Below are 57,037 nucleotides of genomic sequence, written 5' to 3'. Positions count from 1 at the left end.
TTTCACGCCAGCTCTCGGGCAGCCCGCCACACCCCAGCTTCAACTCCCATTGCGAGCTGTCGCCCCCGTCGGTGAACGTGGCTTGCTGTCGATTCTGATCAGTGGGCTCGGGCCCGGGCGACGGGGGTGGTGCGACAAAAAAGCTGGAACCATGGCGGGACGCCAACAGGCCTTGGGCGACCAGGCGTTCACAGGCTTCATTGACGCTGGACTGGCTGAGCAGGTTCTCCCGCGCCAGTTGGCGGACGGATGGCAGCCGAGTTCCCGGTTGTACCGCATCCTGTCGGATCCAGCCGGTCAGCGCGTCAACGATTTGCTGCACGACAGGCACCAGGGCCTGTCGGTCGATTCTCAACTCCATGAGTAACCAAGCTCCTAAGCATTTGTTTTATTTCCGGAAACAGTTAAGCACAGGCCGCAACGGGACGATGTACGACAACGTCGCCAAAACCGTCGATTCTCACCCTTTGAAACACATTGAAGGACCGTTCCGAGGTTTTTTCGAGCGCCCCACGAAAAAGCCCGCAACCAGTGCGGGCTTCGTCCTACAAGCCGAAGGGCAAGTCCTCAGAACGCCGTGACGCCGCCGTCCACCGCCAGGGAATGGCCCGTGGTGAAGGCCGCGCCGTCGCTGCACAAATACAGCACGGCGCTGGCGATTTCCTCGACTTTGCCGATACGCCCCACCGGGTGCATGGCATTGGCGAACTCACCTTTTTTCGGGTCCGCCTCATAGGCGCGACGGAACATGTCGGTGTCGATCACCGCCGGACAGACCGCATTCACGCGGATTTTTTTCTTGGCGTATTCGATGGCGGCCGATTTGGTCAGGCCGATCACGGCATGCTTGGACGCTGCATAGATGCTCATCTTCGGCGCCGCACCCAGGCCCGCCACCGAAGCCGTGTTGACGATCGCGCCGCCGCCCTGGGCCAGCAGCAATGGCAGTTGGTATTTCATGCACAGCCAGACGCCCTTCACATTGCCCCCCATGATCGCGTCGAACTCATCGAGGGTCCCGTCGGCCAGCTTGCCCTTCTCGATCTCGATCCCGGCGTTGTTGAAGGCGTAGTCAAGACGACCGTAGGTCTTGATCACTTCGTCCATCAACTGCTGCACGTCGTTTTCCAGCGTCACGTTGCAGCACACGAACACCGCTTCGCCGCCCGCATCACGAATCGACTGCACCGTGCCCTTGCCGCCCGCCACGTCGAGGTCGGCCACCACCACTTTCAGCCCCTCTGCCGCGAACGCCAGGGCAGTGGCCCGGCCGATGCCAGCGGCAGCGCCGGTAACCACGGCGACCTGTCCGGAAAACGTCATGCTCATTGTCTGTTCCTCGAAGAATGCGGGAGATGCCGCCAGTCTAGCCACAGGTCCCGAGGACGCGGCAGCACTATCCAACTGCCGGTTGAGCGCTCATGGGCGCCAGTGATAAGCCCCCTCGGCGAACTATCACTGTGTTGGATCGAACTGCATTCGCTGTATCAGCAGACCTTGCGGCAAATGCTTCGAAGGTCTATCAACAAGGCTTCATTCATCTTGAGTGCCCGCCATGACTGCCCAGACCAATCGCCAGTTCCTGCTCGCCAAACGCCCGGTAGGCGCGGCGACCCGCGAGACTTTCACCTATCAGCAAGTACCGGTCGGCGAACCGGCCGCCGGCCAGATCCTGGTGAAAAACGAATACCTGTCCCTGGACCCAGCCATGCGCGGCTGGATGAACGAGGGCAAGTCCTATATCCCGCCGGTCGGCATCGGCGAGGTGATGCGAGCATTGGGTGTCGGCCAGGTAATTGCCTCGAACAACCCGGGGTTCGCGGTCGGGGACTACGTAAACGGTGCGTTGGGTGTGCAGGATTATTTCCTCGGCGAGCCAAGAGGTTTCTACAAGGTCGACCCGAAACTGGCACCGCTGCCACGTTATTTGTCCGCACTGGGCATGACGGGCATGACTGCCTATTTCGCCCTGCTGGACGTCGGCGCGCCCAAGGCGGGCGAGACCGTGGTGCTCTCAGGCGCCGCTGGTGCGGTGGGCAGCATCGCCGGGCAGATCGCCAAAATCAAAGGCTGTCGCGTGGTGGGCATCGCCGGCGGGGCCGATAAATGCAAGTTCCTGGTCGATGAACTGGGTTTCGACGGCGCCATCGACTACAAGAACGAAGACGTTCATGCCGGCCTCAAGCGCGAATGCCCAAAGGGCGTGGATGTGTATTTCGACAACGTCGGGGGCGACATCCTGGATGCCGTGCTCAGCCGCTTGAACCTCAAGGCCCGCGTGGTGATCTGCGGCGCCATCAGCCAGTACAACAACAAGGACGCGGTGAAGGGCCCCGCCAACTACCTGTCGCTGCTGGTCAATCGGGCGCGCATGGAAGGTTTCGTGGTCATGGACTACGCCGCACAGTTCGCCGCCGCTGGACAGGAAATGGCCGGCTGGATGGCCAAGGGACAGCTCAAGAGCAAGGAGGACATTGTCGAAGGTCTGGAGACATTCCCCGAGACACTGACCAAATTGTTCAGTGGGGAGAACTTCGGGAAGTTGGTACTCAAGGTCTGACACAAAACAACTGTGGGAGCGAGCTTGCTCCCACATTAGGGATCTTCGGTGTCAGGTCAGGCCAATTCGGCCACGACCGCCGCCAGCGCCTGAGCCGGGTCGGCGGCCTGGCTGATCGGACGGCCGATTACCAGGTAATCGGAACCGGCGTCCAGCGCCTGGCGCGGAGTCAGGATGCGACGCTGGTCGTCCTGGGCACTGCCAGCCGGACGAATCCCCGGGGTCACCAATTGCAGCGACGGGTGAGCCGCTTTCAGGGCGCTGGCCTCCAGGGCCGAACAGACCAGACCGTCCAGGCCGGCCTTCTGCGCCAGCGCCGCCAACCGCAACACCTGCTCCTGAGGCTCGACGTCCAGGCCGATCCCGGCCAGATCCTCGCGCTCCATGCTGGTCAGCACGGTCACGCCGATCAGCAACGGTTTCGGGCCGCTGCGCTGATCCAGCACTTCACGGCAGGCCGCCATCATGCGCAGGCCACCGGAGCAATGCACGTTGACCATCCACACGCCCATCTCCGCAGCTGCCTTGACGGCCATGGCGGTGGTGTTGGGAATATCGTGGAACTTCAGGTCCAGGAACACTTCGAAACCCTTGTCGCGCAGGGTCCCGACAATTTCCGAAGCACAACTGGTGAACAGTTCCTTGCCGACTTTGACCCGGCAAAGCTTGGGGTCCAACTGGTCGGCCAGCTTCAGGGCGGCGTCACGGGAGGGGAAATCCAGGGCGACGATAATGGGCGTCTGGCAGGCGGACATGAGCGGGCTCTCAGGCAAGTCGAAATCGGCGCGCATTGTAGCGGAACGAGCGCCCGTGCGGGACCCGATGATCGGTAAATATCATCGTCCCCCAGCAGCATGGACGATACCGGACTTTGTGTCGAAGCCGATACATTCATGACATGCGTACAACACGTCGACACGCTACCGTCCGCCGCCGCAACCCGTCCTTTCAGCGCTTCACGCCTCGCGGCACGAAGCCTATGCTGAAGGCTCAACCTCGCCGCCTTCTTTGCGGTTGGCAGCCTACCTGGCAGATGATGCATCCATGCAGAACACCCCTGTTGCAAATTCTGACGATCAAAAAGTACCCGACGATGACAAGCGCTGGACCACCCGCGCGCTGATCGTCGATGACGACCTGCCGATCCGCGAGCTGCTGATCGATTACCTCGCCCGCTTCAGCATACGAGCCAGCGGCGTGACCGATGGCGCGGCCATGCGCCAGGCAATGCAGGCAGAGCACTTCGACGTGATCGTGCTCGACCTGATGCTACCGGGTGAAGATGGCTTGCAGTTGTGCCGCTGGCTGCGCGCCGAATCGGACATCCCGATCCTGATGCTCACCGCCCGCTGCGAGCCCACCGACCGCATCATCGGCCTGGAGCTGGGCGCCGATGACTACATGGCCAAGCCATTCGAACCCAGGGAGCTGGTGGCGCGAATCCAGACCATCCTGCGCCGGGTGCGCGACGACCGCAGCGAACATCGGGCCAATATCCGTTTCGACAACTGGCGGCTCAACAGCGTGCTGCGCCAACTGATCTCCGCCGATGGGCTGGTGGTGCCGCTGTCCAATGCCGAGTTCCGCCTGTTATGGGTCTTCATTGAACGACCGCGCCGGGTGCTCAGCCGCGAACAACTGCTGGACGCAGCTCGCGGGCGCTCCATCGAGGCCTTCGACCGCAGCATCGACCTGCTTGTATCACGCCTGCGCCAGAAGCTGGGCGACGACCCCAAGGCCCCGCAACTGATCAAGACCGTGCGTGGTGAAGGCTACTTGTTCGACGCGCGGGACATCGGTTGATGCAACTGCGCCTCGACTCCCTGTTCGGCCGCCTGTTTGGCGTGCTGTTGCTGGCGATTGTCCTGGCGCACCTGTTGGCGTTTGCCTGGTTTTCTCAATACGACAGGCCGCCTCCCGGGCCACCGCCGGAATTCTCCCGACAGGCCGAAAGCCCCCCGCGCTTCGGCCCGCCCCCTAACCGCCCTGCGCGCCCCTGGTTCGGCGGCCCGCTGGTGCCACTGACCTTTCAATTCGTGTTCCTGATCATCGCGGCCTGGTACGGCGCCAAGCTCCTGACCCGACCGATCCAACGTCTGAGCGACGCCGCCGAGCGCCTGAGCGAAAACCTCGACAGCCCGCCGCTGGATGAAAACGGCCCCCGTGAAGCGCGACAGGCAGCCCATACGTTCAACCTGATGCAGCAACGGATTCGCGAGCAGGTGCAGCAGCGTTCGCGCATGCTCGGCGCGGTGTCCCATGACCTGCGCACGCCGCTTTCGCGGCTCAAGCTGCGCCTGGAGCAGATCGATGACATCAAGCTGCAAGGCCAGATGCGCCAGGACCTGGACGACATGATCGGCATGCTCGATGCCACCCTCACCTACTTGCACGAACAGCGCACCAGTGAAGCGTTGCAATGGATGGACGTGCAGGCCTTGGTGGAATCGTTGAGCGAAAACGCCCAGGACCAGGGCGCCGATGTACAGGTCAGCGGTAGCTGTGCACCGCTGCAGGTGCAACCGATGGCGCTGCGTTCGTGCCTCAACAACCTCATCGACAATGCCCTGCGCTACGCCGGTCATGCCTTGATCAGCCTGGAAGACCAACATAAGCAGGTGCTGATTCGTGTCATCGACCATGGTCCCGGTATTGCGGCGGACAAACGCGAGGCGGTGTTCGAGCCGTTCTTTCGCCTGGAAGGCTCACGCAACCGCAACTCCGGCGGCGTCGGCCTGGGCATGACCATCGCCCGGGAAGCCACCGAACGCCTGGGCGGGCAATTGACCCTGGAAGAGACGCCAGGGGGTGGGTTGACGGCGGTGATCAGCCTGCCTCGTCTCTAAGCCCTCTTATCTCTCCTGTGGGAGCAAGCTCCCACAGGAGCGAACGCTGTGTATTTCTCTCGGTACAAACTCCACACACCCCCGACAACTCCCTCGCAGAGGCTGCATAAGCCGGTGCACCCACCGGCTATCCCAGCCCAAGGAGAGCGCCCATGATCGGTAGCGTCAGCAGTTACTCCACCTATACCAGCACCAGCATTACCGCAACCAGCAGTGCCCGCAGCCAGCAGTTTCAAAAGGAACTGCTGAGCAAGCTCGACAGTGACGGCGACGGTTCGGTCAATCAGGAAGAGTTGAGCACCGCCCTGTCGCAAAAAAGCGACGATGGCATCCTGGTCAGCCTGAGCGACAATTTCGGTGACCTGGACAGTGACGGTAGTGGTGACCTGAGCAGCGAGGAAATGGCCGCAATGGCGCCACCACCTCCGCCGCCACGGAACCAGGCGCCAAATACCGAAATGGCCGATGCGCTGCTCAGCGTCCTGGACAGCGACGGTGATGGCTCGGTCAGCAGCGATGAGTTGAGCAACGGCCTGGCCAGCACGGACAGCGATGCCGACAGCCAGCAAGTGTTCTCGGCGTTGGACAAGAATGAAGACGGCACTGTCAGCCTCGACGAACTCGCCGCCAGCCTTGCACCACCGCCACCACCGCAACAGGACTCCAGTGAAGAGCTGTTCAGCCAGCTCGATGCCGACGGCGACGCCACCGTCACCGCCAGCGAACTGAGCAGCGCCTTGCAGGCCAGCAACGGTACGTCCGCGAGCACCGACACCAGCGCGATGCTGATGGAAGCACTCGACAACGACAGCAGCGGCGGCGTCAGCAGCGACGAATTCAACAGTGCCTTGCAGGCCGGTCGCCGCAGCGACAGTTCCACCGAACAGGCCAATGTCAGCGAAGCGTTGAACAGAATGATCGCCAACCTCAGCCGGCAGTACTCGCTGGATAACGTCGCCACTGTAGGAAAACACCTGAACGTGGCGACCTGATTCATCCGTACACACCTGGCCGCTCGGGAGCCAGGTTCGCGGTTGATTGATCGACGATAACCCTGTGGCGAGGGAGCTTGCTCCCGCTGGGCTGCGCAGCAGCCCTTAAAGCCAGACAACGCGGTGTGTCAGGTATATCGAAAAGATTGGTTTGGGGTCGCTGCGCAACCCGGCGGGAGCAAGCTCCCTCGCCACAGGGTCTTGGGCTTGCCGGGGTTACCGCGCCTGGCTTTTGCTCCAGTCCGTCAACAGGCTATACGCCACCGCCAGCAAGGTCGGGCCGATGAACAGGCCGATGAAACCGAAGGCAATCAACCCGCCGAACACCCCCAGCAGCACGATGACCAAGGGCAGGTTTCCGCCACGGCTGATCAGGTAGGGCTTGAGCACGTTGTCCACGCCACTGATGATGAACGTGCCCCAAATGCCCAGGAACACCGCCATCCCGTACTCACCCTTCCACGCCAGCCACGCCGTTGCGGGGATCCACACCAGCGGTGGCCCCATGGGGATCAGGCTCAACAGGAACGTGACGATCCCCAGCACCAGCGCCCCCGGGACCCCGGCGATCAGGAAGCCGATCAGCGCCAGCACGGCCTGGGCCGCCGCGGTGCCAATCACGCCGTTGACCACCCGTTGCACCGTACCAGCCACCAGCTCGATGTAGTAACCGGCACGGTCGCCGATCAGACGCTCCAGCAACCCGTGGACGAATACCGCCAGGCGCGGGCCGTCGCGATAGAAAAAGAACACGAACACGATACTCAGGGTCAGCTCGAGTATGCCACCACCAATCTGTGCACTGCGCGCCAGCAGCCAGTTGCCGACCTGCCCCAGGTAAGGCCTGGCGGACACCATCAGCGCGGCCCCCTGCTGGTCGATGCTGTTCCAGATGCCGACCAGCCGTTCGCCCACCAGCGGTACACCGGCCAACCAGGTCGGGGCTTCGGGCAGGCCGTCGACCTGTGCGTCCTTGATGAACGCGGTGGCGTCACGCACATGGTCGGCCAGGTTGAAACCCAGCCACACCAGCGGCACCGCCACCAACAACATCCAGCCTACTGTCAGCAGCGCCGCCGCCAGGGATTCGCGGCCATTGACCCAGCGAGTCAGCAGGCGCATCAGCGGCCAACTGGCGAACGCCAGCACCGCCCCCCAGAACAGCGCCGACCAGAATGGCGCCATGACCCAGAGGCTTGCGCCGAACAACACCAGGAGCAGGATCTGCACCAACAGCCGATCGTTATTGATCATGTAGGGTCTCGAAAAAATGAACAGGAGCGAGGCAACGGCGTGAAACCCGCGGCCCCGAGACAGCTTAGCGCAGCAACTCCAGGTGCAATCCCGCCGCCTCGCCGCTGGCGGCCTCCATGCGCGCCGCCCGAACGCCCTGGCCCGCCAGAGCCTCGATCCAATCCTCGGCCCGGGGACCGGCGATACTGACCCGCAAGCCCGTGTCCAGGTTCAGCGCCCGGGACAACAGGCGCAACCAGGTGTCGTCTGGCTCACCGGCAAGACGCGGTAAATCCAGGACCCCAGTGTCCTTGAGCTGGCGCAGCAGCGTGGCCGACGTCGGCAGCAGGTCCCCCAGCGGTGCATTCGCCTCGAACTGCTCGACATGCAGGTAGGCCTTGCGATTGCCGCGGGTGATGGCATACAGCGCAATCAGTGTGTTGTCCGCCGGTGGAGCCAGGCGCAGCAGCAGGAAGGCCTGGCCGTTGTCGGCGCCATAGAGCTTGGCGTTGCCGAAGACATCGTTGGCCCACAGGCTGCTTTCGCCGCAATCGCGGGCCTGGCACCAGAACAACAGCTCGGCGTCCTGTTTCTGCAACGCTTCGCGCGCGGCAGTAAAGGCCTGGGTGGCGGAATGTTCCGGCGGCAGTTCGTAAGTAACAGACGTGGCGTTCCCACGGGCATCGACCTGGCCGTCGAAGCGCAGTTGGCCGCTGATCTTGCGGATCGAGCCCATGGGATAGACGCGTTCCAGGTCGCTGGTTTGCCGGTAATCGACAATCTGCGCGTCGGGCATGCGCGGCACACGCTCCAGGTCGCGACTGCCTGGCACATCGACGGCGAACGACGCCGGGCTGAAGCAGGCCAGCACCAGCAGGACGAGTGAGTGAACGGATGATTTCATCGGGTCGGCTTGGCCTGGGACGCTTGGACGCAACGGGCGTCGTCGATGCACCGCGAGGCTGATAAACAGAGGTCTGTCATGGTTGTCTCCCTTTCAACCCGCCCAGCCTCGACAGTTGCCCGCCGCAAGTCAAGGAACGGTGAAGAACCGATTGAAACAGTCTGCTACAAGCGTGGCACCGACCTCGTCGTTCAGGTGTAGATGATGGCCGCCGGGCAACTGCTCATGACTGAAGGGTAGACGCTCCAGCAACTCCGGGTGCTGGGCCAGCATGCCGTCGGCGGCCACCACCAGATGCGCCGGACAAGCGACCCGTGCAACGAACGCCATGGCCTGTTCATCGGTCAGGCGCAAAGGCGATGGCAAGGTCAGGCGATTGTCGGTGCGCCAGGTATAGCCCCCGGGCACCGGCATCAGGCCGCGCTGGGCCAGTAACTCGGCGGCCTCGCGGCTGACCGCTACCAGCCCCTTCATACGCGCTTCGATGGCCCGCTCGAGGGTTTTGTAGACTGGCTTGCGTTTTTGCTGCAAATCCAACTGGGCTTGCAGGGCCATGCCCATGCGTTCGGCCGCATTATCGCCTTTGGCTGTAGGAGGAATCACCCCGTCGATCAACCCCAAGTGCGTCACCCGTTCCGGCAGGGAACCGGCCAGCACCAGCGAGACAATGGCGCCCATGGAGTGCCCCAGCAGGGCGAAGCGCTTCAAGCCCAGTTGCTCGGCCACTTGCAGCACATCATGGACATAGTCCCACAAGGCATAACTGGCACCCGGCGGTCGATGTCCGGAATGACCGTGACCGGCCATGTCCAGGGCGATCACCCGCAGCCCCTCGAGCCTGGGCGCCAGGCGGGCGAAACTGTTGGCGTTGTCCAGCCAACCATGCAGGGCAATTACCGGCAGCCCATCTTCCGGCCCGAACAGGTGGGCCGCCAATTCGATGTGCGGCAGGCTCAGGCGGACTTCCTCGACCACACTCATGCGTTGCGCCCTTCCCAACGCTGGAACAGGTTCTTGAGCAGGTTGGCTGTGTCTTGTGGACGTTCGAGGGGAAACATATGGCCACCGGGCATGCTCAGGGATTCGCCATGGAGCATACGTCCCACCGAACGGGTGTGATGACGCATCACCACGCGACTCTGCCGACCGCGCACCACGGCCAGCGGCACCTTGAGCTTACGGGGCCGCCCGGGGCTGGTGTGCGGCACGCCGCGGTAAATGCTGATTTCGGTGGCCGGGTCGAAGCGCAGCCGCAACCGGTCGCCGACTTGTTGCAGACCGTGTTGCAGGTAGGCGTCGAAGCAATCCGGATCAAAGCTGCGGAACAGGGTCTTGCCGGCAAAATACTGCCGGGCCGACGCCAGGTCAGCGAACTCCTCACGCCGACCCAGGGTCCGGCCCGCTGGCGTCAGGCGGTCAATGAAGCCCAGGCGCTTGGCGGCCAGGATCACCCACTGGTCGGTACGGGTCAGCAGCGGCGAATCGAGCATGACCACGCCACGATACAGCTCGGGGCAGCGCAACGCCGCGTGCAGGTGCAGCACGCCGCCCAGGGAGTGACCGACGCCCCACACCGGCGCCGGTTGCTGCTCCAGGTGATGGATCAGTTCGTCCACCAGGTTGTGCCAGTTATCGTCCACCGGAAAACGCGGGTCATGGCCGTGCAACTCCAGATGCGCGACCTGGTACTGCGGCGCCAGCGCGGCGAACAGCTTGCCGTAGGTGGCCGAGGGAAAACCGTTGGCGTGGGCGAAAAAAATCTGATGCGACATGACAGCCGATCCATTGGGGAACTGGGGCAGATTGTCCGCAGAACCCGACGGCACGGCAATGACCGTAACTGACAGGAATGATGACAGTCGGGCTTGGGCTATGGGGTTGCATGAGCGATGAAACCCTGTGGCGAGGGAGCTTGCTCTCGCTGGCCTGCGAAGCAGGCCCAAAACCAGGCGACGCGGTGTGCCAGGCCAACCGCGTCGATGGGTTTAGGGGGCCGCTTCGCAGCCCAGCGGGAGCAAGCTCCCTCGCCACAAGAGCGGTCCATCAGTCACAAACCTGTATTCATGTATCACCGCGCCGGCGGTTGCTCGCCCAGCGGCACCACGGCCATGGTCAGGCGCGACACGCAGTTGACTTTGCCCTCGTCATTGACCAGGCGGATGTCCCAGACCTGGGTAGTGCGGCCCAGGTGGACCATCCGGGCCGTGGCGGTCACCCGTCCGCTACGCACACCGCGCAGATGGTTGGCATTGATCTCCAGGCCCACGCAATAGAACTTGCTGGCATCGACACAGAGATAGGCCGCCATGGACCCGACCGTTTCGGCCAACACCACCGAAGCACCGCCATGCAGCAGGCCGAACGGCTGGTGGGTGCGATGATCGACCACCATGCTGGCGGTCAGGGATTCGTCGTCGAAAGACTCGAAACGAATGTCCAGCATTTCACTGATGGTATTTTTACCGGCGGCGTTCAGTTGCTCGATGTTGGGGGTGGTGCGCCACAGACTCATCGTTGCCCTTCCTGTGTGATTGGTGTCTTGCCCAGTCCTGCAAGCGACCGGTTCAGGGATGCCTGATCCCTTTGAGCTTCATCGCCCCGGCCAGCGGCAGGTCGCCTTCCAGCTCGGCCAGGCCGGCGGTTTGCACTTGCTCGGGGTGTTGCAGATGACCGTGCTGCAGAAAGCCCAGCAGGCTACCCACCAAAGGGTTATGGCTGACCAGCAGCACATTGTCCTGGTCCTCGAGGCGCTCCAGGACTTTTTGCGGCTGGGTGTCCGGCGTGAGCCAGTTCACCGTGATCAGCTCAGGCTGAAAACCCAGCGCCTCACGCACCAGTTGTGCGGTCTGCTGGGCGCGCAGATAGGGACTGGCGTAAATGGCGGTCAGGGGCTGGCCGATCAAATGCGCGGCACTGCGCAACACCTCCTCGCGACCATGAGCCGTCAGGGCCCGCTCCGGATCGGGACGGGCACCGTACGGCTCAGCCTCACCATGACGCAACACCCACAACCTCATAGCTTCGGCTCCTCGTCCCGGGCGGGATGCGGCGCCGGCGCCACGGTGTGAGGCGCTTCACCTTCAGGCGTGCGCGGGGTCGGCCAGTCCGCGAACGGCCAGGGTTTCTGATCGCTGTGAAAGGTGCCGAAACGACCTATCTGGGCCAGGAACTGGCTCAGGCTGTCGCCGAAATTCATCAGACTGGCGCTGGGTGCGCCGTAGATCAGCCGATAGATCAATTGCACCAGCACCACGGCGCCGAGGATGAATTGCGCCACCTGCCAGACCAGCAGGTAAATCACCATCCACAGCACTCGCAGCAGGATGGATTCGTATTGGGGTTGCCCTTGCGGATCGTTCATGGCTCGCTCCTGCTTGCGGTCAATAAAGGTTCAGTTGAACCCGCTGGTGGAAATGAAATCGACGTCGGTCTTCGGTTCGCCACGCATCAACAGCTCGATCACCTGTTCAAGCGTGCGCCCTTCGAACAGAATCGCATGCAGCCCGGCGACCAGCGGCATATACACCCCCGCCTCCTGGGACTTGGCCTTGAGCACCTTGAGGGTATTGACCCCTTCGGCCACTTCACCCAGGCGCGACACGGCCTCGTCGAGGCTCAAGCCTTGGCCGAGGGCAAAACCGACCTGGTAGTTGCGACTCTTGGGCGATGAACAGGTGACGATCAGGTCGCCCACGCCGGCCAACCCCAGGAAGGTCATAGGATTGGCGCCCTGGCTGACGGCAAAGCGGGTCATTTCCGCCAGCGCACGGGTGATCAGCATGCTCTTGGTGTTCTCGCCCATGCCCAGCGCCACCGCCATGCCGGCGATGATGGCATAGACATTCTTCAACGCCCCGCCCAGTTCCACACCAAAACGGTCGGCACTGGCGTAGACCCGAAAGGTGCGGCCATGCAAGGCCGCCTGGACCCGTTGGCACAGCTCCTCATCCTCACTGGCGACCACCGTGGCGGTCAGCGCATGCTCGGCGATTTCCCGCGCCAGATTCGGCCCGGAGATCACACCGATCCGAGCCTTGGGCGCGATTTCTTCGAGAATCTCGCTCATCAGCTTGAAGGTCTTGGCTTCGATGCCCTTGGTCAGGCTCACCAACAGCTTGCCGCTCAAGCATTCTGCGTAGGGCGCCAGCACCGAACGCAAGGCGCTGGACGGCAAGGCGACGAAGAACAGGTCGCTGCCCTCCAGGGTTGCCTGCAAGTCAGTCACCGGTTCCACTTCCGGACGGATCTTGATGCCCTTGAGGTAACGCGGGTTCTCACGATTGATCCGGATGGCCTCGGCCTGTTCCGGGTCACGCATCCACTGGCGCACCGGGTGACCATTCTCGGCCAGCAGGTTAGCCACGGCGGTGCCGAAACTCCCGCCTCCCAGGACCGCAATCGGGCGCTGTTCAGTCATATGCAATCCGTTCATCCATACCAAGTGGCAATGCGGGGCATTATACGGAGCGGCCAGAGCGCGACCAGCCCCGGCAACAATTACCATCAGCTGTAGGAAGCTGACCATCAATTCCTAGGAAAATGCTGTCAACGCGAATGGAAAAGTCGTTCAGCTCGGTTAACATGCCCGCCATCCATCCCATCTCAAAGGCTGTGCCGTGTCCGTTGGCCCTTCCCGTCCTGGCTCGTCCCTGCTATTGGCACTGATCATCAGCCCGCCAGTGCTGGGCGACGACCTGTTCGTGGACAACCAGCCCCTGCCCCAGGTGCTGACGGCCACGCGCCTGAAGCAATCACCAGCGGCAGTGCCAGGCAGCATGACCGTGCTCGACAGCGAGTTGATCAAGGCCAGCGGCGCCCGCGACATCAGCGAACTGCTGCGCCTGGTGCCGGGCATGATGGTCGGCAACATCAGCGGCAACCAGCCTGCCGTGAACTACCATGGCACCAACGCCAGCGAAGCCCGCCGCATGCAAGTACTGATCGACGGCCGCTCGGTGTACCGCGCCGGCCTGGCCACGGTGGACTGGAGCGATATTCCGGTGGCCATGGAAGACATCGAGCGGATCGAAGTCTTCCGCGGCCCCAACACCGTCAGCTACGGCGCCAATGCGCTGATGGCGGTGGTCAACATCATCACCCGCGCGCCGGCCGACAGCCACGGCACCCGGCTGAAAATCACCCGTGGCCAGCGCGGCATCAGCGACTGGTACGCCAGCCAGGGCAGCGGTTGGGACGGCGGCGACCTGCGGTTGTCGTTGTCCGGCCAGGAAGACGATGGCTTTGACAGCGACCGCAACGGCGCCGATTACCGCGACAGCCGCCGCCTGAACCGCTTCAACCTGTCCGTCAGCCAGACGTTGAACGAGCAGCAAAGTATCGACTGGCAATTGAACGCCAAGGACGGGACTAATCAGCGGCCCTACACCTACCACCCGGTGTTCGCCGGGATTACCGCCGCTGGGGATAACTCCGACGTGATCGCCAAGGACTACGCCGGCTCACTGCGCTGGAACCTGGACCTGGACGCCGACCACAGTCTTTATGTACAGGGCTCGATCCAGCATTGGGATCGCCAGCAGACCTGGCGCGCCTGCGACGCCGAGGTGTCCTTCAGCCCGCAATTGACCGACCTGTGGCAGCTCAATCCCTACTATGCCGAGAAGCTGGCGCGCAATATCCCCAGCTACATCAACGGCGGCGCGCCAGCCGGCACACCACAGGAACAGGCGTTGGCCAATCAGGTGCTCGACCAGTGGCGCAACGGCGCCTCACAAACCCTGTGCGGCGATATCGACCAGAGCACCCGGGAATCGCGCTACGACCTGGAGATCCAGGACACGCTGAGCCTGTCCGACAGCCTGCGACTGGTCACCGGCGCCAACTATCGCTATGACCGGGCCGATTCGCAGACATACTTCAACGGCACCCTGGACGACACCACTTGGCGCCTGTTCGGCCAGCTCGAATGGCGGGCCACCGAGCATTGGTTGTTGCAAGGCGGCGCGATGTTCGAGGACACCCGCCTGACCGGCAGTTCGCTGACCCCACGGGTCGCGGTCAACTACCTGATCACCCCGCGCCACGGCCTGCGCGCGGTGTACTCCGAAGCCGTGCGCTCGCCGGACATGTTCGAGAACAACGTCAACTGGAGCTATCAGGTCACCAACCTGCAACCCGCCGCCTTCGGCCAGAACAGTGCCCGTTATTTCGTCCAGACCCGCGGCCCGGGTAACCTGGAACAAGAGCACATGCGCTCCCGGGAATTGGGCTACAACGGTTATTTCGTGGACCTGGCGCTGGCGGTGGACGTAAAACTGTTCCATGACGAAATCACCGGCATGATCAGCGAACCGTTGCGCAACAATCAGTACATCGCCAGCAACAGCAACGAATCGCAATTCTCCGGGGCCGAAACCCAGGTCGACTGGCGCGTGACCAGCGCCGACCGCCTGCGCCTGACCTATGCCTATGTCGACGCCCAGGCCAGCACCCTCCTCGACGAACAACTGACCGCCCGCAACAGCGGTTCGGCCGGCTGGCTACGGGACTGGGGCCAAGGCTGGAACAGTACGCTGTTCTATTACGCCGCCGACGCCCTCAATGGCTATCGCTACGAACGGGTAGACACCCGCCTCGCCCGGCGCATTTCCCTGGGCAAGGCCAGCCTGGAACTGGCGGGAGTCCTGCAACAGCGCCTGGACAACCAGCCCACCACGTTTACCGACAACCGCTACGACTCCCGCCATGTCGTGTACTTCAGCGCGGAGTTGTCTTTCTAGATGTCCCGACGCCCACCCCGCAAGACGCCATCTCATGGCCGCCTGACGCTAGCCCTATGCCTGGTGTTTGCCGGTTGGCTGGCGACCATCGAGGCCCGCAGCGCGGAAATCCTGCTGACCGGTGCCGAGGACAGCCCCGGCGTGCAATCTTTTACCCAGGCCCTGAAAACCCTGCGCCCTGAAGACAGCGTGCGGTTTACGCCGCTGGCCGACCTGCCAGCGCCAGACAAACTGCCGGGCAATGTCCGCCTGATCCTGCTTGACCTGCCCAGCCTCGACTGGCGCCTGCAAGATGCCCGGGGCCCGGCCACCCTGGTGCTGCGCATCAGCCGCCAGCAAGCCCGCGATCGCCTGGGCGAAGCAACGCCTGCGCACCTGAGCCTGCTGTGGAGCGATCCACCGATGGCGCGGCAATTGCGGCTGATCCGCGCCATCCTGCCGCAGGTGCGACGGGTCGGCGTGCTCTACGACCCCCGCAGCGAATTCCTGCTCAAGGACATTCAACAGGCCGCGGCACCGTTGGGCCTGACCATCGTCAGCGAACGCTGGGACGACACCAACGACAGCCGCCCCCTGCAAAACCTGCTGGGCCAGAGCGACGTGCTGCTGGGTCTCGATGACCCCGACTTGTACAACCCCAAGACCGTGAAGAACCTGTTGCTCAGCAGCTACGCCCGGCAACGCGCCCTGATCGGGCCCAGCGCCGCATTCGTCAAGGCCGGCAGCCTGGCCAGCACCTATAGCGACCAACAAGACTGGCTGGCGATTCTCGACGAGTTGCTCGACCGCCCCGCCACTACTTGGCCGCGCACCCTGTATCCGGACCGTTTCAAGGTCCTGGGCAACCGGCAGGTCTCCCGTTCACTGGGGATCGAACCGATTGATGCCGAATCCGTCGCGGCAACGTTGGCCGAAGGAGAACACCACCCATGACCTTGCGTCGCCGTTGGGACATCAACACCCGAACCCAGCTCATCGCCCTCGGCCCGGCGTTGCTGCTGACTGTGCTGCTGATCAGTTTCTTTACCTTCGTGCGGATCCAGGACTTGCGCCAGGAACTCAATCACACCGGGCAACTGATCGCCAACCAACTGGCCCCCGCCACGGAATACGGGGTGATTTCCGGCAACAAAGAAGTGTTGGAAAGCCTGCTCACCGCCACCCTGGCGACCCCACACGTGCGCTTTCTGGAGGTCCAGGACAGCACCGACAAAGTCCTGGTGTACGTCGAACAACCCGAGCAAACCCGCAGCCATGCCCAGCAGGTCGAAGTCTTCCAGGCCCCGGTGCGCTTGCAGCGCATCGCCCTGAACAATGATTTCCTGCAGGGCAACAGCCCATCCGTGGAGGCCTCCGGCGAAGATTACCTGGGCCGCGTGATCGTCGGCATGTCCAGTGACGCCTTCAGTCAGCGGCAACAGGAGATTCTGTTCAAGGCCGCGATCCTGGCACTGTTCGCCCTGCTGTTCACCTTCCTGGTGGCGCGCCGGCTGGCGACTAACCTGTCCCGGCCGATCCGCGACATCGGCAACGCGGTCAAGGCCATCCAGCAAGGCGACTACAGCACCCCGCTCCCCATCGTCGATGACGCCGAACTGGGGGCCTTGTCGCGGCACATCAACAACCTGGCCGAGGGTTTGGGGCAAGCCAGCCGCGAACAGCACCAGGCCATGGCGCAGTTGATCAAGACCCGCGAAGAAGCCGAAAAGGCCAACAGCGCCAAGTCCGAATTCCTGGCGATGATGAGCCATGAACTGCGCACGCCCATGAACGGCGTACTGGGCATGCTGCAGTTGTTGGAAACCACCCGCCTGACCGACGAGCAGCACGAGTACACGGCGCTGGCCTCGGAATCCACCGAACACCTGCTGAAGGTGATCAACGACATTCTCGATTTTTCGCGCATCGAACGCTCGGCCCTGGAGCTGGAGCACATCCCGTTCAACCTGGCAGAACTGGTGGGCAGTTGTGCGCAATCGTTCCAGCACAGCGCCGCGCAACGCAAGCTGGGCCTGGACCTGCTGGTCCCGGACGACATGCAGGCCTTGCAGGTCCAGGGCGATCCGACGCGGATACGGCAGATCCTGGTCAACCTGATCGGCAATGCACTGAAATTCACCGAGCAAGGCCGTGTCACCGTGCAATGCCAGTGGCAGGCCCTGGACCACGAACTGCTGTGGTTCACCTGCGCGGTGCGCGACAGTGGCATCGGAATCCCGGCCGAGAGCCTGGAGCGCATGTTCGATGCCTTCCAGCAGGCCGACAATTCGATCTCCCGGCGCTACGGCGGTACCGGCCTGGGTCTGCCGATCGCCCGCACCCTGGCCGAGCGCATGGGCGGGACGCTGCGGGCCCAGAGCGAAGAAGGCCAGGGCTCGGTGTTCACCCTCGAAATCCCGTTGGCCCTGTCGCGCCAGACGCCACCGACCCTGGCGCCGCGCCTGCCCACCGGCAGCGGCGGCGATGGTGAAGGCCGCAACGTATTGCTGGTGGAAGACAATCCGGTCAACCAGACAGTGGTCGAAGCCATGCTGCGCAGCCTGGGCTTCACCGTCAGCATCGCCACCGATGGCGCCCAGGCTGTACGCAGCGCCGAAAGCCTGATTTTCGAAGCGATCCTCATGGATTGCCGATTGCCCATCATCGATGGCTACGAAGCCACGCGGCAGATCCGTCAGTTGCCGGGCTGCGGCGAGGTGCCGATCATCGCCCTGACGGCCAACGCCTTGCAGGGTGACCGCGAAGCCTGCCTCGCGGCGGGCATGAATGATTACCTGGCCAAGCCGTTCAAAAGGAACGACCTGCAGCAGATTCTGCAGCGCTGGGTGAATTAGAACAGGTCACCGGACCATCTGTGACTGGCGTGAAAGGCGAAAGTGCGGCAGTCTTAGGCACCCGAACAAGCCTCGATTGGGGCTTGAATAAAAATTTCAGTGCACAGGTGTACATTCATTTCCCGTGTGCTGTGACTTTCACTACAACGCAATAGTCTATGAGTAGGCTGTCGATTCGAGGCATGAACGCTTCGGTCGGCCGGGAAGATTTGCCCCACCCTGCCGCATGGGACTATTGAGGAGCTCGCATGACCAAACAAAACGCCTTTACCCGGGAAGATCTGCTGCGCTGCAGTCGCGGTGAGCTGTTCGGCCCAGGTAACGCGCAACTGCCCGCCCCGAACATGCTGATGGTGGATCGCATCACCCATATCAGCGAAGAGGGTGGCAAGTACGGCAAAGGTGAATTGGTCGCCGAGCTGGATATCACTCCGGACCTGTGGTTCTTCGCCTGCCATTTCGAAGGTGATCCGGTCATGCCGGGCTGCCTGGGCCTGGACGCCATGTGGCAACTGGTCGGTTTCTTCCTCGGCTGGCAAGGCCTGCCGGGTCGCGGTCGCGCCCTGGGTTCGGGCGAAGTGAAGTTCTTTGGTCAGGTCCTGCCGACCGCCAAGAAAATTACCTATAACATTCATATCAAACGCGTCCTCAAGGGCAAGCTGAACATGGCCATTGCCGATGGTTCGGTTGCCGTGGATGGTCGCGAGATCTACACCGCCGAAGGCCTCCGGGTCGGCGTTTTCACCTCCACTGACAACTTCTAAGGGTTATCCGCATGCGCCGCGTCGTTATCACTGGTCTGGGCATCGTTTCGTGCCTGGGCAATGACAAAGAGACCGTCTCCGCTAACCTGCGTGCAAGTCGCCCTGGCATCCGGTTCAACCCGGAATATGCCGAAATGGGTCTGCGTAGCCAGGTTTCCGGCTCCATTGACCTTCCCCTCGAAGAGCTGATCGATCGCAAGATCTACCGTTTCGTCGGCCACGCGGCGGCTTACGCCTACCTGGCCATGAAGGACGCCATCGCTGACTCCGGCCTGACCGAAGAGCAAGTGTCCAACGTACGTACCGGCCTGATCGCCGGTTCCGGCGGCGCCTCGACCTTGAACCAGATGGAAGCGCTGGACATCCTGCGCGAAAAAGGCGTCAAGCGCGTTGGCCCGTACCGCGTCACGCGGACCATGGGCAGCACCGTTTCGGCCTGCCTGGCTACCCCCTTCAAGATCAAGGGCATCAACTACTCGATCTCCTCCGCCTGCGCTACCAGTGCCCACTGCATCGGGAACGCGGTCGAGCAGATCCAGTTGGGCAAGCAGGACATCGTGTTCGCCGGTGGCGGTGAAGAAGAACATTGGAGCCAATCCTTCCTGTTCGACGCCATGGGCGCGTTGTCCAGCAAGCGCAACGACACGCCGGAAAAAGCTTCCCGCGCCTACGACGCCGACCGTGACGGCTTCGTCATCGCCGGCGGTGGCGGCATGGTCGTGGTCGAGGAACTGGAACACGCCCTGGCCCGCGGTGCGAAAATCTACGCCGAAATCGTTGGCTACGGCGCCACATCCGACGGTTACGACATGGTCGCACCAAGCGGTGAAGGCGCCGTGCGCTGCATGCAGATGGCCATGGCCACTGTCGATGCCCCGATCGACTACCTGAACACCCACGGCACCTCGACCCCAGTGGGCGACGTGATGGAAATGAAGGGCGTACGGGAAGTGTTCGGCGACAAGGCGCCAGCCATCAGCTCCACCAAGAGCCTGTCGGGTCACTCCCTGGGCGCCGCCGGTGTTCACGAAGCGATCTACTGCATCCTGATGATGGAAGGCAACTTCATGGCCGGTTCCGCCAACATCGACGAGCTGGACCCAGAAGTGGCCGATCTGCCAATTCTGACCAAGACTCGCGAAAACGCCACCATCAATACCGTGATGAGCAACAGCTTCGGCTTCGGCGGCACCAACGCCACCCTGGTACTGAAGCGCTGGCAGGGCAAGTAAGCCCCGCCGTTACGCTGCACACGAAAACGCCCCGACTGGTTCGGGGCGTTTTTTTTGCGCCTGCTCAATCACACCGCAGTTCCATGTGGGGTCTGCGGTGAATGGAACTCAGCGCACCACAAACCGCTGCTGCGTCAGCAGCCGATCGCCCTGGAACACCATGAACCGCCACTCTCCCGGCACCACTTCGTGGCTTTCGGTGAATTCGTAGGCCATGACATCCTGAGGCGCGCCGGGCACCAGTTTCTGGATGACCTCGAACTTGTCGTGGCGCACGCCATCGGGGGTACGGATACCGGGAGTGAAGTACAACAGGGTCAACGGCTGGTCATCCGCGACCTTGCCGGCCAACTGGTAGCGCATGCCGAACTTGGTGCCCAGCTTCGCCGGCACGCTCTCGGTCTGGCGGATCTGCTCATTGCTGCGACGCAGAACCCGCTCTCCCGATTGCAGTTCGGCTTGCGGCCCTTCGAAAACACCGTACTCCACCGGGCCTTCGACACGGACTTCGGCCTGTGCCAGGCCGCAGGTCAACCACAGCGCGACCAGTGCGCTTGAACGGGTGAGGTGCATAGTGCGCTCCTTGATTGAGATGAGCGCGAGGGTATGACGCGGGAGTGACAGGCTGATGACAAACCCTGCCCACCGATAATCCCGTGGCGAGGGAGCTTGCTCCCGCTCGACTGCGCAGCAGTCGCCAGATTTGGGGCTACTGCGTAGCCCAGCGGGAGCAAGCTCCCTCGCCACAAAAGCGGACTTAGCGGGCCACTGAGCGCGGCAATACCGAAAGAAAGTTATCCCGCGCCACCTTCCGCGCCACGTCTTCGGGCAAGGCATCGAGGAACGGATCGAAACCGCGCAACTCCTTACCAAACTTGTTGAAACGTCCTACCACGTCCGACCCCACCATGAAACGCTCCGGAAAGCGCTCTACCAGGCGTACCCACTCCTGCCGAGGCTTACCCGCCTCGTCCAGCAAGTACGGCGTGAGCACGCTCCAGGACAGGTCTATGTACAGATTGGGATAGGCCTCGAGCATGCGGGTCAGGGTCGGCAACAGAAAATCCAAGCGGGTCTGGTGGCGATGGATTTCCATGCTGGTACCGGCGTGGGCCCAGATGAAGCGCGTGTGCGGATGATTGCGCAACGGCTCCTCGATTTCCGCCAGGTACAGCGGATTTTTCTCACGCTTGGAAGTGATGTTGGAATGCAACATCACCGGCAAGTCGTTCTCGGCCGCCAAGTGATAGATCCGCGTCATGGCTTCGTTGTTGGCCCGCGGGGTGTCGCCCGAGGTCAGCGCAGTCAGGTCGTCATGGCGGGTGAACACCTCGCCGATGCCTTGCCACAAACCCGGGTAGAGATCGAGCATGCGCTGGATATGGGCGGCGGAGTTCTTGTCGTTGGGATTGAAGCCCGACAGGAATGGATGAAAGTGCCGGCGCTGCTCGTCGGTCAGCTTGCTCACCGCCGCGGCGACAATCACGTCGGTGGCGCTGTACCAATAGGCATCGGCATCGTCACCGGCGTAATAACGAGGACGCTTGGGCTCGTCTTCATGCCATTTCTTGGCCACTGGCACACCGGAAATCATCACATGCTCGATGCGATTGTCCGCCATCGCCTGGAGCAACTTGGGCATGCCGGCGGTTTCCTGGAAGAAATCGACGTAATGCAGGTGCGCATCGCTGTAGGCATATTCGCGAGCCGCGGCACCGCTACTCGAAACAACCAGCAGCCAGGCAAAGATCAAACGGGTCAAAGGCACGGGCAGTCTCCAGAAGCCATGAGCAACATAGACCCCCACCGTCCCGCTGGGGTTCAAGGCGTATCTGCCGCGCCTGCCGACGACGGGTTATGCTTCATGCAACCGTTGTTCAACCTGGAAAACAACATGACCACTCCCCTGACCGTTCGCCCCCGCGCCGAAGATGTCGAAGGCCAGCCGATTCTTCGCCCACTGCCGTCCGCCAAATGCCGCAGCGTCGGGCCTTTCGTGTTCTTTGATCACATGCTGCAAACCACCTACCCGGCGGGCAAAGGCATGAACATCCGCCAACATCCGCATATCGGCCTGTCCACCCTCACCTACCTGTTCGAAGGAAAACTCCAGCACAAGGACAGCCTGGGTTCCGACCAGGTGGTGGACGCCGGGGAGGTCAGTTGGATGACCTCAGGCAGCGCCATCGCCCATGTCGAGCGCACCCCCGAGTCATCGCTGGGCAGCGCGTTCGTCATGCATGGGTTGCAAGTCTGGCTGGCCTCGCCCAAGGCCCACGAACAAGGCCCCGGGCACTACAGCCATCACCCGGCACACAGCCTGCCCGTCAGCGAGAACCTGGGGGTCAGCATCCGGATGATCGCCGGGTCGGGCTTTTGCCTGGAATCGCCGGTGCCGGTGCTGTCGCCGACGCTTTACGCCGAACTGAACCTGCAGACCGCGACGACCTTGCTGATTCCCACCGAGCATGAAGAACGGGCGCTGTATGTGTTGAGCGGCGAGGCGTCGCTGGACGGCGAGCCGGTGGAACCCCACTCGTTGGTGATACTGCCAAGCGGGGAAGAAATGACGCTGTTTGCAGAGAGCGACTGCCATGCCGTGCTGTTCGGCGGTGCGCCCCTGGACGGACCGCGCCGGATGAACTGGAATTTCGTCTCCAGCGACCCGGCACGGATCGACGATGCCCGTCGACGCTGGGCAGCCGGGGACTGGCCGACCGTGCCTGGGGAAAGTGAGCGGATCGAGTTGCCCTAGATTCACAACATCCCGTGGCGAGGGAGCTTGCTCCCGCTCGGTTGCGCAGCAACCGCAGAAAAAACGGGGCCGCTACGCAGCCCAGCGGGAGCAAGCTCCCTCGCCACGGGGTTTGCTTGAAGCACTCAGCCCTTGAACACTTCATCCAGCAAGTTATGCATCGACCGGAACGCCCGCCCGGCGACCTTGGCGTTGTACATCATCTTGCCCGGCACATTGGCCTGCGGGTCGGTGAACGAATGCACTGCACCGCCATAGCTCAGCAATTGCCAATCCACCCCGGCGGCGTTCATTTCGTCTTCGAAGGCCGGTAACTGCTCTTTGGGCACCAGCGGGTCCGAGGCGCCGTGCATGACCAATACCGCGCCCTTGATGTTCTGCGCATCGGCCGGGTTCGGTGTATCCAGGGTGCCGTGGAAGGAAATCGCCGCCTTCAGCGGTGCGCCGCTGCGGGCCAGTTCCAGAGCGCAGCAGCCACCGAAGCAAAAGCCGAACGTGGCCAGCCTGGAAGCGTCGACCTGTGCTTCGTCCTGGCTCTGCAGTTGCTCGAGCGCCGCCTGCATGCGCTTGCGCAACAATGCCCGGTCGTTCTTGAGGGGCATCATCGCCGCTCCCGCCTCATCGGCATTGCTCGGGCGGACCGTCTGCCCGTACAGGTCGGCGATCAACACCACATAACCGTTGGCCGCCACCGATCTGGCGATGTCCTCGGCCCCCGCCCCTACGCCCATCCAATTCGGCGCCATCAGCAACCCCGGGCGCGAGCCCTGCTGGCTAATGTCGAAGGCCAGGCGGCCTTCATAGGTTTGACCTTCAATCTGATAGACCAGCGAACGAACCGTAACCTGACTCATGACGGACTCCTCTTCAATCGGAACACCAGAAATGAAAAAACCCGCCGAAGCGGGTTTTTCCTGCACGTGATTAAGCTGACAGTTCAACCAACAGCTTGTTCAGGCGACGCACATACGCCGCCGGGTCCTTCAGGCTGTCGCCAGCCGCCAGGGCCGCTTGGTCGAACAGGATGTGCGACAGATCGCCGAAACGCTCTTCGCTCTGCTCGTTGTCAAGTTTTTCCACCAGCGGGTGGGCCGGGTTGAATTCGAAGATCGGCTTGGAATCCGGGACTTTCTGGCCGCTGGCTTCGAGGATCTGGCGCATTTGCAGGCCCAGGTCCTGCTCACCGATGGCCAGGATCGCCGGGGAATCGGTCAGGCGGTGCGAGACGCGCACTTCACTGACAGCATCGCCCAGGGCGGTCTTGATCCGCTCGACCAGACCTTCCTTGCTCTTGGCGACTTCTTCGGCGGCTTTCTTGTCTTCTTCCGAATCCAGGTTGCCGAGGTCCAGGTCACCACGGGCCACGTCGACAAAGCTCTTGCCGTCGAACTCGTTGAGGTAGCTCATCAGCCACTCGTCGATGCGGTCGGTCAGCAGCAGCACTTCGATGCCTTTCTTGCGGAAGACTTCCAGGTGCGGGCTGTTCTTGACCTGTGCATACGTTTCACCGGTCAGGTAGTAGATCTTGTCCTGGCCTTCCTTGGCGCGGGCCAGGTAATCGGCCAGGCCTACGACTTGTTCGCCATCGTCACCCTGGGTCGAGGCAAAGCGCAGCAGACCGGCGATCTTTTCTTTGTTGGCGAAGTCCTCGGCCGGGCCCTCTTTCATGACCTGGCCGAAGTTTTTCCAGAAGCTCTTGTACTGCTCGGGCTCGTTCTTCGCCAGTTTTTCCAGCATGTCCAACACACGCTTGGTCAGCGCCGACTTCATGGAGTCGATGATCGGATCTTTCTGCAGGATTTCCCGCGACACGTTCAGCGACAGGTCGTTGGAATCCACCACACCCTTGATGAAACGCAGGTACAGCGGCAGGAACGACTCGGCCTGGTCCATCACGAACACACGCTGGACATACAGCTTCAGACCGCGTGGCGCTTCGCGCTGGTACAGGTCGAACGGCGCACGGGCCGGCACGTACAGCAGCGAGTTGTACTCCAGCTTGCCTTCAACCTTGTTGTGGCTCCAGCTCAGCGGGTTCTCGTAATCGTGGGCGATGTGCTTGTAGAACTCCTGGTATTCCTCGTCTTTCACTTCGGTGCGCGGACGGGTCCACAGGGCACTGGCGCGGTTGACCGTTTCCCATTCCACTTCAGGCTTTTCTTCGCCTTCGGCAGCGGTGACTTCCTTCGGCAGCTCAATCGGCAGCGCGATGTGGTCGGAGTACTTCTTGATGATGTTGCGCAGGCGCCAGCCATCGGCGAACTCGTCTTCGCCAGACTTGAGGTGCAGCACAATGCGGGTGCCGCGATCGGCCTTGTCGACGGTGGCGACTTCAAACTCGCCCTCGCCCTTGGACGACCAGTGCACGCCTTCGCTCGCAGCGAGGCCGGCACGGCGGCTGAACACTTCGACCTGGTCGGCCACGATGAACGCGGAATAGAAACCGACGCCGAACTGGCCGATCAGGTGGGAATCTTTCTTCTGGTCGCCGGACAGGTTCTTCATGAAGTCGGCGGTGCCGGACTTGGCGATGGTGCCCAGGTGCGTGATCACCTCTTCGCGGCTCATGCCGATGCCGTTGTCTTCGAGGGTGACGGTTTTTGCGTCCTTGTCGAAGCTCACACGGATTTTCAGCTCAGCGCCGCCTTCCAGCAATTCAGGCTTGGAAAGGGCTTCGAAACGTAATTTGTCGACAGCGTCAGAGGCGTTCGAAATCAACTCGCGAAGGAAAATTTCCTTATTGGAATACAGCGAGTGAATCATCAGGTGCAGCAGTTGCTTCACCTCGGTCTGGAAGCCCAGGGTTTCCTTTTGAGTTTCCACGCTCATGGTCATCAAACTCCAAGTGGATGGTGGTGTCCGCCTCGCTGAGATTGGCGGCGGGATGTCCTCAAGGTGGGGGCAACGCTGATGATTTCAAGGGCGATCCGGTTTTGACGGTTCCTGGATCTTGAAATGGGCCCGGGCAGTGGCGATGGGTTCGGCCTCGACGTCTTGCCAGGCGGTGATCGCGACGTTGGCGACCCGCCGGCCCTGGCGCCAGACCTGGCATTTGGCGTAGGTGTCGCGAAACTGTCCGGTGCGCAGGTAATCCAGGGAGAAATCGATGATTTTCGGTATGCCCGGCGTACCCGTGGCGATCAACAGATGCACGGCAGCGGCCAGTTCCATGAAACCGGCGATGACCCCACCGTGGATGGCCGGCAGTAAAGGGTTACCAATGTTGTCTTTGTTGGCTGGCAGGCGAAACAACAAGTCGTCGCCCTGGCGCGTGCATTCGACGCCGATGAGTTGGGCATAGGGAATCGAGGCGAGCAGCAGCGCGTAGTCGCCCTGCTCGCAGGCACGGCGCAGTTGTTCCTGGAGGATATCGGTCATGGCTGGCCCACAGCGGTCATCGGACCGCCCTTCCCCATTCCCCTGGCATGCTGGCCCAGGCGCATGAAGGTGCCCACCACATGGGCGATGGGTTGCTCGGGATCGTCCTGGTAGGCGAAACCCCGGGTGAAGATCACGTCCGGGGTCACCCGATAGCATTGGGCGAAGCCGTAGACATCCTTGTGGGGCTCGGCAGCGTGCATGTAGTCGATCCGCAGGTCGAGGGTGGGACAGACTTCGAATTGCGGCAGCACACACAGGGTCGACATACCACAGGCGGTGTCCATCAATGAGGTCAACGCCCCGCCATGGATGATGCCCGTCAGGGGATTGCCGACGATTTGCGGGCTGAACGGCAGGATGACCGTCAGCCCGTCACGACTGGCACTGTGCAACTTCAAGCCCAGCACCTGGCAATGCCTGAGTGCGGATAAAAAACGTGTGGCACGCTCAAAAACGGGGTCTTCGGCCATTCGATCAACGCTCCAATGAGTGACGAGACCTGACAACAGGCGCGATGCACAAAGTTCCATTGCAGTGCAAAGTTATATATCTGTTACGCAACAGGAACTTAATCCGAGGGGTGGCGTTCAAAAGGCCAGTAGTTATTTCCATAAGGAGAAACACCCCATGCGTAAGACTTTTGCTATTGCCTTGATGTTGGCCGCTTCCCTCGGCCTCGCTGCCTGCGATAAAAAATCCGAGGACAAAGCTCAAGATGCCCAACAACACGCTGAGCAAGCTCAGCAAGACATGAACAAAGCACAGGATAAAGTGAACGACGCGGCGAAAGAACAGGCCGAAGCCGCCAAAGCTCAGTCTGAATCGAACAGTGCCGCCCAGCAGGAAGCACCTGCTACCGCGCCCAAATCCAACTGATACGGTTTTAGCAGTAAAGGAAAACCCGCCTGATGCGGGTTTTCTTTTGCCTGCGATTTGGCGGCACCGCCTGTCAGGCCGCTTCCTTGCCCACCTCGGACACTGGCGCTTCGGTGGGGGTATAGACCATCACGTCCAGTACATCGGAGTGAAACTCGCGCTGATACAGCACGAACACCACGCCAGCACTCATCAACATGAATAACCAGGGGCTGACGAACCACGCCAACATGGTCATGCCGAAATAATAGGAACGCAGGCCAAAGTTGAACTGGTTGGCGGCCATGGAAATGACCCGCGCAGCCCTTAGTGCAAAGGCCTTGCGCTCCTGCTCCGACACATGCCGCTCACCAATCATCGGCGCTGAGCCAATCAGCACCGCCGCGAAGTTGTACTGGCGCATGCACCAACTGAACGTGAAGAACGCATACACGAACACCAACGCCAGGCACAGCAACTTGACCTCCGCCATGCCCTGGGACGCCTGCTGCACCAAGGGTATGTCCGCCAGCAACGACACCGCCCGATCGGACGCCCCGAGTACCGTCAGGATACCGGCCAGGATGATCAATGTGCTGGAGGCGAAGAAGGATGCGTTGCGCTCCAGGTTGCCGATCACGCTGGCATCGGCGATACGGTTCTCACGCAGCAGCATGCGGCGCATCCAGTCTTCGCGGTACAGGTGCATCACGCTGGCCAGGCACGCCGTGTCGCGCGCCTTCCAGGTGGCATAACGGGTGTAGCCCGCCCAGCAGATGATGAACCAGGCGGCGGCAAGCAGGTGGATCAGGTTGGCTTGGATGAATGACATTCGATTTCCTGTATGTCTAAAAACATGACGTCTAAAGCCAGACTTGCCTTGAAATGCCGACCTGTGGGAGCAAGCTCCCACAAGGTTTTGTGCAAGCCTTTCAAGACACTGCTTCGACGTTAGCCCACGGAAAAAGACACTGCACTCAAAAAAAATGCCCCGTATCGATTGATACGGGGCATTTCGGTTCTTGCCGATGAATCTGCCTGTAGCCGCTTAAGCCAACGCTTCGCTGCGCTTGCCCAGCAGGCGATCGCACACCACCGCGACCGCCAGGGTCATCACCGAAGGCACCAGCCAGGCCAGGCCCTGCTCGCTCAGCGGCAGGTGGGCCAGTTGCGTCGGCATCCAGTCTGCCAGGCCGGCGCCCTTGAGCGCGTCGATCAGGCCAAACAGGAACGACACCAGCATCACCGGACCAACGATGCGCCCCTGCTCGTGCCAGAAATCCTTGCAGAAGCTCAGGGCCACCAGGGCGATGCACGGTGGATAGATCGCGGTGAGGACCGGAATCGAGAACGCGATCAGCTTGGTCAGGCCCAGGTTGGACACCAGCAGCGAAAACGCCGCCAGGATCACCACCAGGGTCTTGTAGGACAGCGGCAGGACACGGCTGAAGTACTCGGCGCAGGCGCAGGTCAGGCCGACTGCGGTCACCAGGCACGCCAGGGAGATGAGTACGGCGAGGAAGCCACTGCCCAGGCTGCCGAAGGTGTGTTGCACGTAGGCATGCAGCACAGCGGCGCCGTTGGTCGCCCCTGCGGCCACCTCATGGCTGCCGGAACCGAGGCGGAACAGGCTGACGTAGACCAGCGCCAGGCCCACCCCGGCGATCAGCCCGGCGATGATCGCATAGCGGGTGATCAAGGCCGGCGACTCGACGCCCCGGGAACGGATCGCGTTGACGATGACAATGCCGAACACCAAGGCGCCCAGGGTATCCATGGTCAGGTAGCCGTTGATGAATCCTTGGGAGAACGGCGCCGCGATGTACTCGGGGGTCGCCACGCCGATATCACCCGCGGGCAAGGCAAACGCCGCGATGCCGAGCACGGCCAGGGCGATGATCTTCAGTGGCGCGAGAAAGCGCCCGACGGTGTCCAGCAGGCGGCCCGGGTAGAGCGAGATGAAAAACACCAGCAGGAAATACGCGGCGCTATACAGGAACAGCGCCAGCGGGCTTTCGCCAGTCAATGGCGCCAAACCGACTTCGAACGAAACGGTGGCGGTACGCGGCGTGGCGAACAACGGGCCGACGGCCAGGTAGCACACCGCCGCCAGCAACCCGCCGGCGACCTTGCCGATAGGGCTGCTCAAGGCGTCCATCGCACCGCCCACCTTGGCCAGTGCAACCACCGTGATGACTGGCAGACCAACCGCCGTGATCAAAAAGCCCAGCGCCGCCATCCAGACATGAGGCCCGGACTGCAAACCGACGATAGGCGGGAAGATGATGTTACCGGCCCCGACGAACAGGGCAAATGTCATGAAACCAAGCGCCAGGATGTCCTGGCCTTTCAACACTTTCATTAAGGAAACCACACTACTGAATCGGAATTTAGAGAGGGATTTCCCTTATGGGTGAGGGAAATGCTGCCGATCCGTATGGGACCGACCCGTTTAGCGCGGCGCTTCCTTGTGGGCAGCGGTCGCAAAAATGGCTGCTAGCCTAACGAATTTAGCGAAAAAACGCACTGTTAAGGGGCGAACTATCCGATGCACGACGTTCGCGTGTCGCGTTTACATATCTATTTTTCCGACTCGCGCTTGTTGCATAGGAAGCAACAGGATCCTGTTTGGGCTGGGTACATGTTGAACCCTGTGGCGAGGGAGCTTGCTCCCGCTGGGCTGCGAAGCAGCCCCCATACAGGCGACCGTATTCATTCAGACAAAATGCGTTGCGTGGTTTACGACTGCTTCGCAGCCGAGCGGGAGCAAGCTCCCTCGCCACAAGAGCCGCCACAACACATGAATTCTCAAGGGCCAGAAACGACAAAGGCCACCCGAAGGTGGCCTTTGTTGCTGGAACAAAAAGTCAGCCGAAGCTTACTTCTTCATTTCCCAGCCAGTCAGCTCGGCCAGGGCCTTGCCGATGTCTGCCAGCGAACGCACGGTTTTCACGCCTGCGTCTTGCAATGCAGCGAATTTCTCGTCTGCAGTGCCTTTGCCGCCAGAGATGATTGCGCCAGCATGGCCCATGCGCTTGCCCGGAGGAGCAGTCACACCAGCGATGTAGGAAACAACCGGCTTGGTCACGTTGGCCTTGATGTAGGCAGCCGCTTCTTCTTCAGCCGAACCGCCGATCTCACCGATCATGACGATCGCTTCGGTCTTCGGGTCTTCCTGGAACAGCTTCAGGATGTCGATGAAGTTCGAGCCTGGGATCGGGTCACCGCCGATGCCGACGCAAGTCGACTGACCGAAACCGGCGTCAGTGGTCTGCTTCACAGCTTCGTAGGTCAGGGTGCCGGAACGGGAAACGATACCGACCTTGCCTGGCAAGTGAATGTGACCTGGCATGATGCCGATCTTGCATTCGCCTGGAGTGATCACGCCTGGGCAGTTAGGGCCGATCAGGGTGATACCCAGCTCGTCGCACTTGACCTTGGCTTCCAGCATGTCGATGGTCGGGATGCCTTCGGTGATGCAGACGATCAGCTTGATGCCGCCGAACGCTGCTTCAAGGATGGAGTCCTTGCAGAAAGGAGCTGGAACGTAGATCACGCTGGCGGTGGCGCCAGTGGCGGCTACAGCGTCTTTCACGGTGTTGAACACTGGCAGGCCCAGGTGCTCGGTGCCGCCCTTGCCTGGTGTTACGCCGCCAACCATCTTGGTGCCGTATTCCAGGGCTTGCTGGGTGTGGAAACTACCTTGCGAACCGGTAATGCCCTGGCAGATAACCTTGGTGTCTTTATTGATCAGGACGCTCATTATTTGCCCTCCGCAGCTTTAACGACTTGTTGAGCAGCGTCGGTCAGGCTGGTAGCAGCGATGATGTTCAAACCGCTTTCTGCCAGTACTTTAGCGCCCAGCTCAGCGTTGTTGCCTTCAAGGCGAACAACAACCGGGATTTTCACGCCAACTTCTTTCACGGCGCCGATGATGCCTTCGGCAATCATGTCGCAGCGAACGATGCCGCCGAAGATGTTGACCAGTACTGCAGCGACGTTAGTGTCGGACAGGATGATCTTGAACGCTTCGGTTACGCGTTCCTTGGTAGCACCACCGCCCACGTCGAGGAAGTTGGCTGGCTTGCCGCCATGCAGGTTGACGATGTCCATGGTACCCATGGCCAGGCCGGCACCGTTGACCATGCAGCCGATGTTGCCTTCCAGGGCTACGTAGTTCAGTTCGAACTTGGCAGCGTGCGCTTCGCGCGGATCGTCTTGCGACGGATCGTGGAAAGTCTTCAGCTTAGGCTGACGGTACATGGCGTTGGCGTCGATGTTGATCTTGGCATCGAGGCAGTGCAGGTCGCCGTCGGCCTTGATCACCAGCGGGTTCACTTCCAGCAGGGCCAGGTCGTGGTCCTGGAACAGCTTGGCCAGACCTACGAAGATCTTGGCGAATTGAGTGACCTGCTTGCCTTCCAGGCCCAGCTGGAATGCCAGCTCGCGACCCTGGAATGGCTGGGCGCCAACCAGTGGATCGATGGTGGCCTTGAGGATTTTCTCAGGGGTGTCGTGAGCGATTTTCTCGATGTCCACGCCACCTTCGGTGGAAGCCATGAACACGATGCGGCGGCTCGAACGGTCAACGACAGCGCCCAGGTACAGCTCTTTAGCGATATCAGTGCACGATTCAACCAGGATCTTGGTGACTGGCTGACCGTTGGCGTCAGTCTGGTAAGTCACCAGACGCTTGCCCAGCCACTGCTGTGCGAAGGCTTTGGCGTCTTCTTTGCTGCGAACCAGCTTGACGCCGCCCGCTTTACCGCGACCACCGGCGTGAACCTGGGCTTTGACAACCCATTCGCTGCCGCCGATTTTGTCGCAAGCTTCTGCTGCCGCTTCCGGGGTGTCTACCGCGTAACCGGTGGATACTGGCAGGCCGTACTCAGCGAACAGCTGCTTACCCTGATACTCGTGAAGATTCATGCTTATTACCGTCTTCGTTAGGTACTGCGCATTCGGTGCTGCACCGTTCTGGTGCCGCACCACCTGTGACTGCTGCTTGCGTAGCGTTCCGGTGAACCGGTGCCGCTACGCAAGGCTGCGTCCAGCGGATATTCCGCGGTGAGTCTTGCTCGCAAGGCTCACGACGGGCCATACCGCCGTGGTTTCTTATTGTCTATTAACGCTTCTTGCGGTTGGCCACGTGGATGGCGCCGCCATTTACGGCCAGGGCCGCTTCGTGCAAGGCTTCGGACAGGGTCGGATGGGAGAAGACCATCATGCCCAGATCTTCAGCGCTGGTGCCGAATTCCATGCCGATCGCGCCTTGCTGTACCAGCTCGGCAGCGCTCGGGCCAATGACGTGAACGCCCAATACGCGATCCGTCTTGGCATCGGCGATGACTTTCACAAAACCACCGGTATCGTTGGCTGCCATGGCACGGCCACTGGCTGCAAACGGGAAGGTGCCGACGTTAACTTCAACGCCTTCGGCTTTCAAGGCCTGCTCGGTCTTGCCGACCCATGCGATTTCCGGGTGGGTGTAGATAACCGAAGGGATCAGGTCGTAGTTCATCTGGGCTTTGTGGCCCTTGATGCGCTCGACGACCATGATGCCTTCCTCGGACGCCTTGTGCGCCAGCATCATGCCGCGAACCACGTCACCGATGGCGAAGACGCCCGGTACTGCGGTTGCGCACTGGTCGTCGACGGCAATGAAGCCGCGCTCGTCAATTTCCACGCCGCTATCGGCAGCCAGCAGATCGGTGGTCACCGGACGACGGCCGACCGCAACGATCAGCTTGTCGAAAGTGATGGTCTGTTCGCCATTGGCGTCGGTGTAGGTCACTACGACTTCTTCGCCGTTGACCTTCGAACCGGTCACGCGAGCGCCCAGCTTGATGTCCAGGCCCTGTTTGGTCAGGGTTTTCAGCGCTTCCTTGGAAACTGCAGTGTCAGCGGCCATCAGGAAGGTGTCGAGGGCTTCCAGTACGGTCACTTGCGCACCCAGGCGCGACCATACCGAACCCAGCTCAAGGCCGATCACGCCGGCGCCGATCACGCCCAGGCGTTTTGGCACGCTCTGGAATTCCAGGGCACCGGTGGAATCGACGATCACGTTCTGGTCGACCGGAGCCGGTGGAATGTCGATCGGACGCGAGCCTGGCGCCAGGATGACGTTTTCGGCTTCGATCACTTCAACCGAGCCGTCTGGCTTGGTCACTTCGACTTTCTTGCCCATCAGCAGCTTGCCGTGGCCCTGGATCGAAGTCACGCCGTTGGCCTTGAACAGGGTGGCAACACCCGAGGTCAGGCCTTTGACGATGTTAGCTTTGCGACCAACCATGGCAGGCACGTCAATGGTGACATTTTCGCGGTTGACACCGCCAATACCGTGAATGGCCAAGCCGTCTTGCGCTTCGTGGAACTTCCAGGAGCTGTCCAGCAGCGCCTTGGAGGGAATGCAACCGACGTTCAGGCAAGTACCGCCAAGGGCCAGCTTGCCCTCTTTGTCGGTGTATTTCTCGATGCAGGCAGTGGTGAGGCCCAGTTGCGCAGCCTTGATGGCCGCTACGTAGCCGCCAGGGCCCGCACCAATCACTACCACGTCGAATTTCTGAGTCATGAGTCATTCCTTTTCGAATCAAACCGAACGGTCACTTGTGGTGACCGTCGTGGGACGAAACCGGTTGTTTCAGCAAGAGGCCGGTCACAACAGACCGGCCCTCGCGGCGAAAATCAGATATCCAGCAGCAGACGAGCCGGATCTTCAAGCAGGTTCTTGATGGTTACCAGGAACGTCACGGCTTCTTTACCGTCGATCAGGCGGTGATCGTAGGACAGCGCCAGGTACATCATCGGACGAATCACGACCTGACCATTGATCGCCATAGGACGCTGCAGAATGTTGTGCATGCCCAGGATAGCCGCTTGCGGCGGGTTGACGATCGGGGTCGACATCATCGAACCGAATGTACCACCGTTGGTGATGGTGAACGTACCGCCGGTCATCTCTTCGATGGACAGCTTGCCGTCACGGGCCTTCTTGCCGAAGGTGGCGATGCCGCCTTCGATTTCGGCCAGGCTCATCAGTTCGGCGTTACGCAGTACTGGAACCACCAGGCCACGGTCGCTGGAAACAGCAACACCGATATCGGCGTAGCCGTGGTAGACGATGTCCGAACCGTCGATCGACGCGTTGACGGCCGGGAAGCGTTTCAGCGCTTCGGTGGCAGCCTTGACGAAGAACGACATGAAGCCCAGGCGTACGCCGTTGTGGGACTTCTCGAACAGATCCTTGTACTTCGAACGCAGGGCCATGACTTCGGTCATGTCGACTTCGTTGAAGGTGGTCAGCATCGCCATGTTCGACTGGGCTTCAACCAGACGCTTGGCCACGGTAGCGCGAACGCGGGTCATCGGAACGCGTTTTTCAACACGGTCACCGGCAGCGAACACCGGCGCGGCAGCGGCAGGCGCAGCAGCCTTGGCCGGAGCAGCGGCTGGCGCGGCTTTCTTGGCGGCAACGGCGGCAACCACGTCTTCCTTGGTCACGCGACCACCCTTGCCGGTGCCGGCAACGGAGGCGATGTTGATGCCGTTCTCTTCGGCGATCTTGCGCGCAGCAGGCGCTGCAACTGGATCGTCTTCACCGTCGGCAGCTGGAGCAGCAGCCTGGGCAGCGGCAGGAGCAGCAGCGGCCGCCGGGGCAGCGGCAGCAGCACCGCCCTCCACGATGGAGCCCAGCACTTCGGCCGACAGAACGGTCTCGCCTTCGCCCTTGACGATGGCACCCAGGACGCCGTCAGCCTCGGCCAGTACTTCCAGCACGACTTTGTCGGTTTCGATGTCGACGATCAGTTCGTCGCGCTTGACCGCATCGCCCGGTTTTTTGTGCCAGGTGGCAATGGTGCCATCGGCAACCGATTCCGGGAAAGTGGGGGCTTTGATCTCGATAGCCATTATCTGTGGTTCCTTAAATTCGGTTTCAGGTGCGCGAAGGCGTTAAACGGTAAAGGCATCTTGCAGCAGTTTTTCCTGCTGCTCGGCGTGCATCGACGCATAACCACACGCAGGTGCAGCGGACGCATCACGGCCGGCATATTCAAGACCCAGGGCCTTGTTATGGTTGCCAATGCTGCGACGCAGGTGATGCTGGCTGCTGTACCACGCGCCTTGGTTCATCGGTTCTTCCTGACACCACACCACATGGGTGAGGTTGGTGTAAGGCGCGATGGCCTCCATCAGGTCTTCTTCCGGGAACGGGTAAAGCTGCTCGATACGCACGATGGCGATGTCTTCGCGGCCTTCGGCACGACGTTTTTCCAGCAGGTCGTAGTAGACCTTGCCGCTGCACAGGACCAGGCGAGTGACCTTCGCCGCGTCCAGGGTGTCGATTTCCGAAATAACGGTCTGGAACGAGCCTTCGGCCAGATCTTCGAGCGTGGAGATCGCCAGCTTGTGACGCAGCAGCGACTTCGGTGTCAGCACGATCAGCGGCTTGCGCAGCGGACGGATGACCTGACGACGCAGCAGGTGGTAGATCTGTGCCGGCGTGGTCGGTACGCAGACCTGGACGTTGTGCTCGGCACACAGTTGCAGGTAACGCTCCAGACGTGCCGACGAGTGCTCCGGCCCCTGCCCTTCATAACCGTGCGGCAACAGCATGGTCAGACCGCAGAGACGGCCCCACTTGTGCTCGCCGCTGGTGATGAACTGGTCGACCACCACCTGGGCACCGTTGGCGAAGTCGCCGAACTGGGCTTCCCAGATCACCAGCGCATTCGGCTCGGTGGTGGAGTAGCCATATTCGAACGCCAGGACGGCTTCTTCGGACAGCAACGAATCGTACAGGTCGAAACGTGGCTGGCCCTTGTACAGGTGTTGCAGCGGGATGTAGGTGCTGGCGTCTTTCTGGTTGTGCAGCGCCGCGTGGCGGTGCGAGAAAGTGCCGCGGCCTACGTCCTGGCCGGTGATGCGCACTGGGTGACCTTCGAACGCCAGGGTCGCGTACGCCATGGTTTCGGCATAACCCCAGTTGATCGGCAGGCCGCCGGCTTGCATCTTCTGCCGGTCTTCGTAGATTTTCGCGACCTGGCGCTGAACCACGAAGCCGTCCGGGATTTCCAGCAGCTTGGCGGACAGTTCCTGCAGGGTCTTGAGGTCGAAACGGGTGTCGTGACGCGCGGTCCAGGCGTGGCCCAGGTATGGACGCCAGTCCACGAACAGCTCTTTGTTCGGCTCTTTGACCAGGCTTTTTACAACGTGCAGGCCATTGTCCAGGGCATTGCGATATTCATCGACTTTTTCCTGGACGCGCGCTGCATCCAGCACACCGCTCTGGGTCAGGCGCTCGGCATACAGCTCACGGGTGGTGCGCTGCTTGGCGATCTGCTGGTACATCAGAGGCTGGGTGCCGCTTGGCTCGTCGGCCTCGTTGTGGCCGCGACGACGGTAGCAGACCAGGTCGATCACCACGTCGCGCTTGTACTGCATGCGGTAGTCGATGGCCAACTGGGTCACGAACAGTACGGCTTCCGGGTCATCGCCATTCACATGGAGAATCGGCGCCTGGATCATCTTCGCAACGTCGGTGCAGTACTCGGTGGAACGCGAGTCTTCCGGGTTGCTGATGGTGAAGCCGACCTGGTTGTTGATCACCAGGTGGATGGTACCGCCCGTCTTGAAGCCGCGGGTCTGCGACATCTGGAAGGTTTCCATGACCACGCCCTGACCTGCGAACGCAGCGTCACCGTGGATGGAAATCGGCAGGACCTTTTCACCGGTCGGATCGTTGCGACGATCCTGGCGAGCACGGACCGAACCCTCGACCACCGGGGAAACGATTTCCAGGTGGGATGGGTTGAAGGCCATGGCCAGGTGCACTTCGCCACCTGTGGTCATCACGTTGGACGAGAAGCCCTGGTGGTATTTCACGTCACCGGAACCCAGCTCGACCTTCTTCTTGCCTTCGAACTCGTCGAACAGCTCGCGCGGGTTCTTGCCGAAGGTATTGACCAGCACGTTCAGGCGACCACGGTGGGCCATGCCAATGACAACTTCCTTGGTGCCGTAGGAACCCGAACGCTGGATCAGCTCGTCCAGCAGCGGGATCAGGCTTTCGCCACCTTCCAGGCCGAAACGCTTGGTGCCCGGGTATTTGGTGCCCAGGTACTTTTCCAGGCCTTCGGCGGCGGTGACGCGCTCGAGCAAGTGGCTCTTGATATCAGCGGAGTACGTCGGACGACCACGAACGCTTTCCAGACGCTGCTGGAACCACTGGCGCTGCTCGGAATCGACGATGTGCGTAAATTCAGCGCCGATGGTGCGGCAATATGTCTGCTGCAACGCTTCGTGAATTTCGCGTAGGCTCGCTTCCTCTTTGCCGATGAACAGGTCGCCGGCACGGAAGGTCGTATCAAGATCGGCATTGGTCAAGCCGTAGTGAGTGATCGACAGGTCTGCAGGTGCAGGACGCTGCCACAGCCCCAGCGGGTCAAGCTGGGCTGCCTGGTGGCCACGCATCCGGTAGGCCTGGATCAGTCGCAGCACTTCAACTTGCTTCTTCTCGTGTTCGGAGCTCACGCTGCCGGCAGATACCGGTTGAGCGCGGCGCTGGTTCTTTGCCAGCAACACGAAATGATCGCGAATCGTCGAGTGCGAAACATCAGTGGCAGAATTACCGTCGGCCGGTAGCTTCTGAAAGTAGGTGCGCCATTCTTCTGGCACAGCGTTAGGGTCGTGCAGGTAGAGCTCGTAAAGCTCTTCCACATAGGCAGCGTTACCACCGGAAAGGTGGGCACTGTTCCACATGCGCTGCATCACGCTTTCTTGCATGCTTGGTCACCCTCGATTAGGGGAACACCACCGGCGAAAACACCGAGCAAACTTGCAGAAGTCCGAGTGCAGCGACTAAAACAAGCCACTTAGGATCACGCTGATAGTCCGGGTACCAGCCCGGATGCCCCTGCTTGTCTCATTTCTTCAAAATAAGAACCGCCGCTTTGTGAGCGGCTGTTCTGGTTATAGCCAAGACGCGGGTTGAAGCCCGCGCCCTGGCCTTTACGGGTACAACGGTCCTACGGGTACAGCAGCTGAATCAAACGCCGCTTTGCAGCAGCATGTTACGAATGTGACCGATGGCCTTAGTCGGGTTCAGGCCTTTCGGGCAGACGTTGACGCAGTTCATGATCCCGCGGCAGCGGAATACGCTGAACGGGTCATCCAGCGAAGCCAGACGCTCGGACGTCTTGGTGTCACGGCTGTCTGCCAGGAAGCGGTACGCTTGCAGCAGGGCGGCCGGGCCCAGGAACTTGTCCGGGTTCCACCAGAACGATGGGCACGAGGTCGAGCAGCAAGCGCACAGGATGCACTCGTACAGACCGTCGAGCTTCTCACGCTCTTCAGGAGTCTGCAGACGCTCGATGGCCGGAGCCGGCGTGTCGTTCTGCAGGAATGGCTTCACCTTCTCGTATTGCTTGTAGAAGATGCTCATATCGACGACCAGGTCACGGATAACCGGCAAACCTGGCAGCGGACGAACGATCAGCTTGTTGCCCTTGACCACGGCCGACAGCGGCGTGATGCAGGCCAGGCCGTTCTTGCCGTTGATGTTCATGCCGTCGGAGCCGCAAACGCCCTCACGGCAGGAACGACGGTAGGAGAAACCTTCGTCCTGTTCCTTGATCAGGGCCAGCACGTCCAGCACCATCAGGTCTTTACCACCGGTATCGACCTGAAAGTCCTGCATGAACGGCGCAGCGTCCTGATCAGGGTTGTAGCGATAAACACTGACTTGCAACATAGCGGTCACCCTTAATAAGTCCGGACTTTTGGTTCGAAAGTCGGAACAGTCTTCGGCGAGAAGTTCACGGCACGCTTGGCGACGCGTTTTTCACCCGGGAAGTACAAGGTGTGGCACAGCCAGTTTTCGTCGTCACGGTCTTCGAAGTCTTCGCGGGCGTGGGCGCCACGGGACTCTTTACGCACTTCTGCGGCGATGGCGGTGGCTTCAGCCACTTCCAGCAGGTTCTGCAACTCCAGCGCTTCGATACGGGCAGTGTTGAACGCCTGCGACTTATCGTTGATCTTCACGTTGGCGATTCGTTCACGCAATTGCGCCAGCTGGGCAATACCCTTCTGCATGTATTCGCCGGTACGGAATACACCGAAGTAGTTCTGCATGCAGTTTTGCAACTCGCGACGCAGGGTCGCCACGTCTTCGCCTTCGGTACGCTCGTTCAGGGCGGACAGACGCGCCAGGGCGGCTTCGATGTTGGCGTCGGTGGCATCGTCATATTCGATACCGTCGGACAGGGCTTTTTCCAGGTGCAGGCCGGCAGCGCGACCGAAGACCACCAGGTCGAGCAACGAGTTGCCGCCCAGGCGGTTGGCACCGTGGACCGATACGCAAGCCACTTCACCCACTGCGAACAGGCCAGGGATGATTTCGTCCACGCCTTCGGCGTTCTGGGTGATTGCCTGGCCGTGAATGTTGGTGGCAACGCCGCCCATCATATAGTGGCAGGTTGGAACCACCGGAACCGGCGCAACGACTGGATCGACGTGAGCGAAGGTCTTGGACAGTTCGCAGATGCCTGGCAGACGGCTGTGCAGCACTTCCTCGCCCAGGTGGTCGAGCTTGAGCATCACGTGGTCGCCATTCGGACCGCAACCGTTGCCAGCGATGATTTCTTTAACCATCGAACGGGCAACCACGTCACGACCGGCAAGGTCCTTGGCGTTCGGAGCATAACGCTCCATGAAACGCTCGCCGTGCTTGTTGATCAGGTAACCACCTTCGCCACGGCAACCTTCGGTCACCAGTACACCGGCACCGGCGATGCCGGTTGGGTGGAACTGCCACATTTCGATGTCTTGCACCGGCACGCCAGCACGCAGGGCCATGCCGACGCCGTCACCGGTGTTGATCAGGGCATTGGTGGTGGATGCGTAGATACGGCCTGCACCGCCGGTCGCCAGTACGGTGGCCTTGGCGCGGATGTAGGTGGTTTCGCCGGTTTCGATGCAGATCGCGATCACACCGACGAAGGCGCCGTCCTGGTTCTTCACCAGGTCAACGGCGTAGTACTCGTTCAGGAACGTGGTACCGGCTTTCAGGTTGCCCTGGTACAGGGTGTGCAGCAGCGCGTGACCGGTACGGTCGGACGCCGCGCAAGTACGCGCAGCCTGGCCGCCCTTGCCGTAGTCCTTGGACTGGCCACCGAACGGACGCTGATAGATACGACCTTGCTCGGTACGCGAGAATGGCATACCCATGTGGTCCAGTTCGAACACCGCGGCCGGGCCTTCCTGACACATGTATTCGATAGCGTCCTGGTCACCGATGTAGTCGGAACCCTTGACGGTATCGTACATGTGCCAGCGCCAGTCATCGTTCGGGTCGGCCGAGGCGATGGCGCAGGTGATGCCGCCCTGGGCGGAAACAGTGTGCGAACGGGTCGGGAAAACCTTGGTGATCACGGCAGTCTTGTGACCGCCCTGTGCCAGCTGCAGCGCTGCGCGCATGCCGGCACCGCCGCCACCAATGATGATAGCGTCGAAAGAAATCGTTGGAATGTTAGCCATGGATCAGATACCCCAGAGAATCTGCACACCCCAGACGAAGTAAGCGAACATCGCAACGCCGCATACTGCCTGGAAGAGGAAACGTACGGCAGTCGCCGACTTGCCGAACGCCATTGGCGTCAGGTAGTCGGTCGCGATGGTCCACATGCCGACCCAGGCGTGAGCGCCTAGTGCGACAAGTGCCAGCAGACTGAAGATACGCATCCAGTTGTTTGCGAACAGTTCATGCCATTGGGCGTAGCCCAGGCCTGGGTTTGCTACGACATATCCGATCAGGAAGATGAAGTAAGCCGCGAGAACGACCGCAGACACACGCTGGGCCATCCAGTCATAGAGGCCCGAACGCGAAAGGTTCGTGACGTTGGTTACCATATCCAAACTCCTGCCAGAACGATTACCACCACGGAAACGGCGATAACGATTTTCGAGCCCAGCTTGCCGCCTTCCAGCGTCTCACCGATGCCCATGTCCATGATCAAGTGGCGCACACCGGCAACCAAGTGATACAGCAAGGCGGACAGGATGCCCCAAATCACTAGCTTGGCTAGCGGACTGGTCAGACACGCTTTCACCTGACCGAAGCCTTCTTCCGAATCGAGCGACTTGTCCAATGCATAAAGCATGATGGCCAGGCTGACGAAGAGGATGACACCGGAAATACGGTGAAGAATGGACGTGTAAGCAGTGACTGGGAGTTTGATGGTCCTTAGGTCTAGGTTTACAGGTCGTTGGCTTTTCACGGCTTTTTTTTCACACTGAAGAGCCCCTAACAATCAGGGCAAAGTTGTTGGGGCGCGCACTGGTCAGGTACTCACCACCCAGGGAGTGACGACCCCCAAGAAAGCAGGCCCAAAAGCCCCTGGCGGTCGGTGGCCGAGTATAGACAGTTAGGCTACTAATGACAACGCGTTCACCTTCCCCTAATAGCGCATTGCACATACGGCGCAAAAGGCGTAAACGGCAGGTAATTTCGCGGAAAAAGTCCGGTTAAAGCCTTCTGGAGCAAGACTTTAGGCAAATTGACATTCGGATTTATCTCACTATAGTGGTGCGGGCCCTGCGTGGGGGGTCTGTCTGATGATTCCAAGCATTAATAGGAGGCCACATGGCTGACAAAAAAGCGCAGTTGATCATCGAGGGCGCAGCCCCCGTCGAGCTGCCCATTTTAACCGGCACCGTTGGTCCCGATGTAATCGACGTACGGGGCCTGACGGCCACGGGCCGTTTCACCTTTGACCCAGGTTTCATGTCGACCGCCTCGTGCGAGTCGAAAATCACCTATATCGACGGCGACAACGGCATCCTGCTGCACCGCGGCTACCCGATCGAGCAACTGGCTGAAAAATCGGACTACCTGGAAACCTGCTACCTGCTGCTCAACGGCGAGCTGCCAACCGCAGAGCAAAAGGCCCAGTTCGTCAGCACCGTGAAGAACCACACCATGGTTCACGAACAGTTGAAGACCTTCTTCAACGGTTTCCGTCGCGACGCCCACCCGATGGCCGTCATGTGCGGCGTTGTCGGCGCCCTCTCGGCTTTCTACCACGACTCCCTGGACATCAATAACCCCCAGCATCGCGAAATCTCCGCGATCCGCCTGGTGGCGAAGATGCCGACCCTGGCAGCCATGGTCTACAAGTACTCCATGGGCCAGCCCATGATGTACCCGCGCAACGACCTGACCTATGCAGAGAACTTCCTGCATATGATGTTCAACACCCCGTGCGAGATCAAACCGATCAGCCCGGTGCTCGCCAAGGCCATGGACCGGATCTTCATCCTCCATGCCGACCACGAGCAGAACGCCTCCACGTCCACCGTGCGCCTGGCCGGCTCCTCGGGTGCCAACCCGTTCGCCTGTATCGCCGCCGGTATCGCCGCACTCTGGGGCCCAGCCCACGGCGGTGCCAACGAAGCGGTACTGACCATGCTCGATGAAATCGGCGATGTCTCGAACATCGACAAGTTCATCGCCAAGGCCAAGGACAAGAACGATCCGTTCAAGCTGATGGGCTTCGGTCACCGGGTCTACAAGAACCGCGACCCGCGCGCCACCGTCATGAAGCAGACCTGCGACGAAGTGCTCAAGGAACTGGGGATCACGAACGATCCGCAACTCGAACTGGCCATGCGCCTGGAAGAGATCGCCCTGACCGACCCATACTTCATCGAACGCTCGCTGTACCCGAACGTCGACTTCTACTCGGGGATCATCCTCAAAGCGATCGGCATTCCAACCAGCATGTTCACCGTGATCTTCGCCCTGGCGCGGACCGTCGGCTGGATCTCCCACTGGAAGGAAATGCTCTCCAGCCCGTACAAGATTGGCCGTCCGCGCCAGCTGTACACCGGCTACGAGTCGCGTGACATCACCCAGCTGGAAGACCGCAAGTAAGACCTGCCTTGCGATAGGTTCAAAGCTGTACTGAAACAGCCCCTGCTTCTTATATAAGAGCAGGGGCTGTTTTGTTTGCGCCTCTTTATTATCTGATCCAGAAACTGACAGCCCCGGCGTCATAGCAAGCAAGCTCCCACAGAATGAACGCGCTCCAATGTGGGAGCAAGCTTGCTCGCGATGGCGGCAGACCTGCCCCCCCCCATAAACCCGGCACAAAAAAATACCCCAGCCTCTCGACCGGGGTATTTCTTCAAGCACTACGCTTACAACTTACCGTATCAGTGGTTAACCGCCCCACTCGCCCCCAAACCAGTCTGCGAACGCACGAACTGCGGGAAGAACAGCGCCCGCTCGTTTGCACCTTCCGCCGACTTGTCGGTAATGGAGAAGAACCAGATGCCGACGAAGGCGATGGCCATCGAGAACAGCGCAGGGTATTCATACGGGAAGATCGCCTTCTCGTGACCCATGATCTGCACCCAGATGGTCGGGCCGAGGATCATCAGGCCCACGGCACTGACCAGGCCCAGCCAGCCGCCAATCATGGCGCCACGGGTGGTCAGCTTCTTCCAGTACATCGAAAGCAGCAGTACCGGGAAGTTGCAGCTCGCCGCGATGGAGAACGCCAGGCCGACCATGAACGCGATGTTCTGCTTCTCGAACAGGATACCCAGGGTGATCGCCAGCACCGCCAGGGCAATGGTGGTGATTTTCGAGACGCGGATCTCATCCTTCTCGTTGACCCTGCCTTTCCTGATCACGCTGGCATACAGGTCATGGGACACCGCCGAGGCACCGGCCAAGGTCAGGCCCGCGACTACCGCCAGGATGGTGGCAAAGGCTACCGCCGAGATGAAGCCGAGGAAGATGCTGCCGCCCACGGCATTGGCCAGGTGCACCGCCGCCATGTTGTTACCGCCGAGCAAGGCACCTGCAGCGTCCTTGAAGGCCGGGTTGGTGCTGACCAGCAGGATCGCGCCAAAGCCGATGATAAAGGTCAGGATGTAGAAGTAACCGATGAAGCCGGTGGCATACAGCACGCTCTTGCGCGCTTCCTTGGCGTCGCTCACGGTGAAGAAGCGCATCAGGATGTGTGGCAGGCCAGCGGTACCGAACATCAGCGCCAGACCGAGGGAGAAGGCCGAGATCGGATCCTTCACCAGGCCGCCAGGGCTCATGATCGCCTCACCCTTAGGGTGAACCTTGACCGCTTCGGCAAACAGCATGTTGAAGTCAAAGTTGACGTGCTTCATCACCATCAGCGCCATGAACGAAGCACCCGACAGCAACAGCACCGCCTTGATGATCTGTACCCAGGTGGTGGCCAGCATGCCGCCGAACAACACGTAGAGGCACATCAGGATGCCCACCAGGATCACCGCAACGTGGTAGTCCAGGCCGAACAGCAGCTGGATCAGCTTGCCGGCACCGACCATTTGCGCGATCAGGTAGAACGCCACCACCACCAGCGAGCCGCTGGCGGACAGACTGCGGATCTGGGTTTGCCCGAGGCGATAGGACGCCACGTCGGCAAAGGTGTATTTACCCAGGTTACGCAGGCGCTCAGCGATCAGGAACAGAATGATCGGCCAGCCCACCAGGAAGCCGATGGAGTAGATCAGGCCGTCATAACCGGAGGTGAACACCAACGCGGAAATGCCCAGGAAAGACGCCGCCGACATGTAGTCGCCAGCAATTGCCAGGCCGTTCTGGAAGCCGGTGATCTTGCCGCCGGCCGCATAGTAGTCGGCCGCCGAGTTGTTTTTCTTGGACGCCCAGTAGGTGATGTATAAAGTCGCGCCGACGAAGGCAACGAACATCAGGATCGCCGCGACGTTAAGGGGTTGCCTCTGCACGGCACCGGTCAGGGCTTCAGCCGCCCAGGCGCCCGGGGCGAACGCTGCGATGCTCAATAGGGCCAGTAGACGCCGGATCATTGCTGAGCCTCCTTGAGAATCGCATTGTTCAGGTCGTCGAACTCGCCGTTGGCGCGCCGTACGTAGATTGCAGTCAGAACGAAAGCCGAGAGAATCAGGCCGACACCGATGGGAATACCCCAGGTCATGGTGGACTCAGGCGTGATCTTGGCCCCGAGAATGTGTGGCCCGTAGGCGATCAGAAGAATGAAGCCGGAATACAACCCAAGCATAATCGCCGAGAGAATCCAGGCGAACTTTTCTCTTTTTCGAACCAGCTCCTTGAAGCGCGGGCTGTTTTGAATCGAGAGGTAAATGCTGTCGTTCATTGTTTTTATCCTCGCAGCACAGATTTAATTGGAACAGCCCTACTCTATGCGGCTCAAGGCCAGGTTCCAGACGACCTTAGTATTAGAACGACATGACGGCTTTACCAGTTTCCCGCACATTATTGGTATTCCCCCCTGTGGGGAGCGGTGCCAATCGAAGAATTGCAGGCACAAAAAAACCGCATGACACAACGCCATGCGGTTTTCGAGCCAGCCAAACCAGGTGAGTTACTTGCCGGTCCACTCTTTTACACGGTCCGGGTGCTTGGCGACCCAGTCCTTGGCCGCTGCGTCCGGCTTAGCCCCTTCCTGGATCGCCAGCATGACTTCGCCGATCTCGTCTTTCGAAGCCCACTGGAACTTCTTCAGGAACTCGGCCACTTCCGGCGCCTTCGCGCCCAGTTCCTTGCTGCCGATGCTGTTTACAGTCTCAGCCGCGCCGTAGACGCCTTTCGGGTCTTCCAGGAAGCGCAGTTTCCACTTGGCGAACATCCAGTGCGGCACCCAACCGGTGACCGCGATGGATTCGTTTTTCTTCTCGGCACGGGTCAGCTCGGCAATCATGCCGGCACCAGAACTGGCCTTGAGTTGATAACCGGTCAGGTCGTAGTCCTTGATTGCCTGTTCGGTCTTGAGCATCACGCCTGAACCGGCATCGATGCCGACGATGCGCTTCTTGAAGGAGTCGTCGGTCTTGAGATCCTCGAGCGACTTGGCCTTGACGTACTCCGGCACGATCAGGCCGATTTTGGCGTCCTTGAAGTTCGGGCCATAATCGATCACTTGGTCCTTGTTCTTGGTCCAATAATCGCCGTGAGTCACCGGCAGCCAAGCCGAAAGCATCGCGTCGAGTTTGCCGGTAGCCACGCCTTGCCACATGATCCCGGTCGCGACCGCTTGCAGCTTCACGTCATAACCGAGTTTCTGCTTGATCACTTCGGCGGCCACGTGAGTGGTCGCGACGCTGTCGGACCAGCCGTCAACGTAACCGATGCTCAGGGTTTTGGTTTCGGCGCTAGCCAGTGTGGAGCTGATCGCCAGTACCAGTGCGGCACCTGCGCCCAAGAGTCGTCGCATCTTCATCGTTACTTCCCCGAAAGTGCTGCGCCCGGCGGATGCCGAGCGGCGTCAACGTATAGTTATGGTGGCAGCGCCCCCATCACGCCCGCTTAGAAACCGGCTCGAACGTCAGTGGAGTACTGACCTGTCGATCATCAACCCGCGCCGATCTGGAACCTGCTCTGCCTGCGACGTCGAGGCAACGAGAAACGACATCAGAACGCCAGCTCTCAGTTCCGGGCATTTGTAGCTCCATCACACATGAGATTTAGCAGTCAAATCCGGCAAACGCCAGATAACTAGCCGCCAGCACGCACGACCGTGTATCGTCCCGCTACTATCGCACCCCGTCCGTGCCTGTTTTGTGCCCGTCATGGCACTTGGCTCCGCTTCGGTGGTCATAGCCTGCGAACCTCATTCGGCACCTTCCTCTAAGGGATCCAGTCATGCTCCGTTCCTTGCGCTTCGCTGCCCTTCTCGGCGGCCTTATCCTGAGTGCGTCCGCGCTGGCGGCAGACATTGACGCCGCCAGCTATGGCTACCCCTTGACCAACCCGTTCGAAGCGACCATCGCCACCACTCCGCCGGACCTGCGCCCGGAGCTGCCGCTGATCGAAGATATCAATCAGGCGGACCACAGCCTGACCCTGCGCCCGGAACGCGAGTTCATCCTGCCGGACAACTTCTGGCCGGTGAAAAGCCTCACTTACCGCATGGCCACCCAGGACAAACCCGCGCCGCTGATCTTCCTCATCGCCGGCACCGGTGCGCGCTTTGACAGTAGCATTAATGAATACCTCAAGCGCCTCTACTACAAGGCCGGCTACCACGTGGTGCAGTTGTCCTCGCCCACCAGCTTCGACTTCATGAGCGCCGCCTCACGCTTTGCCACCCCGGGCATCAGCAAGGAAGACGCCGAAGACATGTACCGGGTGATGCAAGCCGTGCGCGCGCAGAACCCCAAGCTGCCAGTGACCGAGTATTACCTGACCGGCTACAGCCTCGGCGCCCTGGACGCGGCCTTCGTCGCACACCTGGACGAAACCCGGCGCAGCTTCAATTTCAAGAAAGTGCTGTTGCTCAACCCACCGGTGAACCTCTACACCTCGATCACCAACCTGGACAAACTGGTCCAGACCGAGGTCAAGGGCATCAACAGCACCACCACGTTCTACGAACTGGTACTGAACAAGCTGACGCGCTACTTCCAGCAAAAAGGCTACATCGACCTCAACGATGCGCTGCTCTATGACTTCCAGCAGTCCAAGCAACACTTGAGCAACGAGCAGATGGCCATGCTGATCGGCACCTCGTTCCGTTTCTCGGCGGCCGACATCGCGTTCACTTCGGACCTGATCAATCGGCGCGGGCTGATCATCCCGCCCAAGTTCCCGATTACCGAAAGCACCAGCCTGACGCCGTTCCTCAAGCGTGCACTGCAATGCGATTTCGACTGTTACCTCACCGAGCAGGTGATTCCGATGTGGCGCGCGCGCACTGACGGCGGCAGCCTGTTGCAACTGGTCGACCAGGTCAGCCTGTACGCGCTGAAGGATTACCTGCACGACAGCCCGAAGATCTCCGTCATGCACAACGCTGACGACGTGATCCTCGGCCCGGGTGACCTGGGCTTCCTGCGCAAGACCTTTGGCGACCGCTTGACGGTTTATCCACTGGGCGGCCATTGCGGCAACATTAATTACCGCGTCAACAGCGACGCGATGCTGGAGTTCTTCCGTGGCTAAATATCTCCTGCTTATCGCTGCGTTAATGAGTGCTGGCCTGGCCCAGGCCGATAACAGCAAGGCCAATGCGCCTGTGGTGGTGGACTCCGACGGTTTCAAGGAGCCGTTGAGCAAGCTCAAGTTCAACCCGGGGCTGGACCAGCGTGAGTTCGAACGCTCGACGCTCAATGCCTTGAACGTCTATGACCCGCTGGAATCCTGGAACCGCCGCGTCTACCACTTCAACTACCGCTTCGACCAATGGGTCTTCCTGCCGGTGGTCGATGGCTACCGCTACGTCACGCCCAGCTTCGTGCGCACCGGCGTCAGCAACTTCTTCAACAACCTGGGGGATGTGCCGAACCTGATGAACAGCCTGCTGCAATTCAAGGGCAAGCGTTCGATGGAAACCACGGCGCGCCTGCTGCTCAACACCACCGTCGGCATCGCCGGCCTGTGGGACCCGGCCACCGCCATGGGCCTGCCGCGCCAGAGCGAAGACTTCGGCCAGACCCTGGGCTTCTATGGCGTGCCGGGCGGCGCGTACTTCGTATTGCCGATCTTCGGCCCTTCGAACCTGCGCGACACCTCAGGCTTGTTGGTGGACTACACGGCTGAATCAGCGATCAACTACCTCAATGTCGCCGAAGTCAGCGCCAACCACCCGGAATTGCTGCTTCTGCGCGGCGTCGACAAACGCTACCAGACCAGCTTCCGCTACGGGCAACTGAACTCGCCGTTCGAGTATGAGAAGGTGCGCTACGTGTACACCGAGTCGCGCAAGTTGCAGATTGCCGAGTAACTTTCGGCCACCCCACAACCCGCTGTGGGAGCGAGCTTGCTGGCGATGAAGGCCTGACATTCAACCTTTATGTTGTCTGACAGACCGCTATCGCGAGCAAGCTCGCTCCCACAGTTGTCATGGGTTGCCAGGTCTTAGCCTTTCAGCGCTTTCCAGACCTTGCCGACCACCATCACCCCCGCCAACACCGCCGCCCCAGCGACGATCCCCGCCACCGCATTGAGCAACATCGGCACGATAAACCCGGCACCACCGGCGCTGGCTGTTACGCTTTCGATCCAGTGATGCACCACCGGCACGCCATGGGTCAGGATGCCACCGCCCACCAGGAACATCGCTGCCGTGCCGATCACCGACAGGCTTTTCATCATATAGGGCGCTGCACTCAGGATGGCACCGCCGATGCTTTTGGCGGCCTGCCCTGGCTTTTGCGTCAACCAGAGCCCCAGGTCATCGAGCTTGACGATCCCGGCCACCAAGCCATAAACCCCAATGGTCATGACGATAGCGATGCCTGACAGGACGATCACTTGCTGGGTCAGTGCGGCGTCAGCAACAGTGCCGAGGGTGATGGCGATGATTTCCGCTGAAAGAATGAAATCGGTGCGTACCGCACCCTTGATCTTGTCCTTTTCAAAGGCCACCAGATCGACCGCCGGATCGGCGACGGCCTCGACCAGTTGCGCATGTTCGGCCTGGTCTTCGGCCGGGCTGTGGAGGAATTTGTGGGCCAGTTTTTCGAACCCTTCGAAACACAGGTAGGCGCCACCCACCATCAACAACGGCGTCACCAGCCAGGGCACGAAGGCGCTGATCGCCAGCGCCGACGGCACCAGGATCAACTTGTTGATAAACGAACCCTTGGCCACTGCCCAGACTACCGGCAGCTCCCGCTCGGCACGCACACCCGAGACTTGCTGGGCATTGAGCGCCAGGTCATCGCCGAGCACGCCGGCGGTTTTCTTGGCGGCCATCTTGGTCATCAGCGCGACATCGTCGAGCACGGTGGCGATATCGTCGATCAGTACCAGCAAACTGCTTCCAGCCATGGAGTGGGCTCCTTGAATAATAATGCCGCGCAGCATACCGCGAGCCGCGGCGCCTTGGGCATTCTTGAGCGCCGCGCGAGGCCGGTGCTACCATGCGCCACCGCCAGAACAGGCAAGGAACCCCTGGGTTTATGAGCACTATCCGCGAGCGCAACAAAGAATTGATCCTGCGTGCCGCCAGCGAAGAGTTTGCCGACAAGGGCTTCGCCGCGACCAAGACCAGCGACATCGCGGCCAAGGCGGGCCTGCCCAAACCCAACGTCTACTACTACTTCAAATCCAAGGAAAACCTCTACCGCGAGGTCCTGGAAAGCATCATCGAGCCGATTCTCCAGGCTTCGACACCGTTCAATGCCGACGGTGTGCCCGGCGAGGTACTGAGTCATTACATCCGCTCCAAGATCCGCATTTCCCGCGACCTGCCCTTCGCCTCGAAAGTCTTCGCCAGCGAAATCATGCACGGCGCCCCCCACCTGAGCCCCGACCTGGTGGAACAACTCAACGCCCAGGCCCGGCACAACATCGACTGCATCCAGACCTGGATCGACCGTGGCCAGATCGCCCCCATCGACCCCAACCACCTGATGTTCAGCATCTGGGCCGCCACCCAGACCTATGCCGATTTCGACTGGCAGATCAGTGCCGTGACCGGCAAGGCCAAGCTGGATGAAGCGGATTACGAAGCGGCGGCGCAGACGATTATTCGGTTGGTGTTGAAGGGGTGTGAGCCAGACTGAAGACCGAGTCGCCTTCAATCGCGAGCAAGCCCGCTCCCACACTGGGTTTGCGGTATTTAGACATTATGTGTCCAGCATCAAATCTGAGCCTGCTCGCGAAGACGCCAGTCAAATCAGCATAAAAATCAAGCAACCACCCCCACATCCGCCCTCAACTGCAGCGCCTCCACCGCCCTGACCGCCACCTGCTCATCCACATCCGAAACATCACCACTGACCCCCATCGCCCCCAGCACCTTCCCATCCTGATCCCTGATCAATACCCCACCCGGGGCCGGTACGACGTTGCCCTGTCCCAACCCATTCAAAGCGGCAAAGAACGCCGGGCGTTGCTGGGCGTCCTGGGCGAGCAGACGCGAGCCTTTACCCAGGGCGATGGCGCCCCAGGCCTTGCCGATGGCGATCTGCGGGCGAAGCAGGCTGGCGCCGTCTTCGCGCTGCAAGGCAACCAGGTGCCCGCCGCTGTCCAGGACCGCGACGGTCAGGGGTGCAGCGCTGATTTCACGACCGACGGCAAGGGCTTGCCCGGCCAGGTTAACGGCGATTTTCAAGGTTAGAACGCTCATGGGTACTGTCCTTCTTTTGTTATGGGAGAACCTTGCGGGCTTCACTTTCAGCAAAACCGAACACAACAAATAGAACACAAAAATTCATAATTTTGTATACAATAATTCCTCGAAAGCCACTTTAATCGGTGAAGACCACAGCAAAACCTGACCTTCCGACGAATGAAACAGGTGCTTGAGGAAATGGATTGACCTGCGCCATTTACCGTGAATACACTCTTCACACAGCCACTTGTATACAATTACAAAACGTAAGAGGCACAAACAATGAGCAAAATGAGAGCAATCGAAGCCGCCGTTCTGGTAATGCGCCGTGAAGGCGTGGACACCGCCTTCGGTATCCCGGGTGCCGCGATCAACCCGCTGTACTCCGCCCTGCAGAAGGTGGGTGGCATCGATCACGTCCTTGCTCGCCATGTTGAAGGCGCCTCCCACATGGCCGAGGGCTACACCCGCACCAAGGCCGGCAATATCGGTGTGTGCATCGGCACCTCGGGCCCGGCCGGCACCGACATGGTGACAGGGCTCTACAGCGCCTCGGCCGATTCGATCCCGATCCTGTGCATCACCGGGCAAGCCCCTCGCGCCCGCCTGCACAAGGAAGACTTCCAGGCTGTGGATATCACCAGCATCGTCAAACCCGTGACCAAATGGGCAACCACCGTGCTCGAGCCGGGCCAGGTGCCGTATGCCTTCCAGAAGGCGTTCTTCGAGATGCGCTCCGGCCGTCCGGGCCCGGTGCTGATCGACCTGCCGTTCGACGTGCAGATGGCCGAGATCGAATTCGACATCGACGCCTACCAGCCACTGCCCCTGGCCAAACCCGCGGCCAACCGCCTGCAGATCGAGAAAGCCCTGGCGATGCTCAATCAGGCTGAGCGTCCATTGCTGGTGGCTGGCGGCGGCATCATCAACGCCGATGCCAGCGAACTGCTGGTGGCGTTCGCCGAACTGACTGGCATCCCCGTCATCCCCACCTTGATGGGCTGGGGCACCATCCCCGACGATCACCCGCTGATGGTCGGCATGGTCGGCCTGCAAACCTCCCATCGCTATGGCAACGCAACCTTGCTCAAGTCGGACGTGGTGCTGGGCATCGGCAACCGCTGGGCCAACCGTCACACCGGTTCGGTGGATGTCTATACCGAAGGCCGCACGTTCATTCACGTGGACATCGAGCCGACCCAGATCGGCCGCGTGTTCACTCCCGACCTGGGCATCGTTTCCGATGCCGCCTCGGCCCTGACGGTGTTCATCGAAGTGGCCCGTGAATGGCAAGCCGCCGGCAAGCTGAAAAACCGCGATGCCTGGTTGCAAGACTGCCAGCAACGCAAGGCCAGCCTGCAACGCAAGACGCACTTCGACAACGTGCCGGTCAAGCCACAACGTGTGTACGAAGAAATGAACCAGGTATTCGGCAAGGACACCTGCTACGTCAGCACCATTGGCCTGTCACAGATCGCCGGGGCGCAGTTCCTCCACGTCTACAAGCCACGCCATTGGATCAACTGTGGCCAGGCAGGTCCTTTGGGCTGGACCATTCCGGCCGCGCTGGGGGTGGTCAAGGCCGATCCGAGCCGCAAGGTCGTGGCGCTGTCGGGCGACTATGACTTCCAGTTCATGATCGAAGAGCTGGCGGTGGGTGCGCAGTTCAAGCTGCCGTACATCCATGTGGTGGTGAACAACTCTTACCTGGGGCTGATCCGCCAGGCCCAACGCGGGTTCGACATGGACTACTGCGTGCAGCTGTCCTTCGACAACCTCAACGCACCGGAGCTCAACGGCTATGGCGTGGACCACATTGCCGTGGCCGAAGGCCTGGGGTGCAAGGCGCTACGGGTGTTCGAACCGAGTCAGATCGCACCGGCACTGCGCCAGGCCGAGAAAATGATCGAGGAGTTCAAGGTGCCGGTGATCGTCGAGATCATCCTGGAGCGGGTGACTAACATTTCCATGGGCACCGAGATCAACGCCGTCAATGAGTTTGAAGATCTGGCGCTGGTGGGCAACGATGCACCGACCGCCATTTCGTTGCTCGACTAGTACTGAGGCCTTCACAGGCAATACTGTTCATCAAGGAAATCACCGGACCTGTGGCGAGGGAGCTTGCTCCCGCTGGCTGCGCAGCAGCCCATTTTGTGAGTGCTTCGCACTCGAGCGGGAGCAAGCTCCCTCGCCACAAGGGGCCTCTACTCGTCCATAGGAGACTGTCATGCCGCGTTTCGCCGCCAACCTGTCCATGCTGTTCACCGAGCAGGATTTCCTCGCCCGTTTCGAAGCCGCCGCCAAGGCCGGGTTCAGTGGCGTCGAATACCTGTTCCCCTACGACTACAGCTCCGCCGAACTCAAGGCCCTGCTCGACGCCAACGGCCTGACCCAGGTGCTGTTCAACCTGCCGGCCGGTGACTGGGCCAAGGGCGAGCGCGGCATTGCCTGCCTGCCGGACCGGGTCGAGGAGTTCCGCGCCGGTGTCGACCTGGCCATCGCCTACGCCCAGGTACTGGGCAACACCCAGGTCAACTGCCTATCGGGGATTCGCCCGCAGAACTGCAGTGAAACCCTGGTGGAAAAAACCTTCGTCGCCAACCTGAAATACGCCGCCGAAAAGCTGCAGGCCAAAGGCATCAAGCTGGTGATGGAAGCCATCAACACCCGCGACATTCCCGGCTTCTACCTGAACAACACCGCCCAGGCCCTGTCGATCCGCGAGCAGGTGGGCAGCGCCAACCTGTTCCTGCAATACGACATCTACCACATGCAGATCATGGAAGGTGACCTGGCCCGGACCCTGTCGGCGCACCTGGGCGAGATCAACCACGTGCAACTGGCGGACAACCCGGGGCGCAACGAGCCGGGTACGGGCGAGATCAACTACCGCTTCCTGTTCGAACACCTGGACCGCATCGGCTACACGGGTTGGGTCGGCTGTGAATACAAGCCGCTGACCACCACCGAAGCCGGCCTGGGCTGGTTGAAAACCCATAACGCGATCTGACCCCGCGCGAGCTTTTGTGGCGAGGGCGCTTGCTCCCGCTCGGCAGCGAAGCAGATGCATGATTTTACCCGGCACGATTTCTGGGGCCGCTTCGCGACCCAGCGGGAGCAAGCGCCCTCGCCACAGGGACACCGAACCCAGAGACACCGGGACATCTAACAACAAGAGGATTTTTTTCATGGCTAAAATCGGATTCATCGGCACCGGCATCATGGGCCACCCCATGGCCCTGAACCTGCAAAAGGCCGGGCACAACCTGTTCCTGTCCCAGCACCACGACGCGGCCCCGGCCGACCTGCTGGCCGGTGGCGCGGTGGCTTTGGCCAACCCGAAGGAAGTGGCCCAGGAAGCCGAGTTCATCATCGTCATGGTCCCGGACACCCCGCAGGTCGACGACGTGCTGTTCCGCACCGACGGCGTGGCGGCGGGCGTGGGCGCGGGCGCGGGCAAGGTGGTGATCGACATGAGCTCGATCTCCCCCACAGCCACCAAGGCCTTCGCGGCGAAGATCAATGAAAAAGGCGCGCAGTACCTCGATGCCCCGGTCTCCGGTGGTGAAGTCGGTGCCAAGGCTGCGACGCTGAGCATCATGGTCGGTGGCGACAGCAACGCCTTCGAGCGAGCCTTGCCGCTGTTCCAGGCCATGGGCAAGAACATCACTCTGGTGGGCGGCAACGGCGATGGCCAGACCGCCAAAGTGGCGAACCAGATCATCGTCGCCCTGAACATCCAGGCGGTGGCCGAAGCGTTGCTGTTCGCCTCGAAAAACGGTGCCGACCCGGCCAAGGTCCGTGAAGCGCTGATGGGCGGTTTCGCTTCGTCGAAGATCCTCGAAGTGCACGGCGAACGCATGATCAAGGGCACCTTCGACCCGGGCTTTCGCATCAGCCTGCACCAGAAGGACCTGAACCTGGCCCTGCAAGGCGCCAGGGAACTGAACATCAACCTGCCCAACACCGCCAATGCCCAGCAAATGTTCAGCACCTGCGCGGCCATCGGTGGCAGCAACTGGGATCACTCGGCGTTGATCAAGGGGTTGGAGCATATGGCCAATTTCTCCATTCGCGACAAATAAGCCCTGCATTCCCCTTGTGGGAGCGAGCTTGCTCGCTCCCACAGATAACCGAGTCGCTTCAGCCAATAATAAAAACCGGGAGCCCGCCATGTCGGTCGATCCGCAACAACTGCTGCGCGAGCTGTTTGCCACAGCCATCGACGCGGCCCATCCGCAACACGTCCTTGAACGCTACCTGCCCGGCGATCGCAGCGGCCGGGTGATCGTCATCGGTGCCGGCAAGGCCGCGGCGGCCATGGCGCAAGTGGTCGAGCGCTGCTGGCAGGGTGAAGTGTCCGGCCTGGTGGTGACCCGCTACGGCCATGGCGCGCCCTGTCAGAAAATCGAAGTAGTGGAAGCCGCCCACCCGGTGCCTGACGCCGCCGGCTTGGCCGTGGCCCAGCGGGTGCTGGAAATGGTCAGCAACCTCAGCGAAGACGACCGGGTAATCTTCCTGCTGTCCGGCGGCGGTTCTGCCCTGCTGGCCCTGCCCGCCGAAGGCATCACCCTGGCCGACAAGCAATCGATCAACAAAGCCCTGCTCAAATCCGGCGCGACCATCGGCGAGATGAATTGCGTGCGCAAGCACCTCTCGGCGATCAAGGGCGGGCGCCTGGGCAAGGCCTGCTGGCCGGCGACGGTGTACACCTACGCGATTTCCGACGTCCCCGGGGATCTTGCCACGGTCATCGCCTCCGGCCCCACCGTGGCCGACCCCAGCACCTCGGCCGAAGCCCTGGCGATTCTCCAACGCTACCAGATCGAGGTGCCGCCCTCGGTCCGCAACTGGTTGCACAACCCGGCATCGGAAACCGTCAAGCCCGGCGACCCGAGCCTGGCCCGCAGCCACTTCCAATTGATCGCCCGCCCCCAGCAATCCCTGGAAGCGGCAGCGGTAAAGGCGCGCCAGGCCGGCTTCAGCCCGTTGATCCTCGGCGACCTGGAAGGCGAATCCCGGGAGGTGGCGAAAGTCCACGCCGGCATTGCCCGGCAAATCGCCCTGCACGGCCAGCCGCTGGCAGCACCGTGTGTGATCCTCTCCGGTGGCGAAACCACCGTCACCGTGCGCGGCAATGGCCGGGGCGGGCGCAATGCAGAATTCCTGCTGAGCCTGACCGACAGCCTCAAGGGTCATCCTGGCATCTATGCGCTGGCCGGCGACACCGACGGCATCGACGGCTCCGAAGACAACGCCGGCGCCCTCATGACCCCGGACAGTTATCGCCGCGCCGCCGCGCTGGGCCTGTGCGCCAGCGACGAGTTGGACAACAACAATGGCTACGGCTACTTCGCCGCCCTGGATGCGCTGATCGTCACCGAACCAACCCGCACCAACGTCAACGACTTTCGCGCCATCCTGATCCTCGAGAACCCCAAACATGACGCCTGATAAAAAGGTCAAGATCCTCGCGACCCTCGGCCCCGCCACCCGCGGCATCGATGACATCCGCGAGCTGGTACAAGCCGGCGTGAACATCTTCCGCCTGAACTTCAGCCACGGCGAGCATGCCGACCACGCCCAGCGCTACCAGTGGATTCGCGAGGTCGAGCGGCAGCTCAATTACCCGCTGGGTATCCTGATGGACCTGCAAGGCCCGAAGCTGCGAGTCGGCCGATTCGCCGACGGCAAGGTCCTGTTGCAACGCGGCCGGGCCCTGCGTCTGGACCTGGACCCGACGCCCGGCGATCAACGCCGGGTCAACCTGCCCCATCCGGAGATCATCGCAGCCCTGGAGCCGGGCATGGACCTGCTGCTGGACGACGGCAAGTTGCGCCTGC

At 61.1% G+C, this 57,037-nt stretch carries 53 protein-coding genes (2 of these 53 cut by a window edge); 20 read left to right on the top strand and 33 right to left on the bottom strand.

The features are described 5' to 3' along the window. Both V7773_RS16065 and V7773_RS16060 read right to left on the bottom strand, forming a co-directional pair. Positions 1-361: the 5' end (the start) of an aminotransferase-like domain-containing protein gene (locus V7773_RS16065; protein ID WP_336074127.1), read on the bottom strand. 1,028 nt of this gene lie to the left of the window's left edge; the window shows 361 of its 1,389 coding nt (coding positions 1-361); its start codon is at positions 359-361; the stop codon falls past the left edge of the window. Between the two features lie 206 nt (positions 362-567). After that, positions 568-1,329: an SDR family oxidoreductase gene (locus V7773_RS16060; protein ID WP_336074126.1), complete on the bottom strand. Its 762-nt coding sequence runs from the start codon at positions 1,327-1,329 to the stop codon at positions 568-570. A gap of 226 nt (positions 1,330-1,555) precedes the next feature. Here V7773_RS16060 and V7773_RS16055 point away from each other — a divergent pair, with 226 nt between their 5' ends. After that, positions 1,556-2,560 (top strand): NADP-dependent oxidoreductase, encoded by a 1,005-nt coding sequence (locus V7773_RS16055; protein WP_063324866.1) that lies wholly within the window; start codon positions 1,556-1,558, stop codon positions 2,558-2,560. Between the two features lie 56 nt (positions 2,561-2,616). Here the strand turns inward: V7773_RS16055 and pyrF are convergent, their stop codons facing one another. Continuing rightward, complete coding sequence (gene pyrF / locus V7773_RS16050; RefSeq protein WP_063324865.1) at positions 2,617-3,315, bottom strand: orotidine-5'-phosphate decarboxylase; 699 nt, start codon at positions 3,313-3,315, stop codon at positions 2,617-2,619. 289 nt (positions 3,316-3,604) lie between these two features. Here pyrF and V7773_RS16045 point away from each other — a divergent pair, with 289 nt between their 5' ends. The 3 genes from V7773_RS16045 to xopAW all read left to right on the top strand — a co-directional run bounded on the left by V7773_RS16045 (position 3,605) and on the right by xopAW (position 6,398). Beyond that, positions 3,605-4,363 carry a response regulator gene (locus V7773_RS16045; protein WP_092147885.1) on the top strand — a complete coding sequence of 253 codons (759 nt, stop codon included), beginning with the start codon at positions 3,605-3,607 and terminating at the stop codon, positions 4,361-4,363. Beyond that, positions 4,363-5,406, top strand: a complete 1,044-nt coding sequence (locus tag V7773_RS16040; protein WP_336074125.1) for a HAMP domain-containing sensor histidine kinase — start codon at positions 4,363-4,365, stop codon at positions 5,404-5,406. The genes V7773_RS16045 and V7773_RS16040 overlap by 1 nt, the downstream gene beginning before the upstream one ends. 152 nt (positions 5,407-5,558) lie before the next feature. Then, positions 5,559-6,398: a XopAW family type III secretion system calcium-binding effector gene (xopAW, locus tag V7773_RS16035; RefSeq protein ID WP_336074124.1), complete on the top strand. Its 840-nt coding sequence runs from the start codon at positions 5,559-5,561 to the stop codon at positions 6,396-6,398. 216 nt (positions 6,399-6,614) lie between these two features. On the opposite strand, the gene V7773_RS16030 is transcribed toward xopAW, so the two are convergent. From V7773_RS16030 to V7773_RS15995, 8 genes are all read right to left on the bottom strand, one after another. Beyond that, on the bottom strand, positions 6,615-7,652 hold the full coding sequence (locus V7773_RS16030; RefSeq protein ID WP_003204378.1) for an AI-2E family transporter: 1,038 nt from the start codon (positions 7,650-7,652) through the stop codon (positions 6,615-6,617). A 64-nt stretch (positions 7,653-7,716) separates the two neighbouring features. Continuing rightward, positions 7,717-8,535, bottom strand: coding sequence for a DUF4892 domain-containing protein (locus V7773_RS16025; protein WP_336074123.1), 819 nt, complete (start codon positions 8,533-8,535; stop codon positions 7,717-7,719). Between the two features lie 129 nt (positions 8,536-8,664). Then, positions 8,665-9,516 carry an alpha/beta hydrolase gene (locus V7773_RS16020; RefSeq protein ID WP_336074122.1) on the bottom strand — a complete coding sequence of 284 codons (852 nt, stop codon included), beginning with the start codon at positions 9,514-9,516 and terminating at the stop codon, positions 8,665-8,667. Further along, entirely contained in the window at positions 9,513-10,307 is a 795-nt protein-coding gene (locus tag V7773_RS16015; RefSeq protein WP_336074121.1) for an alpha/beta fold hydrolase, read from the bottom strand. The genes V7773_RS16020 and V7773_RS16015 overlap by 4 nt, the downstream gene beginning before the upstream one ends. A gap of 296 nt (positions 10,308-10,603) precedes the next feature. Next, positions 10,604-11,047, bottom strand: a complete 444-nt coding sequence (locus V7773_RS16010) for a hotdog fold thioesterase (protein ID WP_063324859.1) — start codon at positions 11,045-11,047, stop codon at positions 10,604-10,606. A gap of 52 nt (positions 11,048-11,099) precedes the next feature. Next, positions 11,100-11,552 (bottom strand): phosphohistidine phosphatase SixA, encoded by a 453-nt coding sequence (gene sixA / locus V7773_RS16005; RefSeq protein WP_336074120.1) that lies wholly within the window; start codon positions 11,550-11,552, stop codon positions 11,100-11,102. Beyond that, positions 11,549-11,896 (bottom strand): DUF4389 domain-containing protein, encoded by a 348-nt coding sequence (locus V7773_RS16000; protein ID WP_003204392.1) that lies wholly within the window; start codon positions 11,894-11,896, stop codon positions 11,549-11,551. Before V7773_RS16000 ends, sixA begins: the two co-directional genes overlap by 4 nt. A 30-nt stretch (positions 11,897-11,926) precedes the next feature. Next, positions 11,927-12,952: an NAD(P)H-dependent glycerol-3-phosphate dehydrogenase gene (locus tag V7773_RS15995; protein ID WP_063324857.1), complete on the bottom strand. Its 1,026-nt coding sequence runs from the start codon at positions 12,950-12,952 to the stop codon at positions 11,927-11,929. 199 nt (positions 12,953-13,151) lie between these two features. On the opposite strand from V7773_RS15995, the gene V7773_RS15990 reads away from it, so the two are divergent. The 5 genes from V7773_RS15990 (at position 13,152) to fabB (ending at position 20,105) form a co-directional block, all read left to right on the top strand. Continuing rightward, complete coding sequence (locus tag V7773_RS15990) at positions 13,152-15,275, top strand: TonB-dependent receptor plug domain-containing protein (RefSeq protein ID WP_336074119.1); 2,124 nt, start codon at positions 13,152-13,154, stop codon at positions 15,273-15,275. Beyond that, entirely contained in the window at positions 15,276-16,208 is a 933-nt protein-coding gene (locus V7773_RS15985; protein WP_336074118.1) for an ABC transporter substrate-binding protein, read from the top strand. Beyond that, on the top strand, positions 16,205-18,109 hold the full coding sequence (locus tag V7773_RS15980) for an ATP-binding protein (RefSeq protein WP_336074116.1): 1,905 nt from the start codon (positions 16,205-16,207) through the stop codon (positions 18,107-18,109). The genes V7773_RS15985 and V7773_RS15980 overlap by 4 nt, the downstream gene beginning before the upstream one ends. A 248-nt stretch (positions 18,110-18,357) precedes the next feature. Beyond that, positions 18,358-18,873 (top strand): 3-hydroxyacyl-[acyl-carrier-protein] dehydratase FabA, encoded by a 516-nt coding sequence (fabA, locus tag V7773_RS15975; protein ID WP_003204400.1) that lies wholly within the window; start codon positions 18,358-18,360, stop codon positions 18,871-18,873. An 11-nt stretch (positions 18,874-18,884) separates the two neighbouring features. Beyond that, complete coding sequence (gene fabB, locus V7773_RS15970) at positions 18,885-20,105, top strand: beta-ketoacyl-ACP synthase I (RefSeq protein ID WP_063324853.1); 1,221 nt, start codon at positions 18,885-18,887, stop codon at positions 20,103-20,105. A gap of 108 nt (positions 20,106-20,213) precedes the next feature. Here fabB and V7773_RS15965 read toward each other — a convergent pair whose 3' ends face one another. Both V7773_RS15965 and V7773_RS15960 read right to left on the bottom strand, forming a co-directional pair. Continuing rightward, on the bottom strand, positions 20,214-20,678 hold the full coding sequence (locus tag V7773_RS15965) for a DUF3859 domain-containing protein (RefSeq protein ID WP_063324852.1): 465 nt from the start codon (positions 20,676-20,678) through the stop codon (positions 20,214-20,216). A 184-nt stretch (positions 20,679-20,862) separates the two neighbouring features. Next, positions 20,863-21,879, bottom strand: a complete 1,017-nt coding sequence (locus V7773_RS15960; protein WP_336074134.1) for an amidohydrolase family protein — start codon at positions 21,877-21,879, stop codon at positions 20,863-20,865. 120 nt (positions 21,880-21,999) lie between these two features. On the opposite strand from V7773_RS15960, the gene V7773_RS15955 reads away from it, so the two are divergent. Beyond that, entirely contained in the window at positions 22,000-22,860 is an 861-nt protein-coding gene (locus V7773_RS15955; protein WP_336074133.1) for a pirin family protein, read from the top strand. A 125-nt stretch (positions 22,861-22,985) separates the two neighbouring features. On the opposite strand, the gene V7773_RS15950 is transcribed toward V7773_RS15955, so the two are convergent. From V7773_RS15950 to V7773_RS15935, 4 genes are all read right to left on the bottom strand, one after another. Next, on the bottom strand, positions 22,986-23,714 hold the full coding sequence (locus tag V7773_RS15950; protein WP_092464082.1) for a dienelactone hydrolase family protein: 729 nt from the start codon (positions 23,712-23,714) through the stop codon (positions 22,986-22,988). A gap of 70 nt (positions 23,715-23,784) precedes the next feature. After that, a complete protein-coding gene (htpG, locus tag V7773_RS15945) occupies positions 23,785-25,689 on the bottom strand; it encodes a molecular chaperone HtpG (RefSeq protein WP_092348827.1) in 1,905 nt (634 codons plus the stop codon). A gap of 87 nt (positions 25,690-25,776) precedes the next feature. After that, complete coding sequence (locus V7773_RS15940) at positions 25,777-26,238, bottom strand: PaaI family thioesterase (RefSeq protein WP_063324849.1); 462 nt, start codon at positions 26,236-26,238, stop codon at positions 25,777-25,779. Further along, positions 26,235-26,711 (bottom strand): PaaI family thioesterase, encoded by a 477-nt coding sequence (locus V7773_RS15935; RefSeq protein ID WP_092147835.1) that lies wholly within the window; start codon positions 26,709-26,711, stop codon positions 26,235-26,237. Before V7773_RS15935 ends, V7773_RS15940 begins: the two co-directional genes overlap by 4 nt. Before the next feature lie 157 nt (positions 26,712-26,868). Here V7773_RS15935 and V7773_RS15930 point away from each other — a divergent pair, with 157 nt between their 5' ends. Continuing rightward, entirely contained in the window at positions 26,869-27,117 is a 249-nt protein-coding gene (locus V7773_RS15930; RefSeq protein ID WP_336074114.1) for a hypothetical protein, read from the top strand. Positions 27,118-27,190: 73 nt separating this feature from the next. On the opposite strand, the gene V7773_RS15925 is transcribed toward V7773_RS15930, so the two are convergent. The 11 genes from V7773_RS15925 to sdhC form a co-directional block, all read right to left on the bottom strand. Continuing rightward, a complete protein-coding gene (locus tag V7773_RS15925) occupies positions 27,191-27,928 on the bottom strand; it encodes a DUF599 domain-containing protein (RefSeq protein ID WP_063324846.1) in 738 nt (245 codons plus the stop codon). 216 nt (positions 27,929-28,144) lie between these two features. Next, positions 28,145-29,458, bottom strand: coding sequence for a branched-chain amino acid transport system II carrier protein (gene brnQ, locus V7773_RS15920; RefSeq protein WP_063324845.1), 1,314 nt, complete (start codon positions 29,456-29,458; stop codon positions 28,145-28,147). A gap of 516 nt (positions 29,459-29,974) precedes the next feature. Further along, a complete protein-coding gene (gene sucD, locus V7773_RS15915; protein ID WP_014339581.1) occupies positions 29,975-30,859 on the bottom strand; it encodes a succinate--CoA ligase subunit alpha in 885 nt (294 codons plus the stop codon). Beyond that, on the bottom strand, positions 30,859-32,025 hold the full coding sequence (gene sucC / locus V7773_RS15910) for an ADP-forming succinate--CoA ligase subunit beta (protein WP_003179235.1): 1,167 nt from the start codon (positions 32,023-32,025) through the stop codon (positions 30,859-30,861). Before sucC ends, sucD begins: the two co-directional genes overlap by 1 nt. 196 nt (positions 32,026-32,221) lie before the next feature. Further along, positions 32,222-33,667, bottom strand: a complete 1,446-nt coding sequence (lpdA, locus tag V7773_RS15905; protein WP_336074112.1) for a dihydrolipoyl dehydrogenase — start codon at positions 33,665-33,667, stop codon at positions 32,222-32,224. 113 nt (positions 33,668-33,780) lie between these two features. Next, positions 33,781-35,004, bottom strand: a complete 1,224-nt coding sequence (gene odhB / locus V7773_RS15900; protein WP_336074111.1) for a 2-oxoglutarate dehydrogenase complex dihydrolipoyllysine-residue succinyltransferase — start codon at positions 35,002-35,004, stop codon at positions 33,781-33,783. 42 nt (positions 35,005-35,046) lie between these two features. Continuing rightward, positions 35,047-37,878 carry a 2-oxoglutarate dehydrogenase E1 component gene (locus V7773_RS15895; RefSeq protein WP_063324842.1) on the bottom strand — a complete coding sequence of 944 codons (2,832 nt, stop codon included), beginning with the start codon at positions 37,876-37,878 and terminating at the stop codon, positions 35,047-35,049. A 262-nt stretch (positions 37,879-38,140) separates the two neighbouring features. Then, complete coding sequence (locus V7773_RS15890) at positions 38,141-38,845, bottom strand: succinate dehydrogenase iron-sulfur subunit (protein WP_003204434.1); 705 nt, start codon at positions 38,843-38,845, stop codon at positions 38,141-38,143. Positions 38,846-38,856: 11 nt separating this feature from the next. Further along, entirely contained in the window at positions 38,857-40,629 is a 1,773-nt protein-coding gene (sdhA, locus tag V7773_RS15885; RefSeq protein ID WP_063324841.1) for a succinate dehydrogenase flavoprotein subunit, read from the bottom strand. 3 nt (positions 40,630-40,632) lie between these two features. Further along, the gene (sdhD, locus tag V7773_RS15880; RefSeq protein WP_003204438.1) at positions 40,633-41,001 is read right to left on the bottom strand and encodes a succinate dehydrogenase, hydrophobic membrane anchor protein; all 369 of its coding nucleotides are present in this window, start codon (positions 40,999-41,001) and stop codon (positions 40,633-40,635) included. Continuing rightward, positions 40,995-41,369: a succinate dehydrogenase, cytochrome b556 subunit gene (gene sdhC / locus V7773_RS15875; RefSeq protein ID WP_024780620.1), complete on the bottom strand. Its 375-nt coding sequence runs from the start codon at positions 41,367-41,369 to the stop codon at positions 40,995-40,997. Before sdhC ends, sdhD begins: the two co-directional genes overlap by 7 nt. A 365-nt stretch (positions 41,370-41,734) precedes the next feature. Between sdhC and gltA the strand changes: the two genes are divergently transcribed. Then, on the top strand, positions 41,735-43,024 hold the full coding sequence (gene gltA, locus V7773_RS15870) for a citrate synthase (RefSeq protein WP_014339589.1): 1,290 nt from the start codon (positions 41,735-41,737) through the stop codon (positions 43,022-43,024). A gap of 281 nt (positions 43,025-43,305) precedes the next feature. Here gltA and V7773_RS15865 read toward each other — a convergent pair whose 3' ends face one another. From V7773_RS15865 to V7773_RS15855, 3 genes are all read right to left on the bottom strand, one after another. Beyond that, positions 43,306-44,964, bottom strand: coding sequence for a cation acetate symporter (locus V7773_RS15865; RefSeq protein ID WP_336074110.1), 1,659 nt, complete (start codon positions 44,962-44,964; stop codon positions 43,306-43,308). Next, the gene (locus V7773_RS15860) at positions 44,961-45,272 is read right to left on the bottom strand and encodes a DUF485 domain-containing protein (RefSeq protein WP_003179217.1); all 312 of its coding nucleotides are present in this window, start codon (positions 45,270-45,272) and stop codon (positions 44,961-44,963) included. The genes V7773_RS15865 and V7773_RS15860 overlap by 4 nt, the downstream gene beginning before the upstream one ends. Before the next feature lie 228 nt (positions 45,273-45,500). After that, positions 45,501-46,355: a glycine betaine ABC transporter substrate-binding protein gene (locus V7773_RS15855; RefSeq protein WP_336074109.1), complete on the bottom strand. Its 855-nt coding sequence runs from the start codon at positions 46,353-46,355 to the stop codon at positions 45,501-45,503. Between the two features lie 422 nt (positions 46,356-46,777). Here V7773_RS15855 and V7773_RS15850 point away from each other — a divergent pair, with 422 nt between their 5' ends. Both V7773_RS15850 and V7773_RS15845 read left to right on the top strand, forming a co-directional pair. After that, entirely contained in the window at positions 46,778-48,076 is a 1,299-nt protein-coding gene (locus V7773_RS15850) for a serine/threonine protein kinase (protein WP_092224683.1), read from the top strand. Next, a complete protein-coding gene (locus V7773_RS15845; protein WP_063324837.1) occupies positions 48,069-48,857 on the top strand; it encodes an MlaA family lipoprotein in 789 nt (262 codons plus the stop codon). Before V7773_RS15850 ends, V7773_RS15845 begins: the two co-directional genes overlap by 8 nt. Positions 48,858-48,991: 134 nt before the next feature. On the opposite strand, the gene V7773_RS15840 is transcribed toward V7773_RS15845, so the two are convergent. Next, positions 48,992-49,906 (bottom strand): DUF808 domain-containing protein, encoded by a 915-nt coding sequence (locus V7773_RS15840; protein ID WP_336074108.1) that lies wholly within the window; start codon positions 49,904-49,906, stop codon positions 48,992-48,994. A gap of 131 nt (positions 49,907-50,037) precedes the next feature. Between V7773_RS15840 and V7773_RS15835 the strand changes: the two genes are divergently transcribed. Beyond that, a complete protein-coding gene (locus tag V7773_RS15835) occupies positions 50,038-50,643 on the top strand; it encodes a TetR/AcrR family transcriptional regulator (protein ID WP_014339596.1) in 606 nt (201 codons plus the stop codon). A 125-nt stretch (positions 50,644-50,768) separates the two neighbouring features. Here the strand turns inward: V7773_RS15835 and V7773_RS15830 are convergent, their stop codons facing one another. After that, complete coding sequence (locus V7773_RS15830; RefSeq protein ID WP_336074107.1) at positions 50,769-51,209, bottom strand: GlcG/HbpS family heme-binding protein; 441 nt, start codon at positions 51,207-51,209, stop codon at positions 50,769-50,771. Positions 51,210-51,476: 267 nt separating this feature from the next. Between V7773_RS15830 and gcl the strand changes: the two genes are divergently transcribed. The 5 genes from gcl to pyk form a co-directional block, all read left to right on the top strand. Further along, complete coding sequence (gcl, locus tag V7773_RS15825; RefSeq protein ID WP_092147800.1) at positions 51,477-53,252, top strand: glyoxylate carboligase; 1,776 nt, start codon at positions 51,477-51,479, stop codon at positions 53,250-53,252. 169 nt (positions 53,253-53,421) lie between these two features. Further along, positions 53,422-54,204, top strand: coding sequence for a hydroxypyruvate isomerase (hyi, locus tag V7773_RS15820; RefSeq protein ID WP_003204464.1), 783 nt, complete (start codon positions 53,422-53,424; stop codon positions 54,202-54,204). 178 nt (positions 54,205-54,382) lie between these two features. After that, a complete protein-coding gene (locus V7773_RS15815) occupies positions 54,383-55,279 on the top strand; it encodes a 2-hydroxy-3-oxopropionate reductase (protein ID WP_336074106.1) in 897 nt (298 codons plus the stop codon). 88 nt (positions 55,280-55,367) lie between these two features. Continuing rightward, positions 55,368-56,648 carry a glycerate kinase type-2 family protein gene (locus V7773_RS15810; RefSeq protein WP_336074105.1) on the top strand — a complete coding sequence of 427 codons (1,281 nt, stop codon included), beginning with the start codon at positions 55,368-55,370 and terminating at the stop codon, positions 56,646-56,648. Next, positions 56,638-57,037, top strand: the 5' portion of a protein-coding gene (pyk, locus tag V7773_RS15805; protein WP_336074104.1) for a pyruvate kinase. The gene runs 1,016 nt beyond the window's last position; only the first 400 of its 1,416 coding nucleotides appear in the window; its start codon is at positions 56,638-56,640; its stop codon lies off the right edge, out of view. Before V7773_RS15810 ends, pyk begins: the two co-directional genes overlap by 11 nt.

This window comes from Pseudomonas sp. 3JA (assembly GCF_036961705.1).
In the GTDB taxonomy this organism is placed as follows: Bacteria; Pseudomonadota; Gammaproteobacteria; order Pseudomonadales; family Pseudomonadaceae; genus Aquipseudomonas; species Aquipseudomonas fluorescens_Q.
This window is presented reverse-complemented; position numbering and strand designations above follow the sequence as displayed.

What these genes read in the sequence shown, in the direction of transcription:
- V7773_RS15995 (WP_063324857.1), bottom strand. Translation starts at nt 12,952, where the DNA reads ATGACTGAACAGCGCCCGATTGCGGTCCTGGGAGGCGGGAGTTTCGGC.
- sdhA (WP_063324841.1), bottom strand. Translation starts at nt 40,629, where the DNA reads ATGGCTAACATTCCAACGATTTCTTTCGACGCTATCATCATTGGTGGC.
- sixA (WP_336074120.1), bottom strand. Translation starts at nt 11,552, where the DNA reads ATGAGGTTGTGGGTGTTGCGTCATGGTGAGGCTGAGCCGTACGGTGCC.
- fabA (WP_003204400.1), top strand. Translation starts at nt 18,358, where the DNA reads ATGACCAAACAAAACGCCTTTACCCGGGAAGATCTGCTGCGCTGCAGT.
- V7773_RS16055 (WP_063324866.1), top strand. Translation starts at nt 1,556, where the DNA reads ATGACTGCCCAGACCAATCGCCAGTTCCTGCTCGCCAAACGCCCGGTA.
- V7773_RS15895 (WP_063324842.1), bottom strand. Translation starts at nt 37,878, where the DNA reads ATGCAAGAAAGCGTGATGCAGCGCATGTGGAACAGTGCCCACCTTTCC.
- odhB (WP_336074111.1), bottom strand. Translation starts at nt 35,004, where the DNA reads ATGGCTATCGAGATCAAAGCCCCCACTTTCCCGGAATCGGTTGCCGAT.
- htpG (WP_092348827.1), bottom strand. Translation starts at nt 25,689, where the DNA reads ATGAGCGTGGAAACTCAAAAGGAAACCCTGGGCTTCCAGACCGAGGTG.
- V7773_RS16040 (WP_336074125.1), top strand. Translation starts at nt 4,363, where the DNA reads ATGCAACTGCGCCTCGACTCCCTGTTCGGCCGCCTGTTTGGCGTGCTG.
- V7773_RS16030 (WP_003204378.1), bottom strand. Translation starts at nt 7,652, where the DNA reads ATGATCAATAACGATCGGCTGTTGGTGCAGATCCTGCTCCTGGTGTTG.
- sdhD (WP_003204438.1), bottom strand. Translation starts at nt 41,001, where the DNA reads ATGGTAACCAACGTCACGAACCTTTCGCGTTCGGGCCTCTATGACTGG.
- fabB (WP_063324853.1), top strand. Translation starts at nt 18,885, where the DNA reads ATGCGCCGCGTCGTTATCACTGGTCTGGGCATCGTTTCGTGCCTGGGC.
- V7773_RS16000 (WP_003204392.1), bottom strand. Translation starts at nt 11,896, where the DNA reads ATGAACGATCCGCAAGGGCAACCCCAATACGAATCCATCCTGCTGCGA.
- V7773_RS15930 (WP_336074114.1), top strand. Translation starts at nt 26,869, where the DNA reads ATGCGTAAGACTTTTGCTATTGCCTTGATGTTGGCCGCTTCCCTCGGC.
- V7773_RS16015 (WP_336074121.1), bottom strand. Translation starts at nt 10,307, where the DNA reads ATGTCGCATCAGATTTTTTTCGCCCACGCCAACGGTTTTCCCTCGGCC.
- V7773_RS15850 (WP_092224683.1), top strand. Translation starts at nt 46,778, where the DNA reads ATGCTCCGTTCCTTGCGCTTCGCTGCCCTTCTCGGCGGCCTTATCCTG.
- gcl (WP_092147800.1), top strand. Translation starts at nt 51,477, where the DNA reads ATGAGCAAAATGAGAGCAATCGAAGCCGCCGTTCTGGTAATGCGCCGT.
- xopAW (WP_336074124.1), top strand. Translation starts at nt 5,559, where the DNA reads ATGATCGGTAGCGTCAGCAGTTACTCCACCTATACCAGCACCAGCATT.
- V7773_RS15815 (WP_336074106.1), top strand. Translation starts at nt 54,383, where the DNA reads ATGGCTAAAATCGGATTCATCGGCACCGGCATCATGGGCCACCCCATG.
- pyrF (WP_063324865.1), bottom strand. Translation starts at nt 3,315, where the DNA reads ATGTCCGCCTGCCAGACGCCCATTATCGTCGCCCTGGATTTCCCCTCC.
- V7773_RS15955 (WP_336074133.1), top strand. Translation starts at nt 22,000, where the DNA reads ATGACCACTCCCCTGACCGTTCGCCCCCGCGCCGAAGATGTCGAAGGC.
- V7773_RS15810 (WP_336074105.1), top strand. Translation starts at nt 55,368, where the DNA reads ATGTCGGTCGATCCGCAACAACTGCTGCGCGAGCTGTTTGCCACAGCC.
- V7773_RS15965 (WP_063324852.1), bottom strand. Translation starts at nt 20,678, where the DNA reads ATGCACCTCACCCGTTCAAGCGCACTGGTCGCGCTGTGGTTGACCTGC.
- V7773_RS16010 (WP_063324859.1), bottom strand. Translation starts at nt 11,047, where the DNA reads ATGAGTCTGTGGCGCACCACCCCCAACATCGAGCAACTGAACGCCGCC.
- V7773_RS15925 (WP_063324846.1), bottom strand. Translation starts at nt 27,928, where the DNA reads ATGTCATTCATCCAAGCCAACCTGATCCACCTGCTTGCCGCCGCCTGG.
- V7773_RS15835 (WP_014339596.1), top strand. Translation starts at nt 50,038, where the DNA reads ATGAGCACTATCCGCGAGCGCAACAAAGAATTGATCCTGCGTGCCGCC.
- V7773_RS16025 (WP_336074123.1), bottom strand. Translation starts at nt 8,535, where the DNA reads ATGAAATCATCCGTTCACTCACTCGTCCTGCTGGTGCTGGCCTGCTTC.
- V7773_RS15860 (WP_003179217.1), bottom strand. Translation starts at nt 45,272, where the DNA reads ATGAACGACAGCATTTACCTCTCGATTCAAAACAGCCCGCGCTTCAAG.
- V7773_RS15840 (WP_336074108.1), bottom strand. Translation starts at nt 49,906, where the DNA reads ATGGCTGGAAGCAGTTTGCTGGTACTGATCGACGATATCGCCACCGTG.
- lpdA (WP_336074112.1), bottom strand. Translation starts at nt 33,667, where the DNA reads ATGACTCAGAAATTCGACGTGGTAGTGATTGGTGCGGGCCCTGGCGGC.
- V7773_RS15940 (WP_063324849.1), bottom strand. Translation starts at nt 26,238, where the DNA reads ATGACCGATATCCTCCAGGAACAACTGCGCCGTGCCTGCGAGCAGGGC.
- V7773_RS15935 (WP_092147835.1), bottom strand. Translation starts at nt 26,711, where the DNA reads ATGGCCGAAGACCCCGTTTTTGAGCGTGCCACACGTTTTTTATCCGCA.
- V7773_RS16045 (WP_092147885.1), top strand. Translation starts at nt 3,605, where the DNA reads ATGCAGAACACCCCTGTTGCAAATTCTGACGATCAAAAAGTACCCGAC.
- V7773_RS16020 (WP_336074122.1), bottom strand. Translation starts at nt 9,516, where the DNA reads ATGAGTGTGGTCGAGGAAGTCCGCCTGAGCCTGCCGCACATCGAATTG.
- V7773_RS15980 (WP_336074116.1), top strand. Translation starts at nt 16,205, where the DNA reads ATGACCTTGCGTCGCCGTTGGGACATCAACACCCGAACCCAGCTCATC.
- V7773_RS15865 (WP_336074110.1), bottom strand. Translation starts at nt 44,964, where the DNA reads ATGATCCGGCGTCTACTGGCCCTATTGAGCATCGCAGCGTTCGCCCCG.
- V7773_RS16060 (WP_336074126.1), bottom strand. Translation starts at nt 1,329, where the DNA reads ATGAGCATGACGTTTTCCGGACAGGTCGCCGTGGTTACCGGCGCTGCC.
- V7773_RS15855 (WP_336074109.1), bottom strand. Translation starts at nt 46,355, where the DNA reads ATGAAGATGCGACGACTCTTGGGCGCAGGTGCCGCACTGGTACTGGCG.
- V7773_RS15950 (WP_092464082.1), bottom strand. Translation starts at nt 23,714, where the DNA reads ATGAGTCAGGTTACGGTTCGTTCGCTGGTCTATCAGATTGAAGGTCAA.
- V7773_RS15985 (WP_336074118.1), top strand. Translation starts at nt 15,276, where the DNA reads ATGTCCCGACGCCCACCCCGCAAGACGCCATCTCATGGCCGCCTGACG.
- V7773_RS15830 (WP_336074107.1), bottom strand. Translation starts at nt 51,209, where the DNA reads ATGAGCGTTCTAACCTTGAAAATCGCCGTTAACCTGGCCGGGCAAGCC.
- gltA (WP_014339589.1), top strand. Translation starts at nt 41,735, where the DNA reads ATGGCTGACAAAAAAGCGCAGTTGATCATCGAGGGCGCAGCCCCCGTC.
- brnQ (WP_063324845.1), bottom strand. Translation starts at nt 29,458, where the DNA reads ATGAAAGTGTTGAAAGGCCAGGACATCCTGGCGCTTGGTTTCATGACA.
- sucC (WP_003179235.1), bottom strand. Translation starts at nt 32,025, where the DNA reads ATGAATCTTCACGAGTATCAGGGTAAGCAGCTGTTCGCTGAGTACGGC.
- V7773_RS15890 (WP_003204434.1), bottom strand. Translation starts at nt 38,845, where the DNA reads ATGTTGCAAGTCAGTGTTTATCGCTACAACCCTGATCAGGACGCTGCG.
- sucD (WP_014339581.1), bottom strand. Translation starts at nt 30,859, where the DNA reads ATGAGCGTCCTGATCAATAAAGACACCAAGGTTATCTGCCAGGGCATT.
- hyi (WP_003204464.1), top strand. Translation starts at nt 53,422, where the DNA reads ATGCCGCGTTTCGCCGCCAACCTGTCCATGCTGTTCACCGAGCAGGAT.